Here is a 57,671-nt window from a genome sequence, read left to right on the forward strand (position 1 = left end):
GTTTCCCTTTTGACTACGGATCTTATCACTCGCAGTCTGACTCCCACGGATAAGTCTTTGGCATTCGGAGTTTGTCTGAATTCGGTAACCCGATGAGGGCCCCTAGTCCAAACAGTGCTCTACCTCCAAGACTCTAACAACGTGAGGCTAGCCCTAAAGCTATTTCGGAGAGAACCAGCTATCTCCAAGTTCGATTGGAATTTCTCCGCTACCCACACCTCATCCCCGCACTTTTCAACGTGCGTGGGTTCGGGCCTCCATCCAGTGTTACCTGGACTTCACCCTGGACATGGGTAGATCACCTGGTTTCGGGTCTACGACTACATACTATATTCGCCCTATTCAGACTCGCTTTCGCTGCGGCTCCGTCTCTTCAACTTAACCTTGCATGCAATCGTAACTCGCCGGTTCATTCTACAAAAGGCACGCCATTACCCATAAACGGGCTTTGACTACTTGTAGGCACACGGTTTCAGGATCTCTTTCACTCCCCTTCCGGGGTGCTTTTCACCTTTCCCTCACGGTACTGGTTCACTATCGGTCACTAGGGAGTATTTAGCCTTGGGAGATGGTCCTCCCTGCTTCCGACCGGATTTCACGTGTCCGGCCGTACTCAGGATCCACTCAGGAGGGAACGAAGTTTCGACTACAGGGCTTTTACCTTCTATTGCGGACCTTTCCAGGTCGCTTCATCTACCCCGTTCCTTTGTAACTCCATGTTGAGTGTCCTACAACCCCGAAAGGCAAGCCTTTCGGTTTGGGCTGTTCCCGTTTCGCTCGCCGCTACTTAGGGAATCGCGTTTGCTTTCTCTTCCTCCGGGTACTTAGATGTTTCAGTTCCCCGGGTCTGCCTTCAATACCCTATGTATTCAGGTAAAGATACTGCTCCATTACGAGCAGTGGGTTCCCCCATTCGGAAATCTCCGGATCAAAGCTTACTTACAGCTCCCCGAAGCATATCGGTGTTAGTCCCGTCCTTCATCGGCTCCTAGTGCCAAGGCATCCACCGTGCGCCCTTTCTAACTTAACCTAAAAGGTTTTACTCTAAATTTAGAGAGAAAAACTAAAATGGCGATACTCGGTTCTTACTTGGTTTCTTCTTCTATACGATTATCTAGTTTTCAAAGAACGAATAAAAAAGCTTTGAGAGAAAATTGCTCCCTCAAAACTAAACAAACAAGAAACAATCAAACAAACTTTTATTGTCTGGCTCATATGTCCAGCTTATATCCTTAGAAAGGAGGTGATCCAGCCGCACCTTCCGATACGGCTACCTTGTTACGACTTCACCCCAATCATCTGTCCCACCTTAGGCGGCTGGCTCCTTACGGTTACCCCACCGACTTCGGGTGTTACAAACTCTCGTGGTGTGACGGGCGGTGTGTACAAGGCCCGGGAACGTATTCACCGCGGCATGCTGATCCGCGATTACTAGCGATTCCGGCTTCATGCAGGCGAGTTGCAGCCTGCAATCCGAACTGAGAATGGTTTTATGGGATTGGCTAGACCTTGCGGTTTTGCAGCCCTTTGTACCATCCATTGTAGCACGTGTGTAGCCCAGGTCATAAGGGGCATGATGATTTGACGTCATCCCCACCTTCCTCCGGTTTGTCACCGGCAGTCACCTTAGAGTGCCCAACTGAATGCTGGCAACTAAGATCAAGGGTTGCGCTCGTTGCGGGACTTAACCCAACATCTCACGACACGAGCTGACGACAACCATGCACCACCTGTCACTCTGTCCCCCGAAGGGGAAAGTCCTATCTCTAGGAGTGTCAGAGGATGTCAAGACCTGGTAAGGTTCTTCGCGTTGCTTCGAATTAAACCACATGCTCCACCGCTTGTGCGGGCCCCCGTCAATTCCTTTGAGTTTCAGCCTTGCGGCCGTACTCCCCAGGCGGAGTGCTTAATGCGTTAGCTGCAGCACTAAAGGGCGGAAACCCTCTAACACTTAGCACTCATCGTTTACGGCGTGGACTACCAGGGTATCTAATCCTGTTTGCTCCCCACGCTTTCGCGCCTCAGCGTCAGTTACAGACCAGAAAGCCGCCTTCGCCACTGGTGTTCCTCCACATCTCTACGCATTTCACCGCTACACGTGGAATTCCGCTTTCCTCTTCTGCACTCAAGTCCCCCAGTTTCCAATGACCCTCCACGGTTGAGCCGTGGGCTTTCACATCAGACTTAAAGGACCGCCTGCGCGCGCTTTACGCCCAATAATTCCGGACAACGCTTGCCACCTACGTATTACCGCGGCTGCTGGCACGTAGTTAGCCGTGGCTTTCTGGTTAGGTACCGTCAAGGTACCGGCAGTTACTCCGATACTTGTTCTTCCCTAACAACAGAGCTTTACGACCCGAAGGCCTTCATCGCTCACGCGGCGTTGCTCCATCAGACTTTCGTCCATTGTGGAAGATTCCCTACTGCTGCCTCCCGTAGGAGTCTGGGCCGTGTCTCAGTCCCAGTGTGGCCGATCACCCTCTCAGGTCGGCTACGCATCGTTGCCTTGGTGAGCCGTTACCTCACCAACTAGCTAATGCGCCGCGGGCCCATCTGTAAGTGTCAGCCGAAACCGACTTTCAGCTTACCAACATGTGTTGATAAGAATTATCCGGTATTAGCTCCGGTTTCCCGAAGTTATCCCAGTCTTACAGGCAGGTTGCCCACGTGTTACTCACCCGTCCGCCGCTAACTTTTGGGAGCAAGCTCCCGCAAGTTCGCTCGACTTGCATGTATTAGGCACGCCGCCAGCGTTCGTCCTGAGCCAGGATCAAACTCTCCAAGAAAGTTGATTAGCTCATAAATTTTACGTTGGCTTCATCTCATAAAGAGATAAATAATTATTGTTTGTTGACGTTTTTGTTTGTTTAGTTTTCAAAGAACAATATCACTTATAAAAAGCGACAGGAATATTATCTTCTCACATTCCCTGGATTCTGTCAACCATCACTTTTTCAATCGCGATTGACTTCCACACTCTTTTTTACGAGCAACTTTTATAGTTTACCACGTTGTGCATGTAAAAACAAGAGAAAGTTTTTTTCTAATTTTTTGCTCATCTACTCTTATAAAGAGCGACTTAACTAGTTTAACACCATCGGTGTTCACTTGCAACAAAAATATTATTCTATAATAATGCATTTGTACATTAAAGTTGATAATTTTTTATAAAGAATGTTTTAGCAATATGGTCGTTTTAAAATCTAAGTTTTATTCAAAAATATCGCCCTATTATTGAAGATCATCGCAAAGCCTTATTGAACAAAAGCACTATTTACTATGCTATAAGCTATGCAAATTCATATGCTATTTACAGTGCTTCTCCACGAAAACGGGACTACTTAATAAGAAGCTACCCTTTTTTTAAAAGATAAGAAAGTATAAAAAGTGGTGCTTCCTGATCCAGCTCTAAGCGCCAATAACTAGGCGACTTCACAACTCGCCCTACGATAAGTCATCATTAGTTCGCAAGCTCACCGTGATCCATTATCTCAGTTGATTTGCTCCAGTCGCTACGTTTTTAAACGGGCGCTCTGCGCTTTTCTTACTATTTTGGTCTAGTTATGTCCCAGTTGCTGAAAATTTTTTCATTAACAACTATGCGAGAAAGTCGAGAACCCGCTTGACCACAAGTTTCGTCGCGTTAGCATCGTAAGACGGTAAACTACTGTCAGTGAAGAGATGTTCCTTGCCTTCGTATAGAAAAAGTTCAGCGTGATTGGCCGACGCCACAAGCTCACGGGCCGCGTTGATGTCGCCGTCTTCAACGAAAAAAGGATCTGCACTCATGGCGTGAATTTGCACAGGCAAGTCGACCGGCCACTGAGATTCGAACACTGAGGTCGGGAGGCAGGCATGAAAAAACAGTGCGCCTCTAGCGCCTTCACGAGTTTGAGCGAGCTGCTGTGCTGCCGGGACACCGAGTGAAAAACCAGCATAGACGATATCGCGTGAAAGCTCGCTGGCTGCCCGAACGCCGCGCTCCGTCACTTCTTCAAATCCGATTTCCTTTACAAATACCAAGCCTTCCTCCAACGTGGAAAATATGCGGCCTTCAAATAAATCTGGCACGTGCACTGTATGCCCCGCATCTCTCAGTTGATCGGCGATTGCTTCAATCCCCTTCGTTCGGCCTAAAACATGGTGAAACAACAAAACTTCCGCCATCGTTTTTTCCTCCAATTTAATGAATTTCATATGTCTAAGTTTCGACAAGAAAGCCTGTTTGACCTGCCAGAACTTTACGATTTAGGAATATTTACCTTAATAAAACCCAACCCTTGCTTATTCAATAATCCTGCCAGTTAACACAATAAGCGACTGCCTTCATTGACCAATCGTCCCCATCATTTTGCTAAAGATAACTATTATTTTTCCTTCTTCCATTCATATGGTTTTTGCGCCCAATTATAGAGAGAAATAAACAAAAACATTATAAAAAAGATACCTATATTTTTTATCCATTCAATATCTTTGTTAAAAATTAACTGCCAAACAGTTGAGGCTACAAAATATATCAGGGGAAATCTGATGCTTTTTTTAAACATCCTACACCTCCAAGCATTTCACATCTTATTAAACTCTACTGCTCCGTTAGTCGAATAAGAAAAAGGCTGTATTTTAACAGCCAAATTTTTAAGGAAAGCAACCATTTACTTCAATAAGAAATAAAAAGCTAAAATACCAATTATAGAAACTATTACTCTTGTCCAAACCAATTTATTATTGATTCCAGCTTTTTTTCTAAAAAACCGATGTAACTCAATAATAATGAAGCACCAAATAAAATAAGTGGAGTTTCATAATAGTTACTATTTTTTGCATTTAAAATTGCTGTTAAAGGAATAATTATTGCTCCTATTGTCGCCAAAATCATATGTAAATACAGTATTTCTTTATTTTCTTTTTCCATATTAATCTCCACTCCTTTAAGATTATTTATAAATTCACCATTCTGTTTAGAAACACCTTCTTTCACTCCTGCTTCGTTTCTTTGAAGTAGCCGCTAAAAATTTTTTATCATAATCTTCCTATAAACGTACAAAAAGCAGTGTGATTTCATACGAGAAACACACTGCTTTTATATTTGCTTTATCCTATGCGGGTACTCCAAAAGAGATCGGCAAGTTCAATACTGAGATCATCTTCTGAATGCAACCTAGGCTCTATGCACTTTGCAAAGATCTTAGTTACAACCCTATTCTCATACTTTCAGTCATCAGACAAGCTTAATTTAGTTACGTCTATCACAAGAACATTGAGTTTGATTCTACATTAACAACTCACGAATCTGTCTCAACTTCTCCTCCGACATCCCATTAGCAAATGTATGACCTATTCTCGCTCCTGTTCCAAAATGCAGGGCGTTTGGTTTCACCACTTGATAAAATTCCGCCAAATCATCCACACGAAGACCATGCCCTGGCATAATCGTGAGATGAGTGTCTTTCGTTTGCTCAACAAGTTTCGCCAAATTAGACACGAATTCAGCTGCTGGTCCATTTCCTCCAGCGGTTAATATCGTAGTAACCTGTTTGTATTTTAAAATAGTGGCAAGTGCTTCTTGTTGGTCTTTCACAAAATCAAATGCACGATGGAAAGTGACTTCTAATCCGTCTGCTTCATTTAGCAATGCTTGTAATGCCGCTTCATCGATGGTCCCTTCTTTTGTTAAAGGCCCAATGACAATCCCATTTGCTCCAATTTTCTTTATCATCCGGATATCTTCACACATCACCTTTAGATCATTTCCATCATAAACAAACGAATCATCATGCGGCCGGACCATAACATTAATGGGGATGTTCACTGATTCAACTGCTGACTTGATTAAACCATAACTCGGCGTCAGGCCATCCTCGGACATACTTTGACAAAGTTCCACCCGATTAGCGCCGTATAATTCTGCTTCCTTCACATCATTCAATGTAGTCCCAATTACCTCAATAATCATTTCACGGCCTCCAAATAGACGGCCTTCTTTATTAAATAGGCAGCCCCAATTATTCCAGCATCATTACCTAAACTAGTAAATTCTATTTTTGTATTGTCACCAATCCATTCAATAGAGTGTTTTTTGAATGATGCCTCGATCCCTGTTAAGAAAATATCACCGGCCTTTGACAGCCCGCCGCCAATTAAGATTTTAGCTGGATTCACCACTGTTGCGACATTAGCCAAAACTAATCCCAAATCATCATTCATCTGATGGATGATTTCTATACAGTGTGTGTCCCCCTCTTTGGCTAACTCAAATATATCTTTAGCTGTTAAGCGACCATCTTTCTTATAAAGCATGGCCAGTCTGCAGGTTGGCTCCTGGTCCACCACTTTCATGGCTTCGCGCACGATTCCTGTCGCGGATGCGACGGTTTCTAAACACCCTCTCCTGCCACAATTACAAGGACTTCCATTGGGGTTCACAACAAAGTGACCAATTTCTCCTGCCAGCCCTTTATGGCCATGCAAGACTTTTCCATCCGTAATAATTCCGCAGCCGATCCCTGTTCCAAAAGTCACAACCATAATATCATCATGTTTTTCCGCATCTCTCCAGCATTCCCCGAGTGCCGCAGTATTCGCATCATTTTCCACATGAATAGGGAGGGCTGGTATCTCTTCGAAGTGTTTTTTCAATTCATAGTTTTTCCAACCGATATTCACAGCCTCCAAAACTTTGCCTTGCTTTTCATCGACAACCCCCGGAACACCAATTCCAATACCAAGGATCGAATGCTCAAGCTCGGCAGCTGTTACTTTATGTTGGATGGATCTCCATATCTCATCTATTATATGTTTTCCCTGATCTTGTTTATTTGTTTCAATTTCCCATTTAGATAGAATTTCTCCATTTAAATCGATGATTCCGATCTTGACATAAGTTCCCCCAATGTCAATTCCAATTATTTTCTGCTTCATGCTAGTCATCCTTTAGAATATTATAGTCTGTTAGTTGGTAAAAATAAGAGGCCCTCCAAAAGGTCTTGTATCAAATAAAAATATGTAAACGAACATCCATTTTCAGGTGAATATGTTTTCAGGTGAAAAAATAACTCCAGATTGGATGCCTGAAGTTATTTTCCCGCTATTTAAATTCTTTTCTTTAAGCCGATTTCAATCACAGGAACCACATAATCCGGCTTTATGACAGGCAGCTCCAAAACGACCTCATTTTCGGCAATCACTGGCCGGTCATGATGAATTAAATCTTCCGGATCAAAACGTTTTACAGGAACCTCGGAATAGTCATGCAGGAAGCGTGCATAGTTAATTTCATAAGGAAAATCTTTTAAATGGATGGTTCTAAATGGCCAAGAGAAGATATGGATAAACAGCCGGTCTTCCTTTTTCGTTAAACGACAGTCTTGAGGCGGAGCCAATTCGGCTGGACCAGCACCATATATCGACTGTTTGTGATAGGTCATCCATTCACCGATCTCTTGAAGAATTTTGCTAGATGCCTCATCAAAATTTCCTCTTGCGGTCGGGCCAAAATTCATCAATAGGTTACCATCTTTTGAAACAGTATCAATCAGTAATTTAATGATCATTTCCGCTGATTTTCTGTTTAAATTATTGGGGTTGTATGTCCAGCGATCGTTTAGGGTTTGACAAGCTTCCCATACACGTTGTTTATTGTCGGCTGTTGTTAAAACTCCTGTCGGCTGATATTGCTCAGGCGTATACACACCATGATTCAATCCAAGACGATTATTGATAATCATATGGGGTTGATGCTTCAGGATTAATGCTTCAATTTCTTCAGCACGCCAATCCTCTGCCCCTTTCCCTTTTGACCAGCCCCAGTCTCGTTCGCCATAGGAGAAGTCAAACCAAAAGTAATCAACTTTACCATATTGGGTGACAAGCTCTTCCACCTGGTTATACAAATATTCTTGATAAATCTTCATATCTCGTTTTTCTTGTTTTACGACCTCATCTTCCCTGGCAGGGTGCAGCCCATCAATCGTAAAATGTGGATGGTGCCAATCAATGACGGAATGGTAGAATCCTATTTTCATCTCTTCTTCCCGGCACGCTTCTACAAATTCCTTTAACACGTCTTTTCCGTAAGGTGTGTTCGTGATTTTGTAATCTGTATAGGCACTGTCCCATAAGGCAAACCCTTCGTGATGTTTCGTTGTTAAAACGATATATTTCATACCACTTTGCTTAGCTTGCTTTACCCATTTCTTCGCATCAAAAAGGTCAGCCTCAAATTGTTCCAAGTATTGTTCATATTCTTCTTTTGAGATTTTCTCCTGCGTCATAATCCACTCATCTTTGGCACGTAAAGAATACAGGCCCCAATGAATAAACATACCGAACCGGTCATGTATAAACCAGGACGGATCCCCATAATGTTCTGGCCAATCCAATTGCATGATTACCCCTCCATAAAAAATCCTCAATAATAATAATGTCTTTTCCTAGATACCCTCTATTGGTCATATTTGTGATTGAGCTAATTCCGATCTGACCATTTCAAACAGCAGCCGTACACCAAAACCAGATGCGCCGGGTACATAATAGCCCTGTTCACGCCATGGCCGGACCGTATTCGCCATATCGATATGAACCCACTTTATTCCTTTTTCTACAAATTGCTTTAAAAATAAAGCAGCCGTAATCGCCCCGCCATACGGCGAGCTGCTCATATTATTGACATCTCCACAATCACTTTTCAAATAATGTAAATAATCATCATACACTGGCATTGGCCAAACATAGTCACCTGTTTGATCCCCCAGCTGCTTATAGTGCCACAAGTCCGATTCAGCATTACTAAATACACCAGCCGCTTTTAAACCAAGGGCACTTCCGATACTTCCTGTTAAGGTAGCAATATCGACAATGGTTTTTGCCCCGAGTAATTGGGCATATAGCAATCCATCTGCTAGAATCAAACGCCCTTCAGCATCTGTATTTCCTACTTCTACATGCAATCCATTTCGATAACGAATGATATCTGATGGCAAAAATGCATTTCCATCAGCAAGGTTTTCCACAAGCGGCAAAATGGCTACAACATTTGCGGCTGTGTTGGAATCAGCCAGCAGCTTCATCGCACCTGCTACCGCGGCCGAGCCGCCCATATCCATTTTCATTTCGCCAATATCTTTACCGGTCTTGACATTGGTTCCTCCTGAATCAAATGTAACGCCCTTACCAACTAAAGCGATTTTTTCTTTACTAGCATCACGAGCCAGCGTCAGGACAACAAGCTTTGCCGGTTCACTGCTTCCTTTTGCAACTGTATGGATCCCGGCAAATTCATTGCTTACTAATTCGTCTCCGTCAATCACTTGAACGGTCACATCTGTTTCATGAAACACTTGCTTTAGCCGCTCAGCATATGTAGTGGGTGTTAATTTATTGGCCGGTTCATTACATAAATCCCTGGCAAGATTGACGGCATTTGCCCTGATACGTGCTGCATGATCATATTCTCTTAAACTCTCTTCTTCCCATCGCATGGTTAACTGATTTAGTTTCGGAGCCCTTTTATAGGATGAAAATTGATATTCAGCCAAATACCAGCCTTCCATAAAACTGCTAATGACCTGCCCAAGCTCCGGATTCTCTGCCCGATTCATAATCAATGAAAACTCTGCCGAAACAGCTGCATCTTCTTTGGCATTTGTCAGGCTTTTTCGGGAAATGCCGCCTAAAAAACGAATATCCTCCAATGTAAGAGAATCTTGACCGATTCCAATGTATACAATCAATTCCTCTCCTTTTGGGATCAGCTGCACATTGCCAAATTCAGTGCAGGATTTCTCTTCGAAAAAAATGATGTCATCATTTGCTTCATGAATCGGTACGATAGTAATATGCATGTTCCTTCTCCTCACTTGCATCATAAATGACAAGCAATCAGCCGTTCCAAACCGCGTCAGGCTGATTCTACTTGCCTAGTCATTTATCAATCTATTATTGGAAAACCACTAAGTCAGTTGTTTTCTTCTTGCTTTTGGAATCATTTGCGGGATGGAGGACAATAGTGTTTTTGTGTAATCATGTTTTGGGTTGTTGAAAATTTCTTCCTTCGTTCCCATTTCCACCAAATCTCCAAAATACATGACACCGACTCGATCACTAATATGTTCCACAACACTTAAATCATGGGAAATAAATAAATAGGTCAAGTTAAACTCTTCCTGTAAATCTTTCATTAAATTTAAGATTTGCGACTGGATGGAGACATCGAGCGCTGAAACAGGCTCGTCGGCAATGATTAATTCAGGCTGTAAAATCAAAGCACGCGCAATCCCAATCCGCTGCCGCTGCCCGCCGCTGAATTCATGCGGATACTTATTCAAATGGAATTTGCTGATTCCGCATTTATCAAGAAGGTCTTCTACCCTTTTATCCTTTTCCATTGAAGACATTTTCTTAAAATGAATATCCAAAGGTTCTCTTAAAATATCTTTTATTTTCATCCGCGGGCTTAAGGAAGCATAAGGATCCTGGAATACCATTTGCATTTTCTGCCGATATTTTTTCCATTCATGCTTACTTGCGTTGGATAAGTCTTTTCCGTTAAAAATAATCGATCCGGAATCTACTGGAATAAGTCCATTGAGCAGCCGGCCTGTCGTTGATTTCCCGCAGCCCGATTCGCCAACAAGTCCCAATGTTTCCCCTTTTTTAATATGAAAGGAGATGTCATTCACTGCCTTCACATACTTTTTCTCTTCAAACCAGCCGGTCTTAATCGGGAAATGCTTCTTTATATTTTTTGCTTCTATTAAAATCTCATCACGCATTCAGCATTTCCTCCTTTTTCTTGACCTCTTCATCCAATAACCAGCATCTCGCTGAATGATTACCAGCACCCATCAGCTCAGGTTCTTTTTCATGACAAACCGCCATGGCGACAGGACATCTTGGTGCAAACTTGCATCCTTTCGGCATATTGTTCGGGTTTGGAACAGTTCCTGTAATCGAATTCAACCGGTCTTTTTTCGAGCCGATTTTCGGCGCCGATTCCATCAAACCTTTTGTATAAGGGTGCTTCGGATTTTCAAACAATTCAACAGCACTTGCTTCCTCGACAATTCTCCCAGCATACATGACAATGACGCGATCACAGATTTCAGCTACAACACCGAGATCATGCGTAATTAGTAAAATGCCCATATTTGTTTTTTGTTGAATTTCTTCCATCAATTTCAAAATTTGCGCCTGAATCGTTACATCCAACGCAGTAGTCGGCTCATCTGCAATCAGTAATGAAGGGTTACATGAGATTTGCATCGCAATAATAACTCTTTGTCTCATGCCTCCAGATAATTGATGTGGAAAGTCTTCCATGACTTGCTCTGCCCGCTGGATTCCAACGGACTTTAGTTTTTCAATGGCATACTGATGTGCCTCTTTTTTGGACATTCCCAAATGAAGCATAATCGTTTCCCGCATCTGCTTCCCGATTGTTAATACAGGATTTAGGGCTGTCATCGGTTCCTGGAAAATCATCGACAATTCTTTTCCGCGGTATTTCGTCATTTTCTTCTCAGGAAACGTTAATACATTTTCCCCTTTATATAAAATTTCTCCATCCGCAATTTTGCCGCGTGTATCATGGAACAGTCGCATAATGGATAGAGATGTGACGCTTTTTCCGCTGCCTGATTCCCCAACTAATCCGACAATTTCACCTTGATTGACGTGAAAGCTGATCCCATGTACGACCGGCAAGAATCCATTTTCAGTCTGAAAGCCTGTTTTAAGATTTTTTACTTCTAGTAAATCTGACATATAGACCCTCCTAGTCTTTCATTTTCGGATCGAGCATTTCTCGTAATCCATCACCTAATAGATTAAAAGCCAAAACGGTTAAGAAAATAATTAAACCAGGGAAAAATACTAAATGAAAGGCGGTCCCAATATAATCTCTTGAAACACTTAACATGGCCCCCCAGTCAGGTGAAGAAGGCTCCGCACCTAAACCTAAAAAGCTCAAACTTGCTGCTGCCAGGATGGCTGTCCCAACATTCATCGTGTAATAAACGATAATGGTCGGTAAGGTCTCCGGAAACACATGTTTAAACATAATCCGCAGCCGGCTTGCCCCAAGTGATTCTTCTGCTTCAACGAACAGCATTTCTTTCACTTCCAACGTGGCCCCGCGGACAATCCTTGCAAACGAAGGAACACTGAAAAAGGCAACCGCAATAATCACATTTTTTAAACCAGGTCCTAAAATAGCAACAATCCCAATAGCCAAAATTAATTCAGGAAATGCAAACAACACGTCACAAATACGCATAATCAATTTATCGACCCATTTACCAACAAATCCACTGATTAATCCTAAAATACTCCCGACAATCGCACCGAGGGTAACGGCGGAAACACTGACAGAAAGCGAGATTCTTGCCCCCGCGATAAGGCGGCTTAAAATATCACGCCCATATTCATCCGTTCCAAACCAATGGCTGGCTGAAGGCGTCTCTAGGACACTATTATAATTAGGTTCTGCCGCATCAAAAGGTGTAACAAATGGACCGATGATGGCCATAATAAACAAGAACAAAACAAAGTAGAATGATATGACCGCAGGCTTTTTCCGACGAAACAACCGCCAAAATTGAAGGGAGCGATGATCCCTTTTTGTCTTCACTGGTTCTATATTTAAAGTAGTTTCTGTTTGAAGATTGCTCATAATCATCTTCCCTCCTTACTCATACCGGATTTTTGGATTCAAATAACTGTATACAACATCAATGATCATATTCACGACAATAAACTGAACGGCGAATAATAAAATTTCAGCTTGAACGACTGGATAGTCACGAAATTGAATTGAATCTATCAATAAGGTTCCAAGTCCCGGAAAGCTGAAGACCGTCTCAACCACAACGGACCCGCCGAGTAAGAAGCCAAACTGCAGTCCGGCAACGGTTACAACCGGAATTAAGGAGTTCTTTAAGGCATGTCCAAAAATAATCTGACGGCTGCCCAATCCTTTGGCACGCCCCATGCGGATATAATCCTGTTTCATACTCTCCACAAGGGATGAGCGTGTAAACCTGGCAATCATCGCCATAATCCCCGCTCCTAAAGCGAAAGAAGGCATAATGTAGCTCTTCCAGCCTTCCGCTCCGCCTGTTGGAAAAATACCAAGCTGGACAGAAAATAATTGAATAAGAACTAGACCAACCCAAAAGTTTGGAAGAGAAATACCAGATACAGCCGTAAACATTCCGAGATGGTCCGGCCATTTATTCCGAAATACTGCAGAAACGACTCCAATTAAGATACCTACTACAAGTGCCCAGAGAATACTTAAAAAGGTTAGACCCAAGGTTGGCATAATCCGGTCACCAATCAATTGACTAACCGCCGCACCTGATTTTACCGAATACCCCATATTTCCAGTCAGCAGATCCTTTAAATAAACAAAATATTGTTCATATAACGGCTTATCCAACCCCAAGCTTACTCTAGCCATTTCCACTTCTTCTGCCGTTGCTTCTTTCCCGGCTAAAAGCCGTGCCGGATCACCAGGGATAATGTGAATAAACATGAAGACAATAAAGGAAACAACAAGGAGCAGCGGGATAAGACTAACAAGACGTTTTACTATGTATTGCCACAAAGAAACACACCTCCAGTGTATGAAGAAAGGGCTTACTCCCATAAGCCCTTTGTTTGGTTGTTGATATTGAAAAATGACCTATTTCAATTGTGCTTTTGAAATATTGATAGCTCCATCCGGTGCTACATATACACCTTCTAGGTTGTTATTATGTCCTGCCAAGTTAATATCTGAAGCAAGGAAAATCCAAGGTGCATCTTGATAAACCGTACGCTGGATATCATGATAGATTTTTTCTTGCACTTTTGGGTCTGCTGAAGCATTTGCTTCTTTAATCCAGTTTGTTACTTTATCATTATTATAGTAAGCAGTGTTGGCACCATTTGGCGGGAAGTATTCGTTGCTGAACAGGCCGCGGGTTGCGCCGTCAGCATCACCTGATGAAGGGGACCAACTGACATACCACATTTGGACCTTTGCATCCTCAGGTTTTGCCGGTGTGTAAATCTCGTCGGACAAAGTTCCTTCTTCCATCGACTTAATCGTAACGTTAATGCCGATTTGTGCTAATTGCTGCTTAATGAATTCCATTCCTTTAACAGATTCGGAGCTAGTATTACCCCAAATCTCTGCTTTAAAGCCATTTTCATAACCGGCTTCTTTTAACAATTCTTTTGCTTTTTTAACGTCAAATTCATAGGCTTTCTGTTTTGCATAATACTGTGTTTCTGGAGCCATGGTCGAATCAAGCACATGACCATAGCCATCTTTTACAACTTTAATATAAGCTTCTTTGTTAACCGCTAAGTTCATAGCTTGACGAACTTTTAAATCCTTGTATTGATCCATAAATGTGTTAATGGATACATACCGGACAATGGTGGATGGGGATTCTTCAATCGTTACATCCTTATTATTTTTAAATTGTTTAACATTTTGCTGCGGCATTGGGTAAACAAAATCAGCTTCACCTGTTTTTAACATTGCTACACGTGAACCATTTTCCGGAACTGGGCTGAACTTCACTTTTTCTACATTTGTTTGGTCCCCGCCCCAGTAATCGGCATATTTTGCAACTTCAAGCGTCTTCCCTTGTTTCCATTCCACAAATTTGAATGTTCCTGTTCCGACAGGATTTGCTTCAATATATTTTGTTCCTTTTTCAATTGCTTTCGGACTGATCATCGGTACCATTCCGAACTTATTAATCATGGCACTAAACGGTTCTTTTAGTTTAAAAGCGACCTCATAGTCACCAAGAACCTCCATCGAATCGACATATTTCCAACTGCGTTTTGCACTTAAATTATTGGCATCATCCATCACACGATCGAAGTTGGCCTTTACTGCCTGCGCATTGAATGGCTCTCCATCATGGAATTTGACGCCTTGACGTAATTTAAACTTATAGGTTAATCCATCCTTGCTAACATCGAATGACTCAGCCAAGGCTGGAACAACATTCATGTCCTTATCAAAACCAATCAAACCTTCGTACATGGAACGGATTCCAAAGATGGATACCGTATCCCCTGCATTATGCGGGTCAAGCGTGATAAAGTTTTGGTCAATGGCGATAGTGATTTCCTTTTTACTTGAAGCTTTCTTTGTTTTTTCTGATGTACCTGCATTGTTACTGCTGCATGCTGCACTAAATAGAGCAAGCGTCAGGATCAGTACTAAAACGGCAAATTTCCTCATATTTTTTCTCCTTTTTATATCATTTTTTATTTGGGTTTAGCTTAAGACTTGCGAACACCGCTTGATGCTGTAGGTTGAAAAAAGTATGCAGTGCATTTTTAGCAGAGCTTACGGTGGACTTAGGCATTTTATAAGTAGATTTTAGTTTCACCGATAACGATGCCATCATCATTCAAAATGGTATCTGGTTTTAATTGCAGCAAATCATGAATGGTTTCTTCATTTTGATAGTTTAGTTTTTTAAGAATCTCTGCCACTAATAATGGCCAAAGTAGTTCAGTCCCGCTTAGGACCTTCAATGCAATACTGATCTTTTCCTCTCTCAACGAAAGACAATAAACCCCTTGTGCGCCCCCTTTTGCGATGATATTTTTATCTTTTAATAAAACACTGCATATAAAGTCATGTGAAGCAATAATGTTAGGGTGAGCATTCATGATGTCACCGATATGTATGACGGCATCTCTTGCTGCTTGGTCCTCGATTAATTCAGGTCTGACAAATTTCAAGTAAGAGATGGCCATATTCTTAAGCGGCACGGCATGTACAGGTACACCGCAGCCATCTGTTCCCGATTTGATTTCATCGACTGGGACTTCGGATAATTCAGATAAATAATGCAAGATCTCTTGCTGTAATGGATGATCCAGCCGCTCGTACCCTTCCTCACTCAAACCTTTCACCTTTGTATATCCCAGGAATCCTAAATGTTTTCCAGCGCAATTATGGAGCAATCTTCGTTTGGGTTTTTTCGCTAAGATGTATTCCATTTTTGGTGCATCATTTAAGGGATAACTGCTGGCACAAACCAAATGATTTTCCGCAATACCAAGTTTTTCTTTTACACGAATTAGTGCTTCCTCTTGGTATTTCTCCCCTCTTTGAGAAGCCATGAATAATGCTGCTTCCTCGTCGGTGAGGTGGTATTGATCGATAATATCAGTTGTGAAAACGGGGATTGCCTGAATGGGTTTCATGGCCGACCGATAAAATACCGGATGGTTAATATCCCCTTTCTGATAAATGACCTCTTTATTTTCATTGACAATACATATGACACCTTGATGTACATTTTCCAATTGATGATTTCTGAATTCCTCTGCAATCACAGGATATTCCATATTTAAGCGCCGCCCTTGAAGTCTAAATTTTTGATTAATTTTCGCTGCACACTAAGTGCTGCACCTTTTACAACACCCATCCCTTTCATTTGAGTAACTAGCAATTCATATGAATAGGATTCGGGAAACCAAGTACTGTTTGAATGCTTCTCTATGATCAATTCTGCTATTTCCGGATAATCTTCTATTAAACTACCTGACAAAAATACCGCATCCGGATTATACGCACAGACAACATTTTTGATGGCTAATCCCGCATAGGTAGCCGCCTTTTCAAGGATATTGACAGCCCACTTCTCTTTTTCGTGGTACGCCGCAGCTAATTCGTCCATACTATCCATCGGTTGTGTTTTGGATGCTTCATCAAGCAAAAAGTCGATAGCAATGTATGTTTGCAAGCAGCCAAAATTACCGCATGGACAATAGGCACCGTAAGGATCCAGGGTCATATGGCCTATCTCACCCGACATATTATTTGTCCCCCGGTAAATCTCGCCGTCTGTGATAAGTGCCGAGCCAACCCCTTTACCAAACCCAAGCATCACCACGTTCTTGTAAGGAAGCGACGCACTCACATACTCCGCTAAAGCTTTTAACTTTAACTCATTATCAATGAAGACTTGCAAGTCTAGTTTTTGTTCCAGCAATTGTTTAAGAGGAACATTCCTCCAGTTAAACTGGGCCGAAAACTCCACGGTACCTTTTTCATTGTCTATTAACCCCGGCAGACCGATACAGACACCGGCAATACGAGCTTTATCAATTTGTTGTTCACGGATCAAATCATTTACCATCTGCTTGATAAACTCTACCACGTGTTCATAATGATCTGTGTTTGTTTGAAACGAGCGTGTGGTGATTAACTCGCCTATTAAATTCATCAAGCCAGCCCGAACAACCCCTACATCAATTTCAACCCCAACAAATACAACTGAATGCTCATTAGCCGTGTAATATGTAGCTTTTCGTCCCACTTCATCTGTTTCCAAATACACCTCTTTAATAAGCTGCTCTTCCTCTAAGGAGGCAACAATTCGGGAAGCTGACGTTGGACTCATGGCCATATGTTTGGCAATCTCAGCTCTAGAAATCGGTCCATTTTGAATGATGTATTCCAGAACTAAACTCTGATTCTGCTTCTTTAAAAAATTCTGATCTTTAACTCTCATTTTCTCCCTACTAACATGATGTAATTAATTAACTAGAACTTTATTGTGTTTTCGATAAAATGCGCTGATTTTATTGCGAACTCCCCATAACACTTGCTCAAATGGGGATTAATTTCTTCCATGGTGTTAATTATAATTTCAACCGCTTACACAGTCAAGAATATTCTTTCCATTTTAATTAATCAGTTAATTGGGACACGGGGACAGGTTCCTTGTCCCATTCGTACAACATAAAAAGGGACACGGTGCCTGTCCCCTTGTCCCTTGTCCCACTTATCAATGTTCATTTAGTTTGAAGCTAATAAATTTTTGCTCCATCATTTCATGCATTGCATATTTTATACCTTCTCTGCCGACACCGCTATCCTTCCAGCCTCCATAAGGCATGTTGTCAATCCGGAAGGTTGGAATGTCATTTATAATGACTCCGCCCGTTTCTAAGCGCTGTGCTGCATAAAAAGCCCGCTCAATACTTGGTGTAAAGATTCCTGAATTCAATCCGTAACGAGAGTCGTTAGCATCATTTATGGCTTCATCTAATGTATCAAATGGGAAAATACAAACGATCGGGCCAAAGATTTCAGAACGGAACACTTTTGAATCACGGTTTACATTCGTTAAAACGGTTGGTACCATGATATTCCCTTCCACTGTCCCGCCATACTCAATCTTTGCCCCTTCTTTAACGGCTTCCTCAAGCCAGCTCTGAAGCCGATCCAACGATTTTTTTGAAATGACGGCTGTAATGTTTGTTTTTTCATCAAGCGGTGAACCAATAACAAGCTCTTTCGTTCTGCGGATGAATCGATCTAAATATTCTTGATAAAGTGATTGATGGACATAAATTCGCTGAATAGAAATACATACTTGCCCATTATAGGAGAACGACCCCATCACACTGGGCTCAATTACGTTGTCAAGGTCGGCACCTTCATCAATGATCAACGGGGAGTTTGATCCCAGCTCAAGAGTAAGCTTACGAAACCCTGCCTGCTGTTGAATTATATGCCCGACTTCCACACTGCCTGTAAAGGTCACATTTTTTACATAAGGATGGCCTGTTAGGGTTTTACTTAAAACCTCGCCTTTACCTGGAATAATGTTGAGTACTCCATCTGGCAGCCCAGCCTCCTGAAAAATTTCAGCAAGTAACAAGGAACTTAAGGGTGTTTGTTCGGCCGGCTTTAAGACAATCGAATTCCCCGCCGCGATTGCCGGACCGACCTTGTGGGCGACAAGATTAAATGGGAAATTAAATGGAGTAATAGCAGTAACTACACCAATAGGCGTATGAATCGTAAATCCAAAGCGATTTTCTCCTCCTTTGGCTGCATCCATTGGAATTTGTTCACCATAATTACTCTTTGCTACTTCAGCCGCAAATTGATAGGTTTGAACAGTACGGCTAATTTCCTCACGAGCATTTCGAATGGATTTTGCTCCCTCAAGTGCGATGATTTTCGCACATTCCTCACTGCGTTGTTCAATGATGCCAGCGGCTTTTGCTAAAATTTCTGCACGGGCGTGCGCCGGATGGGATTTGAATGTTTGGAACGCTTCATGGGCATTCGTTATAGCTAGTTCGGCATCAGCCGGTTCCGCCTGTCCAATTTCGGCCAATTCCTCATTAGTGTGGGGATTATATAATGGTTCAAATGTCTTTGCCTCCCGCCACTGCCCGTCAATCCATAATTGCCATTTCTTACGCATTTATCAATTCCCTCCTTTTCCGTAACGATAGGTTCTATATTCTACAAATGTAATCCCCAAGTGTTTTCGATAGTTTGACGTTTTCTGAATAATCGACATCCACATCAATTAAAACAATTTCCTGACTAGCAATAGCTTTCTCTAAAGCAGGCAGCAAATCATCGGAATGGCTTACTTTCATACCCTTCACACCGAAACTTTTGGCAAACTCCAAAAAGTCCGGATCGGTAAAAGCAATATCACTTGAGCGATTAAATTTATTTAGTTGTTTCCACTCAATTAAACCGAACTTCGCATCATGAAAAATAACAATCACAAATGCCAGTCCAAGACGTTTTGCTGTTGCTAGTTCGACACCATTCATAAGAAAACCGCCATCCCCCGTAACAGCAATGACCGGTTTTTCAGGATGTGCCAGTTTTGCTGCTATCGCACCCGGCACCGCAATTCCCATCGAAGCCCATCCATTCGAGATAATGGTATGATTAGGCTTTTCCGGCTGATAGAGCCGCGCAATCCATAATTTATGTGCCCCAACATCTGAAATGATAATGGCTTCGCCTTTCTCAGCTTTTTTTATATCGGCAATGATTCTTTGCGGTTTAACAGGACTTCCAGATAGTTCATCAGATGCATGAAGTTTTTCAACCAGCTGCGCTTTTAACTTTTTCACTTCCGGCCAAAGCTCTTTACCTTCTACAAGAGGACTTAATGCTTCGATCCCCTCTTTCACATTACCGACTAATTCAGCTGCCAATGGATAGTAGGCATCCACTTCGGCAGGCAGACTATCAATATGGATAATCGGATTCATTGCTTCATCGTTCCAATATTTAGGTAAATACTCGACAAAATCATATCCCGCGGTAATAATAAGATCAGCTTGGTCAAATCCACAAAGTACATAATCCTTCGCCTGCATACCAACCGTATAAAGGGTTAATGGATGATTGGAAGGCAATACACCTTTGGCCATAAAAGTATTTACAACTGGAATATTCTTTGCTTCAGCAAATTCCCTTAGTGCTTTTGTTGCTCCATCACGAAAGACTCCATTCCCGGCTAAAATGATCGGTTTTTTTGCGCGGTTAATAACCTCTGCGGCCTTTTGGATTTCTCTTTTTGAAGGACTCGAAGCAGGTATAGGCGTGACTGGAAGAGGCTCACCCTCAGTTTCTGTCATCGCAATATCTTCCGGAAGCTCAATATGAACAGCACCAGGCTTTTCAAGGACTGCTTGTTTAAAAGCCTTCCGGACTATTTCAGGTATTGTATGGGCTACCCGAATTTGCTGATTCCATTTCGTTACTTTCTCAAAAACACCAATAATATCGACATATTGATGGGATTCCTTATGTATACGTTCAAGGCCGGCCTGGCCCGTGATGGCGACCACTGGTGCATGATCTAGATAGGCGTCCCCTATCCCTGTCAGTAAATTGGTTGCTCCTGGCCCAAGTGTAGCAAGGCAAACACCGGGTTTTCCTGTCAGGCGCCCGAAAACATCAGCCATAAAAGCAGCTGCCTGTTCATGATGAACAAGAATCAATTCAATATCTGAACCATTCAACGACTCAACAAAATCAGTATTTTCCTCACCAGGGATTCCAAATATATACCTAACACCCTCATTTTCTAAACACTTCACAAACAAATCCGAAGCCTTCAAATCTTATCCCCCAATCCATTTACTCATGCTTAATGCGCATAGATAGTTTCCTCTTTGAACTATGGAATTATGTATGGGACACAGGGACAGGTACCTTGTCCCACTATTACAACATCAACTGGGACACAGTGCCTGTCCCCTTGTCCCACCCCAGGCACCGCAATGAATATGATCAAGAAAATAGAAAATACTAACTGATATTACCTAATTACTTTAGCGGGATAGGAGTTTCAAAAACATGCGGATGGAGCATTTGATCCTGGTAGCAATGTGGCTGTTCGGTATCCTCGCCTCGATTCTGTTTATTCCAGCCAAAGATCGGCGCAAGGGTTTCTTTGCATTTTTAATGTTTCAAGCTATCATCTGGCTTTGCGATATGCCTTCTTTTAAATACGGTTTGTTTAGTGCGCCTGTACGGGAGCTGCCAAAAGCGACAGATCTCCCCCTTACCATTGATTATTTCTTTTATCCTGTATGGTTTGCCATATTTTACATTCATAAGAGGGTACAGGCCAATCTATTATCTAGAATGACATACTTTTTTGTTTGGGTCTCTGTAATCACATTGTTTGATATTGTTCTCGAAAGATATACAGATTTAATAGAATATGAAACCGTGCCCTGGTATGGAATGTGGATATATATAGTGATTCTCTTTTTCGTGAGTCAAGTCTGTTGTAATTGGTTCTTTAAGGACCAAACCTTATTTCAAGCAGAGCTGGAGCAAGCTAATGAGAATTGAATGGTGGATCTTGATATCGGTGTACATTGTGACAGCAGGACTTATTTTCTTCATACCGAAAAATAAAATCCGTCTTGCTGTTGTGGCGTTTTTATTTAAACAGATGATTACGTTTATTATTGGTTTAATGGTCTTCGAGTGGGGGCTGCTTGAATATCCTGTTCGATTATTTGCGTCGATTAATCGGACAAGCTTCACGTTTGAGTATTTTTCTTTCCCCATGGTTTGTGCCGTCTTTAATGTGTGGTTTCCCGCTCATCGAACTAAACTTATTCAATGGGGCTATTATGCTTCCTTTAGTTCTGTGCTGGTTATCATGGAAGTCATAATTGAAAAATACACCGAACTCATCAACTACATACACTGGGAATGGTATATTTCTTGGCTGTCAATATGTCTATCGCTTTTTATATCCCGTTTATTTTGTGTATGGTTTTTTGGAAAGGGGAGAACTAAGAACCCCCAAGGAGGCATTTAGGGGAATGGAGTAATTGGTTGATTTTCCACTTTTAGACTCAGAAGAATTGGATGATTAAATAAGGTAATTAAGAAATTCAATAATTTAGGGAGTAAAAAAATTAGTGATTGAATACGAGGCTGTTTTTTGAAAAGGGACACGGTGCCTGTCCCCTTGTCCTACCCTTGTCCCAGTTCTAGTCATTTTCGACATTACCATAGTTCCCCACTGTACTTATTCCGTTTAATCGGATCATTTGTAGGAATACTTCACCTTTTCTAGAAATGGTTGTTCCTGAACGCCCTTGACGAACATTCAATAATTCCAATTGATTAAGGACTTCAAGTCGTAATCGCAATTGTTGTTCCGAAAGAGTAAATCCATTTTCTCGAAGCCTTCCTTTAACAACCGTACGCCCATATGATTCACATTGTTTCTTACCTTGTTCAAATACTTCAAGTATTGCCAGGCTCTCTTCTAAAAATCCGTGTTCTTCAATATTGAATATTAGGTCATTTAATTCACTCTCCGTTATATCGGGCAGAGGCATAGATTCCTTTACATATTTTTGCAACCTTCCCTTAATATAAAACGGCAGCGACTCCAACGTTAATTCTTTTTCTACCAAACATGCCATATAGGAAACTGCATTAAATAATTCCCTGACATTTCCTGGCCAGGAATAATATTTTAGAAGGTTAATCATATCAGGTGGTATAACTAATTTTTCATGAAATAAGTGGGATTCCAGATATGTATGAATGAGTGATTCAAAATCTTCCATTCTCTCCGAAAGCGATGGAGTTTTACAAGGAAGTACAGCTAAATAATAAAATAAATCCTTACGAAATTTGCCTTCATCCACTAATAATGAAAGATCGTAATTACTAATTGTAATAACTCTTACCCGTACAGAAACGGGATGATGCCCGCCTATCCTAATAACTTGGCCTTCTTCCAGTGTTTGTAAAAGTCTGCCTTGCAGAGCTAATGGCAATTCATCTATATCTTCAATGCATATCGTCCCGCCATTAGCCATTTCAAAAAGTCCGGGAGTAATCTGTCCATCTAATTCACTACCATATAACTCTCTTTCGAGTACCTCCCGTGGCCTGCCGGAACAATTGATACTAAGATAAGGCCCTTCCTTATTGAAAGAATCATTGTGAATAGCCTGTGCAAGCATTCTCTTTCCAGTTCCGGTTTCCCCAAAGATATGTACCGGGTCGCTCATTTTAGCAAGTTTCCTTGCAATATATAATGTATCTTGCATTACCTTACTATTTGCGATAACATCTTCAAAATAATATTTAGCAGTTCCCCTGCCTATCCCCCATTTACTAAAGTATGCAGGGGTAATCTTAGAATGGCTGCTTTCATTAGATAATGCGACTAGAGATTTCATATAACGATTTGTTAAAAAAATTTGAGAACAATTAAGTCCAAGCAATGTAAATACTTCAAAAACGGTCTCCAAAGAAAGAACTCGATAACCTATATCTATTACTTCAAATCTCCCTTCTGGAACAAGTTGGATCTCTCCCGGGGTAATAACAAAATCAATATCTAAAGGAATTTCAGAATCGAGATTATAGCTATAATAGTTATGCTCAAACACTGCTTCTTGAAGTGCCTGGACTGTTTCATCTGTGGTTTGCTTTGTGTCGTTAACAACTAAAACATTTTTTCCTTTAGGAGATGAAAGCAGCTTAGCCATATTTACATAATTAAATCCACGTCCGGCAGTTACATATTTTACCCCCTCTGGCAAAAAGGGACGAACTAGTGGAAAAATAAAATTTGCACCTAATAGAACAATATCATCTTTAGAAATTTCCTCACGCGACAAATTATTTATAGAAATGGGACGAATCCTAATTAAATCCCCTGCAATTTCAGTCATTTGTTTTGAAATCATAGATAGGTATTCATCTTGGATAGAAATTACAATTAATTCCTTCTCGACCAAAGCACTTTCACTCCTTTAACCTTCGACGTCCATGATCTTTATTGATTATATAAATGACAAGCGGAATAGTGTCCTGGCTCAATCTCTTTTAGTTCTGGAACAACCGTTTTGCAAATTTCCATACAAGCACTGCAACGGGGATGGAAGGTGCATCCCGTTGGGGGATTTGATGGACTTGGAATATCTCCTTGCAATATAATTCGTTCCCTTTTTAAACGTGGATTGGCAATAGGGACAGCAGACATCAGGGCTTTCGTGTACGGATGTAATGGATTCTCGTATAATAATTCCTTCTCTGCAATTTCAACAATTCTTCCAAGGTACATAACACCTACACGGTCACTAATATGCTCTACAACACTCAAGTCATGGGATATAAAGAGGTAGGTTAAACCAAATTCCTTCTGTAAATCTTGCATAAGGTTTAATACTTGAGACTGAATTGAGACATCGAGCGCTGAAACAGGTTCGTCCGCTACGATAAGCTTGGGATTTACGGCAAGCGCACGAGCAATCCCAATCCTCTGTCGCTGGCCGCCACTGAATTCATGGGCATAACGATTCGCATGGTACGATGTAAGTCCAACATATTCTAACAGCTCGTGTACCCTTTTTTCTCTTTCTCTTTTTGTCATCATGCCATGAATAATCAAAGGCTCTGCAATAATATCTCCAATATTCATCCGTGGATTCAGGGAGGCATAAGGATCTTGGAAAATCATTTGTAACTCTTTTCTTGTTTCCTGTAATTGTTTATCATTTAAGTTACTAATGTCTCTTCCGTTAAACCAAATTTCTCCTTCAGTTGGCGCAATAAGTCTCATGATCATTCGGCCGGTTGTGGATTTTCCGCATCCACTTTCTCCAACCAACCCAATTGTTTCACCCTTGTGAATGGAAAGGGAAACTCCATCAACTGCGCGAACATAAGACTTTTTTTGCCCAAACAAGCCTTTTCTGACAGGAAAGTGCTTTTTTAAATTTTTAACATCTACCAACAACTCTGTCATTTAGTTTGCCTCCTTTGTCAGTTCCTTCTGATATAGGAAACAGCGACACTGATGCCCTTTTGAAATTTGTAACAAATCCGGATCATTTTCTTTACAAAAATCCATCGCTTGTGAACAGCGCGGTGCAAATTTGCAGCCTTTTGGCATATTAGCAGGGGTTGGAACATTACCCGGAATAGGATCAAGCCGATTCGTTTTTTGCCCAAGTTTTGGAATGGAGTTTAGCAATCCTTTTGTATAAGGATGTTTCGGGTTTTCAAAGATCTCGATAACGTCCGCTTCCTCTACAACTTTTCCCGCATACATCACGACTATGCGATCACACATTTCCGCTACAACACCTAAATCATGCGTAATCAGCATAATAGCTGTCCCTTTTTCTTTTTTTAGCTTTTTCATCAGTTCTAAGATTTGAGCTTGAATCGTTACATCTAGAGCTGTCGTTGGTTCATCAGCAATCAAAAGTGTTGGGTTGCATGACATCGCCATCGCAATCATCACCCTCTGTCTCATCCCGCCGGAGAGCTGATGCGGAAATTCATCTATTATTTCCTCGGCACGTGGAATCCCGACAAGCTTTAACATGTTAATGACATGTCCTCTCGTCTTTTTTTTGTCATATTTCAAATGCAGCTTAACCGCCTCACCAATTTGCTCTCCAATTTTATAGACTGGATTCAAAGAGGTCATCGGTTCCTGAAATATCATGGCTATTTCATTCCCACGTATTTCTCTCATCTCATCTTCCGGTATTGACAAAAGATTTTTCCCCTTGAAATGGATGGAGCCATCTACCACTCTTCCTGGAGTATGGCCAAGCAGCCGCATTACAGATAGCGAAGTGACACTTTTTCCACACCCAGATTCACCTACAATTCCTAGTGTTTCCCCCTCATTAATATATAGATCCACACCATTAACTGCAGGAATCTGTCGATTATCTACGAAAAAATAAGTTTTTAAGTTTGATAGTTCTAACAGCTTTTTGTCCATATAGTCGCTCCTTGTCTTTTAATCTTTCATTTTCGGATCAAGGGCATCCCGTAATCCATCGCCTAGTAGATTGAATGCAAGTACGGTTATAAAAATGGCTAATCCGGGGAAAAAGGTAACATGTGGAGCCGTATTTAAAAAGTCTCTCCCAGAACTAAGCATCGCCCCCCATTCCGGTGATGGAGGCTGGGCACCCAATCCTAAAAAGCTAAGACTGGCAGCCGTTAAAATCGATGTGCCAATCCTCATAGTAAAATACACAATAATACTTGAGACCGTTCCCGGAAAAATATGTTTCCAAATAATCCGTTTCGCCGGCGCTCCGATGGATCTTGCTGATTCAACATAAACAGTCGCTTTGATTGCAAGGGTGCTGCTTCGAACAATTCTTGCAAAGGTTGGAACACCGAAAATAGCTACCGCTATGACAACATTTCCAAGTCCTGGACCTAGAATGGCAATAATCCCAATGGCAAGCAAAATCCCCGGAAAAGCGAATAAAACGTCACAAAATCGCATGATGATGCTATCAATCCAGCCGCCATAGAAACCGCTAATGAGACCAAGGACGGTTCCAACAATAGCTCCCACTAATACAGAGCTTAAACCGACTAAAAGAGAAATTCTCGTTCCTTCAATAATCCGGCTAAATATATCTCTTCCAAAAGCATCCGTCCCAGCAAAATGATCCATTGAGGGCGTACTTAAAATATTTTCATAGTCTGCTTCTATGGAAGAATAGGGAGCAATTAACGGACCAAAAGCTGCAATGATAAATAGCAAAAAGACAAAGCATCCGGCTATCATAGCCATTCGCTGTTTTTTAAACTTCCTCCAAAACTCCTTAAACGGGGTTCGTACTTTTTCTTCTTCCTGTAGAGTTATCTGTTCATTCGATTGAACAACAATCGTACTATTCTCCAATTTTCTCCCCCCTCTTATTACTCATAACGAATTTGCGGATTCATTACCCCATATAAAATGTCTACAATTAAATTGATCAAAATGAACTCTAAGGCGAAAAGTAGCATTTCAGCTTGAATCAATGGATAATCGCGGAATGAGACAGAGTCAATTAACAACCGCCCAAGACCTGGCCAACTGAATACGGTCTCTACTACAATGGATCCCCCTAATAAAAAGCCAAACTGCAATCCGGTCATCGTCACAACAGGAATCATGGCATTTTTCAAAGCATGCTTCCACACTACGGCGTTTTCTTTAAGACCTTTTGCCCTTCCAGTACGAATATAGTCCTCTCTTAAAATATCCATCAGAGAAGAACGAGTAAAACGGGCAATGACAGCTGCTACTCCAGCTCCTAGAGTGAGGGACGGTAAAATATAACTTTTCCAAGAGTCAACTCCTCCAGTTGGAAACCATCCTAATTTAACAGAAAATAATTGAATCAGCATCAAACCAAGCCAAAAGGATGGTAACGAAATACCTGATACAGCACTAAACATCCCCGTATAATCCTGCCATTTATTCCTCTTTGTTGCCGATATAACGCCAATCAACAGTCCAAATACTATAGCCCAGGCCATACTCCAAACCGTTAACCAAAAGGTCGGCATAAATCTAACGGCAATCTCATCAAAGACTGGGCGCCTTGTCTTCATAGATGTGCCTAAATCTCCCTGAACCAAATTCCCTATATATGTAAAGTATTGTGACACGATTGGTTTATCTAGACCCAGTTCTTGACGTACAAGTTCTATATCCTTATGGCTCGCATCTGTTCCTGCTACAAGTCTTGCCGGATCCCCGGGTATCATATGAACAAACAGAAAAATAAAAATTGAAACAATGAAAAGGGTAGGGACCATTCCCAATAAGCGCTTTACAATATAGCGAAACATAACACTCCTCCTTCCGATATATAGCAAGCGCTAATTCATCATTAGCGCTTGCTGCTATTTTTTATCTTTTAATTTCAGCTTCCCTAGCATTCATGGATCCATCAGGAAGTAAGTAAACGCCTTCGAGATAATTCTTTTTCCCCGCCATTGTATCCTCTACAACCAAATAAGCCCAAGGTGAATCTTCCCAAATAATTTTCTGCATTTCAGCATAGGCTTCTTGGCGTTTTGTTGAATCTGCTGTCTGCAGTGCTGTGGTAATCAATTCATCTACCTTTTTATTTTCATAATAAGATACGTTATATGATTTTGGAGGTTTGGAATCTCCGCCTAACAATGGCCGAATTCCCCAATCCGCATCTCCAGTTGAAGAAGACCAGCCGCCATAGTAAAGTTCAACTTCAGCGTCTTTTGGATTTTGAACAGACCAAATTTTATCCGAAAGCGTCCCCGACTCCATTGGTACAACATTTACTTTAATGCCTACTAGTCCCAGCTGCTGTTGTATGAACTCCATAGCTTTTATTGCATCGGAGTTGTTTCCACCCCATACAGTTGTTTCGAAACCGTTTTCATAACCTGCCTCTTTTAATAATTTTTTTGCCTTTTCTGGATCATATGGGTATGGTGTTTGTTGGGAATAGAATTGAAGGTTAGCTGGAATAATGGAATCCATTTCACTTCCAAATCCACGATAAACTACCTTTAAGAATGCTTCTTTATTTATTGCATAGTTAATAGCTTGACGAACACGGACATCATTAAAAGGCTTCTTCATAGTATTCATGCTCATATAGCGTGCAACAATAGATGGTTTATTTTCTACGATAATTCCGTCCTTCCCATTAACAGCTTCCGCCTGTTCAGTCGGAATTGGGTAAATAAAGTCAGCTTCACCTGTCTGCAGCATGGCTACACGTGCACCATTTTCAGGTACAGGTTTGAACTTAATACCATCTACTTTTGGTAAGCCCTTTTGCCAATAGTCTGGGTTCTTTTCAACAGTTAAATGGTCACTTTGGTCCCATTCCATAAATTTGAATGGCCCCGTTCCAACAGGGTGCGTAGCTACATCTTTTCCATACTTTTCAATAGCAGCTGGGCTCATCATTCTTGCAGCTGGATGTGCAAAGTTATTTAACATCGCACCAAATGGTTCCTTTAAAGTAACTCGGAATGTGTATTCGTTTACTGCTTCTGTCTTTTCAACAAGTTCAAACATACTATAACGTTTTAATTTATTATCTGGATTTGCAACTCGGTCGATATTTACCTTTACAGCTTCCGCATTAAACGGGGTACCATCATGAAACTTGACACCCTGTTTTAACTTAAAAGTGAATACCTTTGCATCATCGCTAGCTTCGTAGCTTTCAGCTAATACAGGAATCATTTTCATATCTTTGTCAAAGCCAACAAGTCCTTCTAACATAGTGGATTGGATGGAACCAGACAATGTGTCATTTGTATCTTGCGGATCCATACTGATAAGGTTATCTTTGATTCCGATTGTAATGGAATTTCCCTCCTTTTTTACAATCGGTTGTGCTTCAGGATTCTTCTTTGTTTTCGATTTTTGGCCTTCTTCCGTACTAGACTTTCCGGAACATCCTGCAAGCATAAGGATTAAAGCCATTAAAATAGTTAGAAAAGCAGCAAGATTTCTGTTCTTTAACAATTCATTTCCCCCTTACTAAAATTTTATTTACAATAGTGCATTAGCACTTTTGCAACGTAAATGATGGAACAAGTTCACCAATCTTTTCACCACGGGCATTTTGTAATGCAGGACGGTAGTGATGCATTAAGCTGTTAATCTGTTCTTCATCCAAAAAGCCGAGTTGTCTAAATGTCTCAAGAACGGTTGGATAGACAGCGCGTCCATTTCCATCTTCTATTTTGATGGCAATTCCAATCCCGGTTTCCATATCCCCTGCTAAATAGACCGCTTCGGCTCCCGCCTTGCCAAATAATCGACCTTTAGCTGCCTTCATAAAGTCGGTACAAAAACGACCTGTTCCTGCGACCATTTCTGGATATTTCATCATTGCGGCAGTAATCCGATTAGCTGCTTTTGCTCGATCTTCTCCTAAAGAATCTGGTTGTGCCATTCTTGCAAATCCATAAGCCAATCGTTCTAATGGCAAAGCATGTACGGGTACGCCGCATCCATCTGTTCCCATTTCAATTTTTTCAATCGGATAATCCATAACCTCAGAAATCACTTTTAATATTCTTTGCTGTACAGGATGGCTAAGTAAATAATAGTCTTCCAACGTCTCACGATTATGTTTAGCAGTAATTAGCATCCCAGTATGTTTTCCAGAGCAATTGTTATATAAAGGTGTAAGATCTTTTCCAGATGCAAGCAAGTTCTTATATGTATCTTGTGAATGAGGAATATGTGTGCCACATTGTAAGAAAGTATCTTTAATATCAGCCCGTCCTAGAATATCTAGAACCCGGTCAGTATGTTGAGCCTCTCCGCTATGTGATGCACAGCATAACGATATATCCTGTTCACCTAGTTTGTAGTGGTCTGCAGCGCCTGTTTCTAGTACTGGAATAGCTTGCAATGGCTTTACAGAGGACCTTGCATAAGTTATCCGATACGGATTTCCTACTGAATAAAGCAATTTTCCGTCTGAATCAACGACAACTATATGCCCAGAATGAGAACTCTCCACTCTATTACCACGGTACACATCTACTAATTTTACGGGGTTCAAAATTAAACACCTCTTCTGTCTATTTAGACTTTTCTGAATTATCCCTCTAATTATATTATAAACTAAAAACCTATTTCAACCTATTTTTAAAAAAGGAAATGTATGAATTTTATAGAAATAGTAATTAATAGGGTTTATTAGGAGGGATTAAGTTTGAAAATTTTTATCTCAGCTGATATTGAAGGCGTAGCCGGTGTTGTTCATCGTGAGCATACTTCTCGAGATGGGCGGGAACATGATCGAGCAAGAATGTTAATGACGGAGGAGGTAAACGCGTGTATAGAGGGAGCCTTATCCAGCGGTGCAACCGAAGTTGTTGTGAACGATTCACATGGGACAATGCGTAATCTACTCTCGGAAACAATTCACCAATCCGCCGAGTATATTACAGGTTCCCCAAAACCTCTTGCAATGATGGAAGGAATCAGTTCAAATTATGATGCGGCTATTTTTCTAGGTTACCATTCAAGAATGGGAAATTACGGAGTATTGAATCATACTTTTCATGGAGGGGTCGTAGAAAATATTAGAATTAATAATAAAGACATGGGAGAATTCGCATTAAATGCAGGAATTGCAGGTCATTTTGGCGTGCCAGTCGTCCTTGTTTCAGGATGTCAACATACAGCTGATGAGGCTGTTGATTTCATTCCAGGAATCCAAACTGCAATCGTAAAACGTACGATTAATCGACAATCTGCACGAAACTTAAGTCCAAAAAGTGCACGGGATTTGATTAAAGAAAAGACGATAGTTTCTCTATCTCGTATCCCCGAAATCAAACCTGTTTCAATGCAAGGCCCTTTTCTAGTTGAAATCTCCTATCTACATTCAGGATTGGCAGATGCTGCTGGAATTTTGCCGATTGTAGAGAAAATTAATCCAAAAACCCATCGTTTTGAGACAGATGATTTCATCACCGCATTTCGGTTTATTCGCAGTTTAATTGCGATAGCTGGGGCTCTACATTAGGGACAGGAAAAGGGACACGGTGCCTGTCCCCGTGTCCCACTCATAATCATTCATCCTCAAACAATTTTTCCCCACGATGGAGACGCATGGCAATTCGTGCTGTGTGCGGGATTTCTCTTGCAGTTGGGGCATGGCCTGCTAAATAGCGTGTGGCTGCAATGATCAATGTTTCCTGTGCATATCTAGCAAACTCCGATTCCTCTCTCTCCCAATGATCGTGTTCGACCATTGCTGCTTCAAACATTTGAAAGGAATGAAACTCTGCATCCTCTCGTAATAAAGCGTGACCGAGCGTATTAAAGAGATCACTTTTATCACCGCCGCGTGCTAGGTAATTCACTACCCATCGAGCTGATTCTTCAACCTGTTGTTGCTTATTCATCATCTCTAGCAATTCAGAAGTTTTTTGTGGTTCAGCTTCTACATCCTTTGGTTCCGGTCTTCGTGCGGACGGTATATTGAGGAAACGATCAAGATAGACACTCATCGCACCATGGAAGACAGCTCGAGTCAATTCAGGTGTTGTCGAACGACGTAACGATTCATGTACCGCATGCGCGTGAGTAAAGGTATGAAGTACGGTAATCCAATCACTGAAATCATTTTGAACGTGAAAACGGGAGATCCTTTCAGCCGCCGCCAAAGCCACGTGCTGAGCCAAGCGGGCTGGGGAGACTCCACTTTTAAGCGCATCCAACATCATCTTCACCGTTTTTAAAGCATCATCTGATAAAATTTGCTTAACCAATGCGGCTTCATCGATATCAGCGTTTCCTTGTGAGGAGGCATCAGCAAGAATAGCAGGCAGTTCTTGGAATGCCCCCATCAATGGCTGGACCAAGTTCACAGGGGATTGCCAACTATGAGATTCTTCACTACGGGAAACATCAGCGATACCGGGCAACAAGGATGATAATACATATGGCCGGTGTTCTAAACCAATCTGATCCAGAATCTCGAATGCTTTATTATGAAAATCTAGCGAATGACCAGTATTGACATAAAAATGGTCTGTGATTGCTGTCATCATCATGTCAACAAGCTGCTCGTTCGAGAAGCCTAATTCAATCGCGGTCAAGAGCACGCGTTCAGCTCCCCGTGAATCACGAACCTCCACACAATGACGATACCATTCTGATAATTGCTTGAATGACTGGGCATTTTCTTTATCAGAGACAGGAAGTGCCCCAAGTAAAAAGCGTGTTCCCATTCCGGAACTTTCTCGTGCAACATGTACTAGACCTTGAAACAAGGCTAAAATCTGACCCGTTTTATCTAATTTTGGCAATACGTTCGTCATGGCTGTTAAGATCGTCAATCCAGAGCGCCAGCCGCTTTGACGATGTGTCGTTCCGAATTCGACACCGACCTTTGCGATCTTAGTCGCTGGAAAACCAGCTTCCATCAATCCTACTACCGCCTTGGCGATGACAAGACTCAAATTTTGTTCAAGACCTTCACGTAATCGCTGCTTTAATTTTTCGATTGTTACTTTATTAACAGGTACAGGGTGGACCCAAACCTCACCTTTCTTAATCTCGACAGGATAGGTAGAAACATCATCTGCCCATGGATCCAATGTTCCCCCACTTTTCACATCAAAGCGAGCATGATGCCAATGACAAGTTAAGATTCCGTCACAGATGCTTCCTGTATGAAGGGGAAAACCCATATGCGGACAACGGTTATCTATCGCGTAGACCTGCTTTTCATGAACGAACACTGCAATTGGATTACTTGCCCCTTTTATAACCTTTACACCTTCATCTTCAAGTGTCTTTAATGAACCTGCATGAATCAATTCTGACAATCGGATCACTCTCCCAACAATAGAATTCAATGGACCCTCTAAAAAGGATCAATGGAGGATGCACAAAGATTGTTCTCTACTACTATATATTATTGATGGAATGTAGGAATCCTTCAAAAGTTGAGACTTTTCTCATTCAAAAGTCTGAAAACTGTAAGAAAAACAAAACACAAGAATTAATTGAAAACTAGCTACATCAGTACCTGGAAGAGGCCTAATAAAAGGTCGAAACTTTTGTATAAAAATGGTAGTCTAGGCTGTAAAATATAGAAGTTCATTATTATTTTTTTGAGGAGCTACTGATATGGGTTGGAATACAGCACTTATTTTTTCGGGGTTATTATTGGTAATCTTTTTTGTTTTTGGATGCGAAAAGACAAAAGAAGCAAATCAGTGTCAGGCACCAAGTTATATTGTATACAAAATGCAGCCGCTGATCATACCAAAAGCGGCAGCTTTTATTTAAGAAACATACCCAAGAATAATCCTCAACCATCCATGAAGCAGAAAACCGTCCGTAACTACTGATAAAGTCCCCTTTTTTAAACTTTAACTTGCCTGTTGTGAGCAGGGGCCTGACGGTAGTCTAACCCTACCCAAGGCCCGCTTTTTGTACAATTAGTGAACTCTCCTCTCGTTTACCCAATGTTCACGAAACGATCAATTTCACTTAACCTAATCTTAACAATCTATTAGGATAATGAACTTGTAAAAACGATTCGGTCTAAAGAACACTTGATGGGGAAAGGAGTTTAAATATGAATAAAATTTTTTATAGTTAAAATCACAAAATTACACGTCATTTCGGGGTTTAACCAGGCAAGAGAATCAAAATTTTGTCAGTAATTCGGGCAGCGACAGTGGATTGCACCAGAATAAAAAGGAAGCATGAGAAACCTCATACTTCCAGTCTTTAAATTAAATCACACTATCAATATTCGTTACTTCATTTACTTTTATTTCTGATTTAAAAGAGTCAAAGTCTGTTTTTTCAATGATTAGTGATACGAGTACTCCGCCAATCAGTGCCCAGAATGGTGAACTAATGCCGTAAAAGCTGACACCCGACATAGCAATGACTAATGAGAAGAAAGCACCAATTTGGAACCTTCGTTCGGAGAAGGAGGCTTGCAGGGAGCTTACCAGCACCCCAATCATAGCCAGACCTGATACTGTTGAAACCAACGCACCGGGTAAAGCAGTTACAAAAGGAACCGCTACTCCCGCAATGATACCGAAACCGCCGAATAACACGGCGTTCACTACAACTGCACCATAACGTCCATCTTTATTGTCGCCCGCCTCTTTTGAGGAACAAATGGCGGTCATCGGGCCCGCAATATTGGCATTATGTGCACCGAAAAAGGAAGTGATCATTCCGCCGATTCCGCTCCAGACTGTCATTGAGTTGATTGGCGGCTTATAGCCTTCCGCCATTAAAACACCGATTGCCTGTGCATTCTCTGCCCCTATGACCAACAGAGCAAGCGGTATGCCAACCGAAACGATAGCATCAATACTAAAGGATGGTAACAATATTTGCGGAAGGCTTAATCCTGCATCCATCCCAGATGATTGAAAACCACCCATTAATGCCGCTAAAACGACACCAACGACAAAGGCCGATAGAATAGGTGGGATTTTTTTAATAAAACGAGAAGAAAATAAATAAACAACTATTGCTGCACCCGCGATGATAGGTGCCCCTTGAAGAGAAGTAATCATACCCGTTCCGAAACGTATCATTGCACCCACAATCATTGCCATGACAATCGGTACCGGAATCCATCTCATGACCTTGCCAATAAGCCCTGATATGCCTAAGATAAATACAATTACCCCGGCAACGAAATAGGCGCCCGATATTTCACTTAGAGAGTAGTGCTGCAAACCCGCGGCTACCAACACAGCCCCAGGTATAGAATAGGCCCCAACAATTGGCTGGCGATACTTTAAAGCTAAATAAAGTCCAATTAAGGCTCCAAAAAAATAAACTGCAAACAACCAGGAAATCGTTTGTTCCATTGACAACCCCGCATCTTTTGCCCCGCCAATGATGATTAAAGCTGGACCAGTACAGCCAAAAATGGCTGCAAGGGTCCCTGCACTAATGGTGTTAGCATTCAGATGCTTTGGAAGTAATTTCAGGCTTTCGCCAATTGAGTATTTCATACGTTCCCTCCCATTTTAAAAACAGAAATTTATTTACCTTGGAAATTAGGCTTTACCTTATTTCCAAAAGACTGGACACCTTCATTAAAATCCTCTGTTGAACGCAGCATGCCATAGGCAAAACCCTCAATTTCCATCCCCATGCTTAACGATGCATCTTGGGAAGCATTAAGAACACGCTTTAACACTTTTAAAGTCATAGGAGAAAGTCTAGTAAGATCCGCAACCAGTTTATCAACCTCTGCTTTCAGATTTTCCGGGCTTGTAACTGTCGTTAACAAACCCCATTGATGGGCTTCTTGTGCGGGTATACGACGTCCTCTCATAATCATATCTTTTGCGCGGCCAACACCAGCAATTTTGGCAATACGCTGTGAACCGCCGCTCCCTGGAATCATGCCTAGATTAATTTCTGGTAAAGCTAATTGTGTAGTATCTGCCGCTACACGGAAATCACAGGCCATAGCAATCTCAAGACCTACGCCAAATGTATAACCTTGTAATTGGGCAATCACCGGCTTGGGCGACCGTTCGGGTGCAGCCACATTCATGTGTAATTCGGACAGCACGGATGGATGCTGCTCCATGAATTCCGCAATATTCCCGCCAGAGCTAAACGCCTTTTCTCCTGCTCCTTTAATCACGATAACGCTTACATCATTGTCATGATCTAACTCAGCAAATATTTGGTTTAGGTGTGAGCGGGCAATAAAGCTTAACGTATTCATTTTCTCTGGTCGATCTAATGTAATCGTCGCTGTCTTTCTTTCTACATCCTTTTCTACTAAAATATGATCCCACTGATAAGTATTGCTATTATTAATTGTTGTCATTAGCTTATTCTCTCCTCTTTGATTGTTAGTTCTTTATAATTTTCTTTCATTTTTCTTCTTAAAATTTTACCAACAGGGCTTTTTGGAATCTCTTGAACAAAATAATACTCCCTAGGTCGTTTAAAGTTTGCTAGACTCTCAGATTGCTTACAGAAATGATCTAACTCTTCGGCTGATAATTTGGCGTTTCTGCCGACTACAAATGCGACAACCTTTTCTCCAAAGCGCTCATCTGGTACACCGATAACAGCTACCTCCAAAACCCCCGGATGGGAGGCTAAAACATCCTCCACCTCAAGTGGATGAATATTTTCCCCGCCTGAGATAATCATGTCATCCACACGCCCTACAACATACAAATCTCCATCTTCATCCAGTACTCCCATATCTCCGGTAAAATACCAGCCGCTTCTGATAGCCTTTTGATTGGCATCAGGACGATTCCAATATCCCTTAAAAGCTTCAATAGAATCGATATTAACAATAATTTCACCAGGAGATCCTTGTGGAACAAGATCATCAGGTGTAGAATATCCATCTGGATCGGGCGTAATAACCCTTAACTGTTGGTGGAAACCTGCTTTACCCGCACAACCTGGCTTTTTATCCAAATAGTCACAAATAGAGAAGGTATAAACCTCTGTACTGCCATAGTGATTCACGAACACATCCGGCTTAAGCTTCAGATAACAATCCTTTGTTAATTCGGTCGTCATTGATGCCCCGGCATATCCTATTTTTCGAAGGTTCTGTAAATTATAGGTATTAAAATCCTTATGATTTAACAAATCATGAATAATGGTCGGTACCAAATAGACACAGCTGATTTCTTCTTTTTCCAGCGCTGTTAGCATTTTAACTGTATCGTTATCAGGAATCATGACCAATTTTCCATTAATAAACGCCATAGAGAGAAGAGAACGCATCCCCATCGTATGATAAAGCGGCATCACTCCCAATGTCCCTTCATGCAGCACATATTGGTTTTGAATAATATGGGCGATGGCTGCACTATACTCATTCTTATGACTTCTCGGAACCCCTTTTGGCTTGCCTGTCGTCCCTGATGTATACAGCATTAAGCATGTATCATCAAAATGAATGGTTGGCTGGTCAAAATTTTCCTGTTCGTGGTTTAGAAGTTCTTCATACGTTACATCGGCACCCGTTGCACCCAATACACTCACTAGCAACGGCCGGTGTGTGTACTTTCCTTCCAGTGCTGCATTCTCACTGCTCGGTTCATAAATCACAGCTTTCGCATCAGCATTATTTACACAATAAGCAACTTCCTCTGTTGACAACCGGAAATTGATAGGTGTAAAAATCGCCCCAAGTTTTTGAATAGCCCAATATATAGCAACCATCTCTAAGCGGTTTTTTAAAATAATAACCACCCGGTCTCCTTTTTCAATCCCATGTTTTTGCAATGAATAAGCAAGCCTATTAATTCCCTGGTTAAATTCCCTATAGGATAATCGTTTACCATCTTGGACGATAGCTGTTTTATCTGGGAATCGATTCACCGCAAATTCAAACAATTTCCCGAGATCCACTAGTTTTCACCTTCTTTACATTCATTAGGTTTACATACCTTTTCGATGGCTTCAATAATTCCCGTGTAACCTGTACACCGGCATAGATGTCCGGAAAGCATTTCCTTAATTTCTTGCCTTGTAGGCTCTTCGCCGCTGTTCAGCATCTCTACGGATGACATTAAAATCCCTGGTGTACAAAAACCACATTGGAGGCCATGGCATTCGGTAAATGACTGTTGTAATGGATGCTGTTCTCCATCCTTAGCTAACCCTTCAACGGTTTGAATTTCAGCTCCGTTCGCTTGAACGGCAAACATTAAACAGCTTCGGACAGCTTTCCCATTGTACAGCACCGTACATGAACCGCACACACCATGCTCACACCCTACATGTGTTCCCGTAAGGCTAAGGTCATCTCTAATAAAGTCGCTGAGCAGCTTTCTAGGTTCTGCTTCTCCTTCCACCCCCCTTCCATTCACCGATAATGAAACTTTCACTTTCTCTTTATCTTGTACTGAGAGATTTGACATGTTCACCCTCCTTCCGTAATCCGCGATTGTATGCTTTTAACAGTGCTCTTCTTGTCATAACCTTTGTTAGATGCATCCTATATTCCCTTGAGGCGTGCAAGTCGGCATCAGGATCAGCTTCAACGATGGCCAGCTCCACTGCCCTTTCAAGGGTTTCTTCTGTAAGACTCTTACCTATTAAATAGTCCATCGCTTCCTCTGCAAGGAGGGGAACAGCATCCACTCCGCCTAATACAAGTCTCGCACTCTCAATTACTCCTGCCTCATCTACTGATAATAAGCAGGCAGCTGCTACTAAAGCAAAGTCACCATGTCTCCTGCTAAATTCTTCAAATGCATATCCATTAGGCTGGGTTAAAGAAACATGAATCTCGGTCAGGATGTCCTCTGGCATAAGCTCTGTTGTTAAATACGTGATAAAAAAGTCATTGATACTCGTTTTCCTAGTTCCATCTATACTATGGATCACGATTTCTGCATCCAGTGCTAGAAAGCAAAGCGGCAGCTCTGCACTAGGGTCGGCATGGGCGACACTTCCGCCAACGGTCCCTCTATTTCTCGTTTGAACATGACCGATAAATGGGATAGCTTCAGCCAATAAAGGAATATTGTTTTTTACAATATCATGCTGCTCCAAGTCTCTTTGAGCTGTAAGTGCGCCAATTTTCAACACTCCATCTTCTACCCGGATTCCCTCTAACTCTTTTATTTGATTAATATCGATTAAACACTCTGGCTCGGACATTCTCATATTTAAAATGGGAATAAAGCTTTGTCCCCCAGCAATGATTTTTCCTTCACTGCCGTATTCATCTAGAAGCTTCACCGCTTCTTCCAGGGATGATGGGCAATGGTAAGTAAATGCTGCCGGCTTCATGAGTATTCCCCCCTTTCTTATTCAGCAATATTTACTTTTTCTAACTCCTTTTTAATCTTTTTGAAAAAATCCTTAATGATTAGCTTGGCTACTCCGCCTAACATACGTTGTCCAATTGCGGCAACCTTCCCGCCAACTTGTGCCTCATATGTGTATTTAAGCTCTGTATTTTCACCATCTATGGGAACCAGCTGGATCAACGCTTCTGCATCCACAAACCCTGGTGCGCCTTCCCCATTTACGATTAACTTATATGAATTTGGCGGCTGCATGTCAGCAAGACGGATGGTTGCATCATATTTTCCTTTTACCGCTGCAACTCCAACAGAAAGGTCTGCAACATAGACATTTTCTTCCTTCTTATTTAATTCGTTACAGCCCATAATGCAGTTTTTCAAAACCTCAGGGTCTAACAAACTAGTAAAAACAGTTTCAACTTTTCCATTTAATTGAATTGCGCCTTCTCCATTCATCACAATTCCTCCTTCGGTTAAATTTTTACTGTATTTTCATTGTGAATTTTTGACCAAATCCGGTCTGGTGATAATGGAAGCTGGTCAATGGATACATGAAAAGGTCTCAAAGCATCTGTTACGGCATTTGCAATAACGACTGGAGCACTCATGGTATTTCCTTCCCCTAAACCCTTTGCTCCAAGCGGAGTTAATGGAGAAGGTGTTTCAATATGTTTAATGGTCACCTTAGGGATTTCTGTCGCCGTCGGACACAGGTAATCCATGAAACTGCCTGTTAAAAACTGGCCTCTGTCATCATAGGCTAATTCCTCATACATGGCTGCACCCAGTCCATGCGCTAATCCGCCCATAATCTGTCCTTCTACAATATTTGGATTTAATAGCTTACCAGCATCATGAATCGTAGTATAGTCTAGGATTTTGACTTCTCCTGTATCAATATCCACTTCAACTTCAACAGCATCAAAGACAAATCCGTATGTGACGGAACCATTGACGATATCCATTTCGTTTGGTGACTTTGCAGCAGATAAAGTAAAGAATGCGGTCTCGTGAACGCCTGGCTCCATACCGATTGGAAGACCTTCCGTATTCCAATGAGCTAAACCTACTAATCTTTTAATCGATATACTTTGTTCAGGGTCTTTCTTCATGCGTACCTTGCCATTATCCATAACAAGTTCATCGAGGGTTGTGTTTAACTGATTCTTCGCTATTTCAAGTAACTTTAATTTCACCTTTTGGGCTGCTTGATAAACGGCACTTGATCCAATTGGAGCAAACCGAGAGGAATAACTTCCGGATGCTACGGACCATGGGCTTGTCAAAGTGTCTAATTCAGCCACCACCCGGATAGTAATAGGATCGACCCCAAGGGCGTCTGCAACAATTTGGGCAGCAACGGTTTCATGCCCCTGACCTGTTGGGACCGTACTAATCCGTACACTGATGCCGCCCTGCGGATCGATGGAAACCGTGGCACCCTCTGAACAACCGGATTTCGGCAATGATTTCGACCGTTCCTCTGGTGTCAATGCAAGTGTGATATAGCCCATGTTGGAACCGGACGGCTCAACTATACAGGCAAACCCCAACCCTAAATATTTACCATTCTTCCAGGCCTCTTTTTGCCTAACCTTAAATCCTTGATAATCAATAGATTCAAGTGCTAGATTCAAGGCCTTATGATAATCACCGCTATCATAGATTCCACCAGTGGCCGTGTGATACGGGAATTCTTCTTTAGTGATTAAATTTTTCCTTATTACCTCTATCACATCAAGGCCGATCTCATCTGAAATAATTTGCATCATTCGCTCAAGTGGAAAATAATGCTGCGGACCGCCATAGCCCCTGATCAGGCCGGTTGGACTTTTATTGGTAACAACCGCAATAGCCTCGATTTCCACATTTTGAATCCGGTAAGCCCCGGTTGCATTCGAATGGGTTCTATATAAGGAGGCAGGTTCCGGGGCGCGAATATAGCCTCCGACATTGTCTGCATATTTCATTTTTAATCCAATGATGGTTCCATCCTTTTTCACTGCAGCCTCAATCCAACTAACACGATCGGTACCACTTGAACTTGCCATTAGGTTTTCTTGACGGTCTTCAATCCACTTCACCGGAAGGTTTAAAATTCTTGAAACGACCCCCATCAGCACCATATAGGGAAATACACCCGATTTAATCCCATAGCTGCCCCCAATATCTTTAGGTGTAATAATTCGAAGTCTATTACTTGGTACCTTTAGAGCGGCAGTCATAACAGAATGAAGCGTGAAAGGGCCATGAAAGTTGGACCAAATCGTGTAGGCTCCCTCACTTTTCGTATAGTTAGCGATTACCCCGTAATTTTCAACAGGGGTGGCACTAACCTTCGGGAACGAGAATTTTTTACTAATAACGTGATCAGCATTTTTAAAGGCATCATCTACATTTCCATAATTAAAAAAGCGATGATTGACAATGTTGCTCCCCACCTCATCATGGAGAACAGCCGATTCAGGAGAAAGAGCATCCTCAATATTCACAACAGGGTCTAACGCTTCATACTCCACCTTTATTAAAGTGAGGGCATCCTCGGCGATATAACGATCTTTCGCGACAACGACTGCAACCGCTTCTCCTACAAACCGAACCTTATCTACCGCGATAGGGTAGTATTTAACTGGAGCCTTTACACCGACCGGGAATGGTCTTGTCAACGCTGCTACTTCCTCACCCGTTATAACACCTTTGACCCCTGGCAGTTTTGCTGCCTCCTCACTATGAATCTTTTTAATTCTGGCATGTGCATGGGGGCTTCTTAGAATCGCTGCATAATGAATATTAGGCAATGGCGAAAGGTCATCAATAAAAGTTCCTTCACCGGATACCAATCTTGCATCCTCAATACGTTTTATTGGTTTTCCTATATAGCTCAATGTTCTGCCTCCTTTTAAGTAAATTCATATAATCCTCAAATGTATCAATATCTTCTGGTGCCGGTTCTTGAACAACGTGTAAAAGAGCTTTTTCCTTATTTGCATTTATGATAGACTTAGCCCCTTGGTCGCCTTTTAGTGTGACTAACTCTTTAAAAAACAACTTGTCAAATAAAATAGGATGTCTAATCTTTCCCTGATAGGAGGTCAATACCATGGGTTTTTTTGAACAGAGATAGGTTGAAAGAACTTCGTTCATGACTTCAACCTCTATCTCCGGCTGGTCAGCAAGTAGAATCATAGCCGCATCACAGGTTTGCGGAAGACTTCGTATCGCCAGTGCAAGGGAACTGCTTATACCAAGTGTGGAAACATGGTTCCAGACAATCGATACCGGCAAATCGGCAATTTCATTCTCCAATTCGAGAAATTTATGATTTAACACCACGAGTGTGTTAGCAGCTTTACTAACAATTACCTTTTTTACAGAATATCGAAGGATAGTTTCCTCCTCGATTTTCTTAAGTAATTTGTGAGAGTCCCTCATCCTTGTTGAATTTCCTGCTGCCAATACCACATTCCAAATTTCCTTTTTCACCATTAAACCAATACCTTCAATTGACAAATTGGACTTTCAAAGCTGGTAGTATGAATCGAATCTCTTTTCCATTTCAACGACTGGTTACTTGCACCACTTTTGTGACACATGATTTCAGCCGCGATACTTAGTGCTATTTCTTCGGGTGTTTCAGACCCGATATCGAGCCCAATTGGCGTGTGGATTTTCTCTTCCAAATATTCTGGGATGTATACCCCTTCCGCCTGAAGATCCTTTTTTAAATTTTGAAATCTTCTCTTTGGACCTAATAAACCTATATAAGCGGGATCCCGCTGAACTAATCCTTTTAGATAAACCAAATCTTGTTCGTAATGATGAGTCATAATAATCACATAGGAATTTTTATTGATGTTCATCTCCGCTGGAAATTCCCTAGGCGATACTAATTTCAACTCATCAACATTTGAGAATTTGTCCTTGTTTAGATAACCTTGACGATGATCAACCACTGTTACATGCCAATGTAATAATTTCAGTTGATTGGTTAATGACGATGCATCTGGCCCCGCTCCGAATAGGATGATACTTGGTGCCGGTGTAACCGTTTCCAAAAAAAGAGTCACACTCACGGCGTTTCCATCCACATTCACGGATTGATTTTCTAAAATTCCATTCAATTGAGTGGTCTCGTTACGAAAAGGGTGAAAACAATCCAAATCATTAACGTCTAAAATATATCCCGGGGGAATATCCCCATGATGATTTGAATTTATTACCGTACCTATCGTGAATGGTTCGGTACTTGAATAGTGCCGATTGAAAATGTCCATCACCTTCTCGGCTTCGCTTTTCTTATTGATTGGATCTATAAGGGAAAGCCATATCGTTATTTCTCCGTTACACCCTACCCCTAATCCCCAGGGTGCCTGTTCGTCATTTCTTAAATCATACACAATCTGTTTCGGTTCACCTGTTTCAAATACTTCCTTGGAATGTTCAAATAAATCCTGTTCCACACATCCGCCACTTAGAACTCCAATGGTTGTTCCATCTTCGAGAATTAGACTTTTTGCGCCAACTTGGCGATAGGATGAGCCCTTTTTATCAATAATGGTGGCTAGGATTGCTTTATTTTTGTTTTGTATACATCGTTTTAATTCAGTGATTATCAAAGCCCCTCACCCCTCTTCTGCATATTCAAATTATAGAAATACTTTTAATATTCTGGTTTTAATTTTTTCCCATTATAAATTTTAAAATCTTACTAAAAAAGGGGTAAATCTAATGATTAGATTTACCCCGCTTCGAAAAGACTCCTATATTTGGATGGCGTGCAGCCTTCACTTTTTCTAAATGTAGTGGCAAAATACCCTGCCGTTGTAAAACCCATTTGATGGGCAATAACCTCAATTGGCAGCGATGTCATTTTAAGTAATGACTTCGATTGTTCCACCCTATACGAGGTCAAATATTCAATGAAAGTGACCCCCATTTCCTCCTTGAATAACCGGCTGAAATGGGATGGGCTTAAATAGACGGAATCGGCTACCATATTTAACGTGATGGGTTCTTTAAAGTGCTTTTGAATATACTGAATCGATGATTCGATTGGATTTGCAAAATCGGGTTTGACGTGCACTTCATTTCTTCCAATTAATTGATTCGTTTCTTTGGAAAGACTATGCACAATGATTCTTTCAAATATTCGTTTCAGTTCACTTCTTAATACTGGCTTCAACAGAAATGCCGAAAGTCCTAGATTTATGGCTCTTTGTACATTTTCAAATATTTTTAGCTGAGTGAGAATAATGACGGAAATTCCTGGGTCCCACTGTAATGCCTTTTCTCCCAGGTCTAAACCACAATGATCTGGCAATGAAATTTCTACTATTAGAATAGATGGTTTTAACTGTTTAAGCATTAAGAGTCCTTTTTCATACGTCTCTGCTTCATGTACGGAAAAATAATTATATTCACTGGATTGGATAAACTCTCGAAGGGATAAACGGCTTTCATATTCATCATCAACAATTAACAAATTTGGCAAAGCCCAACCTCCCAACATGCTAACTTTTAAAATTTTGCTCATATGATAAGATTTTAAAACTGAACCATCAATCATTAAAAATTAGTGTTTAATTTTTTGCGTAGAATTTTTCCACCCGTCGTTTTTGGAAACGATGACTGAAAGGTGTACTTTCTCGGTCTTTTAAAGTTTGACAGCTTGGGATGCCTTTTACAAAACAGGTCTAATTCATTAGCTGTTAGAGATGAATCACTTGGAACAATGTGGGCAATTACGACCTGTCCCCATCTTTCATCAGGCTCGCCAGTAACCACTACCTCCTTGACCTTCGGATGTTCAAACAAAACAGATTCGACCTCCAGCGGATAAATATTTTCCCCGGCATAGATAATCATTTCGTCCATACGGCCTACCACAAATAGATCACCATCTGCATCTTTATACCCTAGATCACCAGTATAATACCAATTTTGCTTAACACTTCTTTTGGTGGCGTCAGGCTTATTCCAATAGCCACTAAAAGACTCCGGAGAACCTAGATGCACAATAATTTCTCCTATTTCTCCGTCTTGAACCGTATCATCCGGTGATTTAGCCCTATGGACATCAGGTTCTATTATTCTTATATTCTGATGGATACCGGGCTTACCGACAGAACCGGGTTTCTCACTAACATGGTCACAAAAGGTAAATGTATAGATTTCAGTACTGCCATAATGATTAACAAAATGCCTTGGTTGAAAAACATCCTGGCATAGATGAATTAAATTATTGGACATCGGAGCACCTGCGTACACAATTGTATGCAGATAATCAAAATTATATCTTTTGGTTTCGGGCAAAGCAGCTATATCATGAAACATATTAGGGAATAAATAAAGGACACTTATTTTCTCTTGTTCTATTAACTGAACAGCATCATACGGGTCGTAATCTCGTAAAATGACGAAGGTACCATTTAACAACATCATACTAATAAGAGACCTGAGCCCCATGGTATGATAGAGGGACATGACCCCTAGTGTGGTATCATGCCACTGATAGCGGCATTGGAAGATGTGAGCAAATGTTGCAGCATACTCATTTTGATGTGAACGTGGAACACCTTTGGGATTGCCTGAAGTCCCAGATGTATATAGAATAACCGATAGATCATCCTCATTGATTTGATTTGGCTGGAAGACGCCTGCGGGCTGCTTGACCAGCTCCTGGTAATTGATGTCACCTCCATTTCCATCTATATTAATAAACAGAGGCCGCTCAATAAATCTTTTTCTGTTAATTAAATACACGGAGGAGTTATCATATATGACAAACTTCGCCTCTAAATCGCTTAAACAATAATGAACAATCTCTTGAGTTTGTCGAATATTAATCGGTGCAAAAATGGCACCCAGCTTTTGTATCGCCCAGAATAAGACAACCATCTCCAAACGATTTTTCATAAGTACCGCTATCCGGTCTCCCTTATTCACACCCAGCCTATGTAAAGAAGATGCCACAGCATTAACCTCTAAACCCAGCTCCTGATAGGTATATCTTCGATTTCCCTCCACAACCGCCGTTTTGTGGGAATACCTTTCAATGGAATAATTAAACATCTTACAAAGATCCATAAAGCTACCTCCTTAATCGTAAAGAAGCAAAAGAACGGTTCTGGTAATTTCCTATTGATATACCGCCCCAAGGCATTAGCCTCCCTTTGTTACCTTTAAACCTAAATCACTTTGATAATCACTTTTATTATACAGCAATTGGACATCAAGTTGATCCAATTTTCTAAAAGTAGTAAACAGTAAAATTAATATCCTTCTATATAAATAAAATGAAGCAGAAGATTCTTGCCCCTACCTCTTATCTACCTCTATATCAATGAAACAAAAGAACCGTTCCCATGTGGGACACAGGGACAGGTTTCGTGTCCCACTACACGGTGCTTGTCCCTTTTCGATGCTTCATTTCTTGGCCAATGAGCCAACTGATATAATCTGAATCCTCTCAATGAAACCATAATAACAAAGCATCAAATAGAAAAATCGGGTGTCAGGCACCAATTAAATTGTATAATATGCTCAATGAGGTAGACAGATGAAATAATAAAAATCTGTTTACTTTATTGGGGGTTTATTATGGCTAAGAGAAGGGCTTTTTAGTTCAGGAAAAATATGAGCTTATTTTGGCTTTTGATTCTAGAGAGTATTCTGCACGTGATTTTAAGCATCATTATAATGTTGACCCATTTACTATACGAAAGAGGAAATACCTTTATGAAACATATGGGATTGAAGGACTTCAAAAGTCTAGGGGTCACAAACAATACTCTGAAGAACTTATATAGAAGACAAATATAGAAGCCATTCGGCAAAATTCTTAAGTCTCCCCACCAAACAAACGTTTATTTAAAAATGCTAAATTACGCACTACTAAAGGGGATTCTTTGTGTGGCAGCTGCAATTTTTGTCAGTCATACAAACGTTTATTTGATTTTTGTGTAATTCCTTATATATCAACGTTTCTCCCTTTTAATCACAAAGAATCATGACGAATATTGCCGTCCAAATGATTTTTCAATAAATAATATAATAGAATGTGTGAATTAGGAGCTAAGTATTATGAAGCCGCAGCCTAGCAAGATAACATATTCATATGAAGGAGAAATAGGGACTGGTTTTAAGCTGAACAAATTGTTTGATTTCGTTCAGCTTAAAAATCGTCCAATAATCATGTTACAATTTTGCTAACCCCTTGAATAGTTCAACTCCCGACTCAATCAGTTCATCACGGAAGTCATACTCATACGTATGAACAGGTGGATATTCTTTTCCATTTCCAATGAGGCAGTATGCACCTTTTGTTAGCTTTGTAAAGTGGCCAAAGTCTTCAGAACCACGGAAGGGCTCTTTCAGTTCAATTAACTCCATTCCCTTAGATTTTGCAGCCAAACGAATTTTATCTGCACTTTCCTTATGATTGAACGTTTCCGGGAATTCATCATTATATTGGAAGCTTACTTTTAATCCGAATTCTTCCGCCTGGGCTCTCGTAAATTTTTCAAGGTTATCTTGAAGTCGATCCAATTCCTCATCGTAAAGAGCACGTATGGTCATACGAAGATCTCCTTTTGATGCAGCAATACCAAAAGCTTTTTCCCCTACATCGATTTGAACAACTGTGCATAGGATCAGTCCTTTATTTTTTTCCGGAGAGGTGAATTCAGGAATCGCTCCAAGGATATTACCGATTGCGAATGATGGATTGATCCCCAATTCAGGCTGACTGGCATGGGTTGGGGTACCTTCCAGATGAATCGTCATCCCTTTAGATGCACACATCATCGTCTCATCCATAATCCCTACAGTCTTGTAAGGGACACCACTCATATTATGGTAAGCATAAATTTCATCAATATTTTCTTCTTTAATGAAATCCACACATTGAATCGCACCATCTCCTGTTTCTTCAGCAGGTTGGAAAAGGAAAAAGATGTTTTTATCCGCACCCTCTTGATCGATTTCCAGGGCAAACCCTGCTAGTGTTGCAGAGTGGCCATCATGACCACATTTGTGTGCTTTTCCAGGGAATTGAGAAGCCCATGGCAGTTCAATGACTTCATCCATTGGAAGTGCATCGAAATCTGCACGGAACGCAATATTTGACTTACCTGCTCCAGCTCGATAGACGCAATAAAACCAATTTCCTTTATCGACAAGTTTCAGTTTTGTATTCGTTTTCAAAAATTTCATTAAATGTTGTTTTGTCCAAACTTCTTCATTAGAAAGTTCAGGATGTTGATGCAATTCGTGTCGTAGTTTTTTCGCTAATTCATAGTTTTGAACTTTCATATTATATAGCCTCACTTTTTAAACTTTTACTTTCCGCGGTTGACTCTTGAGTTACAAGACTGACAATTACCGTTACGATTGCATTTATGATTAACATATATATACCATTGTTAATGTCTAAAATAAATGAAGGTAAATTCGGGAATAATGTTGCCACAGTTGTGCCTGTCGCTGCTGAGAATAATGCTATTGATAAACCAATGACAATACCACTGATTGCACCTTGTTTCGTAACAAAGTTTTTCTTCATTAAACTAAAAATAAGAGATGGGAAAAGCTGTATGATAAAGTTATAGCTAAGTAATTGCAGCAGCACGAGTGCACCACTTGAATGTAATGATAAGTATAAACTAATAATCGCTGCAACGATTGCGAAAGATCGTGCAATATTCATTTGCTTACGAGCTGAAATGTTTGGTTTCAACGGTATATAAATATTAGAAGTGATCATTGAACCAATTGTAATGAGCATGACTGAACATGGTACTAAAGATGCAAGTAATCCTGCTGCTCCAATTAATCCTACAAACCATGGATCAAATGTTTGAAATACTAATTTAATTAATGCCAAATCACTTTCCGCTCCTGATAGATTCGGAATCGTTAAGATCGCCGCAAATCCGACAAAACATGAAAATAACTGCATTAATGAATATAACGGCATTAAAATAGAATTTTTACGAAGGGCTTTGTCACTTTTTGCAGCAAATGCTGATAAAAATGTATGTGGCCAAATATATACTCCTAACGCCATTAATACGATGGAAGAGATAAACCATACAAGACTTAGACCTGCATCTGGAAAGAATAATACTTGAGGCTTCACTTCAGAAACCTCTTTAATCATTGATCCAATACCATCATGATAATGGAATGGGAAGTACAGACCTAAAAATAACAGCACGCCAAACGTAAGAACATCCTTTATCAAAGCTACTCGGGAAGAACCATGGAGTCCCGAAATTAATGTATAGATTACAACGATCATACTTCCAATCCAAATGGCTGTTGTAGAAGATATTGCCCCGTAAGAAGCAACAGACACAATCAGACCTAACCCTTTTAGTGCCATTACAATCATTGGCATAATTGCCACTACACCTACAATTGTAATAAGTTTTCCTAAAAACGGACTAGTATATTTCTTCTCAAAAAAGTCACCTTGCGAGATTAAATGATGCTCTTTACCGTAACGTCTGATTTTTGGTAATAGAAAATAACCAAGAACGCAGCCAATCGAAATATACGTCATGATATAAAGCGTTGCAATTCCACTATTATAGGCCAGTCCCACTAATCCAGTTAAGGAGAAGGCGGTAAAAAACTCCCCAGCTAATAAGAAGAAAGTAATGATAGCACCCATGCCTCGCCCGCCTAATGCCCATTCTTCCATATTCCCATTTTTACCTCTACCTGCTTTGATCGCCCAATACATACAGACAATCACAAAGGCAATCATAATCGTTATAGAAATATTCATTCTACACCTTCCTCATCATGTTGATCGAACTTATACATAACCAAAACAGTTATGGAGCTTATAACGACACACAAAACAATCCAAAACATTGAAAAAGGCAGCCCTAATACATAGGGTTCAATCCGATTCGTTAAAGGTACACCAATTAGAAAACCCACAACCGGAATAAACGCTAGAAAATGTAATGGTTTCAAATTAACTTACCTCCTCTACTTTTAATAAAGTTTCGACAAACGGTTTCATACGCTTCATGCCCGCTTCCAGATTCTCCATGGAACAGGCATACGAAATACGGATGTACCCCTCGCCATATTCAGAGAACCCATAACCCGGAATAACAGCAACCTTCGCTTCATCAACTAGTTTGTTTATGAATTGGTTTGAGCTTAATCCCGTTTTCTCAATTGAAACGAATAAGTAGAATGCACCATCTGGTTTAATGGCTTCTAAGTCCATATCGGTAATTTGTTTATAAACATAATTGCGGCGAAGTTCATATTGTTGACGCATTTCTTCTACTTCCGGCAAATCATTCTTTAATGCTTCAATAGCAGCATATTGACTGACTGAACTTGCACATACACAGTTAAAAGCATGTACTTTAAACATTTCTTCAGTGACGAACGCTGGTGCCAATGTGTAGCCAATTCTCCACCCTGTCATGGCATGGGACTTTGATAAACCATTGATGACGATGCATTGCTCTTTCATTTCTGGGTATGAAGCGATTGAAATATGTTTCACTCCATATGTTAGTTCACTGTAGATTTCATCTGAAATAATAAAAATATCTTTGCCTCTTAACAGGTCTGCAATTTCTTCCAACTCTTGAGTGTTTAAAATAGTACCTGTAGGGTTTGATGGATATGGTAAAACAACACATTTTGTTTTTTCAGTTAAATTTTCTTCAATTAATTTTGCAGAGATTTTACAATTATTTTTACGAGTATCCACAAACACTGGTGTTGCGTAGCACATACGAATAAGCGGTTCATAACCCGGATAAATAGGTGCTGGTAAAATAACTTCATCACCCGGCTCTAAGATCGAACGGAAAGCAATATCCAGCGCTTCGCTTGCGCCCATAGTAATTAAAATTTCATCCTCTGGCCGATAATTTAGTTGGTACCGTCTTTTTACAAAGTCTGCAGTAGCTTGTCTTAGTTCAAGCACACCTGCGTTATGTGTATAACCAGTTTGGTGTGCTTCAATTGCACGTTTCCCTGCTTCTAAAATGGAATACGGTGTTACAAAATCTGGTTGTCCAATTGTAAAGTTAATAATAGACGGATCATTTGCCACTTTGTTTCCGATTTCACGGATGGCAGAAATTTTAAAGTTTTTTACGGTTTTGTTAAGTAAATGATCCAAGTCGCTCTCCCCCTTGTATCCTTATATTTTTGTACACTTTATAATTAGCAAGATTCATGCCAACCTCAAAACGCAGACAAATCAGCACCTTTAAAAAATTTCACATTGATTTATAATTCTATTTCAACTTATTGATTCTAATTAGATTCAATTTATGTCGAAAAATGTACAATTACGCCTTATACTATGCTATAGTTTCTGATATAGAGCTCAAAAGTGAGTCGTTTCCGAATTGGAAATACTGAAAGTTTATAACTTTCCATCACATTGAAAAATTACTAATAAATGGGGGAAACACTTTGACAACAAAGGTTTTTCAGAAATTTGATGAGGAATTATTTTTAAAGATATTAAATACATTAAAGGATCCTATTTGGATTCTTGATAACAAAGGGAATGTATTGTTTGTAAATCAAGCAGTTTATGAAAATTTTTCTTCGATACAAATCGATGAATTGATTGGTCAAAATGTGATGGAAATGGAAAAACGGGGTTTATTTTCACCTTCTACGGCAAGGCTTGTGATCGAACAAAAACAGTTTATAAGTACCACCCAGATCACTCAAAATAATATTCCTACCCTTGTTTCCAGTGACTATATTCCTGACGAGAACGGGGATATCCAATATATCGTTACCCATGCAAGAGAATTAACCAAAGCTTTCAATCAATCAAGTGAATTAGAAAAGATCGAGTTGATTTTACAACGGTATAAGCAGCAAATTCGCCAACTAATCTTGCAAAAAAACCAGCAAAATGAAGAATTCTATGTTGGAAAAAGCAAAGCTACCCAGCATATTTCTGCATGGTCTCAAAAGGTTGCTGATATCGAAACAACCATTCTGTTAACGGGAGAAACAGGTGTTGGGAAAACTGCCTTTGCCTATCAAATTCATCAGTTGAGCAGCCGTAATAATAAACCATTTATTCATTTAGACTGCGGTGCCATTCCGGAATCTTTGATTGAATCTGAACTATTTGGGTACAAAAAAGGGGCATTTACAGGAGCCAATGCGAGTGGAAAACTCGGTTTAATTGCCGCGGCTGACCAGGGAACTTTGTTTCTGGACGAAATCGGGGAATTCCCTTTTCATCTACAATCAAAGCTTCTGCAATTTTTACAAAACAAGACATATCGGATGATTGGGGATAACCAAGTTCAACAAGCGGATGTGCGAATTATTGCAGCCACCAATGTAAATTTACTGGAACGCATCAAAGAAGGAACCTTTCGTAAGGACTTATATTATCGTTTAAATATCCTTCCTATGGAAATTCCACCTTTACGCGAAAGAAAAGAAGATATTATTCCACTTTTGAATTTTTATTTAAGTAAATTTAACAAAAAATATGGCCGTCAACATACTTTATCCAAAATCTTAATGGATACCTTATACCATTACAGCTGGGAAGGAAATGTTCGGGAACTTGAAAATTTAATGGAGAGATTAGTGATTACTTCTGATCGGCCAAAAATTGATATAGAAGATTTACCAAGTGATTTCCCCCTTCAGCAGTCCCGGCAAATACTGCTTCAAAACGTAGAAGAAATAAGTTTACCCATCTATTTAGAAGAGATTGAAAAAAACATTATAATGAAAACCTATAACGAAACGAATAGCACTTGGAAAACAGCCAAAAAACTGGGTGTCTCCCAATCCTATATCACTCGTCGGTTAAAAAAATTCAATTTGAAAATAAGCGGGAAGAAATTGGTTGAGAATTAGTTTACGGGGAACACAACACTGAAATCATTTTGAAGGTTGAAACGGGAGATCCTTTCAGCCGCCGCCAAAGCTACGAACTGAGCCAAACGGGCGGGGGAGGCTCCACTTTTAAGCGCATCCAACAACATCTTCAATGGCGAAAAAGACCCGGTGGAAGTCGTAGGACCGTTATTGGACATAATAAAGTAAAAAGCCAACTCTCCCAAAGAAATAATGGAACAATAATCTTAAATGTGTTTCAGGAATTCACAAAATATAAAAATCCTTCCATTGCATTTCTTAATGGAAGGATACTATAAAAATACTTAATTAATCCAGTAATCCATCTTAACTTGATGGCATGGGGACTGCCCCCGAAATTCCAAATCTATGATCCTATCTTTTCTTTAAATGCCTCCATTTTTTCCTTTGTTTCATTCATTAATTTCTCTATCGCTGTGGTGTCAGGCTTGTCTTTTTGGGCTTCACTAATGAGAGGATATAAACTTTCTTCAATATTTTCGTAGTCTTCTGGATAATTTTTCTCTACATTCTTTTCTATGGCATCCCAGCTTTCTTCTAGGTCTTTGCCGGTTGTTTGGATGACCTCTGAGTTTTCCGCATTAGTTTCCAAGTTAGTCTTTAACTTTTCTAACACCGTAATCACTTTTTCACTGCCGCTTGAAAGCTCATTTGACACGTCTTCGTTAGAGTCTGCTGTTTCTTCATCACTCTGACTCTCTGGCTTTTCACCTTCTGTTTGGGTTTCAGTTGTTCCCGATTGATCTTTGGCAGTTTTCTCATTGTCTGCATTAGAGCTGCAGCCAGCTGCCATTAATACAAGCAAAATAACAGCTAAAATAGAATAGATTTTTTTCATGGTATCCCTCCTCGCTATGTTATACCCTTAGAATCCTTCATTAAACCGGGCAAAAGACCATGGGAAAATTGTTATAAGATATGGAAATTCTCTTATACTTTCTTCCAAATCAACCAATGACCTATTCCCTTTCCTGCAGGAAGTGCTTATTGACAACAAACCACACATCCTTTACACCCTGTCCTTTTATATCACCTGGCTGCTGATCATTCACAAAATAGTAGAGCGGGTACCCTTTATAGGTTGTCTGCTTCTGTCCATCTTGTCTTATAATGGTTTTAAAATCATTTTTATGGAAACCAGCAGGAGCTTTTATAGAATCAGCATAAAACGGCGGCCATATTTTTAAACAATCACCTGAGCAATTGCTCACCCCTGGTGTATCCTTTTTAAAATAATACAATGTCATACCATTCTGATCCGCCAAGTATTTTCCAGCCTCTTCTGAATGTAACACCTGCAATTTATTGGGACTACCATCGTGAATAGTATCTATAATCGTTTGACTCTTCACATCAACAAGAGAAATGGATAAATCACGATTAAGGACATAAGCACGGGCAGAATCAGAGCTGAAAACAATGGCTTGCCGCGGTTCCAAGAAGCCTTTGATTGTTCCAATTACCTGGTTATCAGAAGCAGTGATAACATTCAACGTGTTATCCGCCTTGTTGCTAGCAAAAAGCCACTTGCCATCTGGAGAAAGGGCTGCACCGTAGGGCTCCTGGCCAACAGCTATCTCATCTATATTTTCTCCTTTAGTGAGATCTACTACAGAAATACTGTTACGTCCGCTGTTTGCCGCATATAACTTGCTTCCGTCAGCACTAACGGATATAGCGCGGATTTTCGAAAAGCCGGTAATTTCGCGGACAATGTCATTAGTAGGAGCATCAATAACAGACACCTTATCCCCTTCAAAATTTGTTACAAATACGCTTTTCCCGTCTTTTGAGACAGTAATTCCTTGACGCGGCTGCGCAAATCCTGTGATAACTTCAACTGGCTTCCGTTTTTCAAGATTCACAACCGTGACGGTACTATGCGCTTGATTATTTACATACATGGTGCGCTGATCAGGGCTAACTGCTGTTCCAAATGCACCTGGTCCAACTACTATTTCCTCTTCAAGCTTTAATGTTTTTGTATTAAAAAACAGCAAAGTACCGAGTGTACTGTCTGAGACAACAAACTGTGTTCCGTTGTCAATGAATACAATATTTCGTGGTGTAACAAAGCCGTTGATTGTTTTGCGCATTTTACCTTTAACTAAATCATAGACAAGAAGCGATGACTCTCTGCTATCCGAAACAATTGCAGTTTTTTCATCCGGACTTATGGCCAGAGCATTATTCGTAATGTAGCTGTCAAAGCCAGTCTCCGCTTCATTCCCCTTTTTCTCATTACCAGCAGCAAAAACTGCTGCAGGTAGAATGATAAGAAGCAGAAAAGCTACAAAAAAAACACTTCTAAATCTTCTTTTATTCATCTGTCTACACCTCACATTTATATGTTTTTATTTTTCACTTTAGTAAACGGAGTATTTCGACAAATGGTTTGATAGATTTATAAAATTTTTAACATATAAAAATCTTATTTCTATAATAGGTTCATGGACCTTAGGAAGGAGCCTATTTAACCTAACCGACATAAAATTTTACTATTTTCACATTACCCTCTCCTACTACGCTTGATAATGAAACTAAAAATATCGCGTCCATAATCCAAGAAAGAAAGTAAAAAATTCATATCAAAAACACACGAAATTGCAAAAATCGGCTCCAAAATAGTATTTTTGAGGGCTATTTTGTTCTTTTCACATCAAAAACGGCTTCAAAATAGAATTATGGTCATTCGCTAAACTCATCCAAACTCGGTATTTTAAAGGTGCCTACCTGAACCGCATATCAAACCAAATGAACCTACCGAGGGAAAGGACCTGAGTTTTATGAACAACTTAAAATCCGGCTCCATTGAAAATTTCAAAGAATACTCCCAGTTCACTAGTCTTGCAGAATTTAACCGACATATGGAAATGTGGCTGTCGGGCCACAAAGATACATTTACTAAAGGGGAAATCATCGGCTTTAAGCAGCTGGTTCGATTCTCCGCCAAGTTCCCTGGCGTCTGTAATGCCAAAATTGGCACCATGGTAGCTGCCATCCACAAAGAATACAACGGCAATGGCATTTCCCGCTCTACCTTTAAACGGATGATCCATAAAGCAAAAGAGTTAGGCATCTTCACCGTCTATGAAACTGAAAAACAAAACGGCTGGCAGTCCAGCAACGTGTATGTGCTCAATCGTTTTCCAAATGAACCACCAAAGCAAATGAGCCAGCAAAAAGAAACTAGTAATCCTTTAAAAACTGAAAAAAATCAAAAGATTAATAAACGTAAAGAAGAACCGTCAGCAGCTGAAATCGAATTAGATCACACTTATGTCAGCAACCGGGTTCCTAAACCATTTGTTGAGCTAGTTAGAGTGATCTTCTCGGAAGCCAATACCATCGAAGAGTATTGGCATATGACCAAGATTGCTGCCCATCGCGAAGATTGCGCCAATGAACCAAAGCAAATGTTGGCCATCGCCATTGATTCCTTTAAGCAGCTGATTCGAAAAATGAAATCCACAAATCATGTAAAAAATCCAATTGCCTATTTCTTTGGCATCCTAAGCAAAAAGTTTAACCAGCTTCATGACGAGGAACCTTGGAAAGAAAATTTGGTGCCTGACACCAACTGTGATAAGGAACTGTTGGACGACAATGGGCTATACAACTACGACACTGATCCATTCTTAAATCGCTTGGAAAGAGACGGTTGTCTAGAGAGAAAGAAGGAATCCTCCCTTCAGACATTTAAAGACATAATGGAAGGTTCCTATCAGACCGTTCTGTCACCAAATCTATAGAATACAGTCCAATACCAGCACGCATCAAAAAGGGAGACCTCAACACGGAACGGGACAAGAGAACCGACCCCTTGGACCACACGGAATGGGACAGGAGAACCGACCCCTTGGACCACACGGAATGGGACAGAAGAACTGACCCACTTGTGAAATAGGCTTTTTATTTAGTAACAGGGACCTAAGAGAAATCATAATTTGTTAAGGAGCGTACACAGATTATCGGATGTTTTGACGCAAAACTGACAATTTACTGTTCAATTCTCTATTCAGGTTTTACCTAATTAAAAGAAAGGGGAGGTAAAAATGCAGAATTTCCAAAATGATCTTAAAGGGTTGGGAATTGATCCTTTTCAAGTTGGTGAGTTAGCTCCAATCTATTCACAGAGCCAGGATCCGCGTCATTTTGGCGGAATGCGTTGCGGTGGCGGAATGCGTTGTGGAGGCGGAATGCGTTGCGGAGGCGGAATGCGTTGCGGGGGCTTTCGCTGTGGGGGTTTTCGTTGTGGGGGTTTTCGTTGTTTTGGCTGTTTTGGATGTGGTGGATGTGGTGGTTGTGGAGGATGTGGTGGTTGCTATAGTGGATA

Annotated in this window: 47 protein-coding genes and 2 rRNA genes (2 of these 49 cut by a window edge); 7 read left to right on the forward strand and 42 right to left on the reverse strand. The window is 40.7% G+C overall.

All coding sequences use genetic code 11. The annotated features are described in order from the left end of the window. The 17 genes from A6749_RS10270 to A6749_RS10355 all read right to left on the reverse strand — a co-directional run. Positions 1-1,030 (reverse strand): 23S ribosomal RNA (locus A6749_RS10270) (it extends 1,906 nt beyond the left edge of the window). A gap of 206 nt (positions 1,031-1,236) precedes the next feature. After that, a 16S ribosomal RNA gene (locus A6749_RS10275) occupies positions 1,237-2,786 on the reverse strand. Together the 16S and 23S rRNA genes form the textbook arrangement of a ribosomal RNA operon. An 811-nt stretch (positions 2,787-3,597) precedes the next feature. Then, on the reverse strand, positions 3,598-4,167 hold the full coding sequence (locus tag A6749_RS10280) for a dienelactone hydrolase family protein (protein ID WP_066388982.1): 570 nt from the start codon (positions 4,165-4,167) through the stop codon (positions 3,598-3,600). A gap of 532 nt (positions 4,168-4,699) precedes the next feature. After that, entirely contained in the window at positions 4,700-4,912 is a 213-nt protein-coding gene (locus tag A6749_RS10290; RefSeq protein WP_066388986.1) for a hypothetical protein, read from the reverse strand. Positions 4,913-5,269: 357 nt separating this feature from the next. After that, positions 5,270-5,953: a copper homeostasis protein CutC gene (locus A6749_RS10295; RefSeq protein ID WP_066388988.1), complete on the reverse strand. Its 684-nt coding sequence runs from the start codon at positions 5,951-5,953 to the stop codon at positions 5,270-5,272. Next, positions 5,950-6,918 (reverse strand): ROK family glucokinase, encoded by a 969-nt coding sequence (locus A6749_RS10300; protein ID WP_066388995.1) that lies wholly within the window; start codon positions 6,916-6,918, stop codon positions 5,950-5,952. The genes A6749_RS10295 and A6749_RS10300 overlap by 4 nt, the downstream gene beginning before the upstream one ends. 170 nt (positions 6,919-7,088) lie before the next feature. Beyond that, positions 7,089-8,384: an alpha-L-fucosidase gene (locus A6749_RS10305; RefSeq protein WP_066388998.1), complete on the reverse strand. Its 1,296-nt coding sequence runs from the start codon at positions 8,382-8,384 to the stop codon at positions 7,089-7,091. 63 nt (positions 8,385-8,447) lie between these two features. Beyond that, positions 8,448-9,839, reverse strand: a complete 1,392-nt coding sequence (locus A6749_RS10310) for a M17 family metallopeptidase (RefSeq protein ID WP_066388999.1) — start codon at positions 9,837-9,839, stop codon at positions 8,448-8,450. A gap of 108 nt (positions 9,840-9,947) precedes the next feature. After that, complete coding sequence (locus tag A6749_RS10315) at positions 9,948-10,769, reverse strand: ABC transporter ATP-binding protein (protein ID WP_084797785.1); 822 nt, start codon at positions 10,767-10,769, stop codon at positions 9,948-9,950. Next, the gene (locus tag A6749_RS10320) at positions 10,762-11,760 is read right to left on the reverse strand and encodes an ABC transporter ATP-binding protein (protein WP_066389000.1); all 999 of its coding nucleotides are present in this window, start codon (positions 11,758-11,760) and stop codon (positions 10,762-10,764) included. Before A6749_RS10320 ends, A6749_RS10315 begins: the two co-directional genes overlap by 8 nt. Positions 11,761-11,770: 10 nt before the next feature. Next, positions 11,771-12,667 (reverse strand): ABC transporter permease, encoded by an 897-nt coding sequence (locus tag A6749_RS10325; RefSeq protein ID WP_066389001.1) that lies wholly within the window; start codon positions 12,665-12,667, stop codon positions 11,771-11,773. 15 nt (positions 12,668-12,682) lie between these two features. Further along, the gene (locus tag A6749_RS10330) at positions 12,683-13,603 is read right to left on the reverse strand and encodes an ABC transporter permease (RefSeq protein WP_066389002.1); all 921 of its coding nucleotides are present in this window, start codon (positions 13,601-13,603) and stop codon (positions 12,683-12,685) included. A 78-nt stretch (positions 13,604-13,681) separates the two neighbouring features. Beyond that, complete coding sequence (locus A6749_RS10335) at positions 13,682-15,244, reverse strand: glutathione ABC transporter substrate-binding protein (protein WP_066389004.1); 1,563 nt, start codon at positions 15,242-15,244, stop codon at positions 13,682-13,684. Between the two features lie 128 nt (positions 15,245-15,372). Then, entirely contained in the window at positions 15,373-16,365 is a 993-nt protein-coding gene (locus A6749_RS10340) for an asparaginase (protein ID WP_066389005.1), read from the reverse strand. A gap of 2 nt (positions 16,366-16,367) precedes the next feature. Further along, complete coding sequence (locus tag A6749_RS10345) at positions 16,368-17,534, reverse strand: ROK family transcriptional regulator (RefSeq protein ID WP_066389007.1); 1,167 nt, start codon at positions 17,532-17,534, stop codon at positions 16,368-16,370. 276 nt (positions 17,535-17,810) lie between these two features. Further along, entirely contained in the window at positions 17,811-19,244 is a 1,434-nt protein-coding gene (locus A6749_RS10350) for an aldehyde dehydrogenase family protein (protein ID WP_066389010.1), read from the reverse strand. A 34-nt stretch (positions 19,245-19,278) separates the two neighbouring features. Next, entirely contained in the window at positions 19,279-20,913 is a 1,635-nt protein-coding gene (locus A6749_RS10355) for an acetolactate synthase large subunit (protein ID WP_066389014.1), read from the reverse strand. A gap of 238 nt (positions 20,914-21,151) precedes the next feature. Between A6749_RS10355 and A6749_RS10360 the strand changes: the two genes are divergently transcribed. Continuing rightward, positions 21,152-21,655, forward strand: a complete 504-nt coding sequence (locus A6749_RS10360; protein WP_066389021.1) for a CBO0543 family protein — start codon at positions 21,152-21,154, stop codon at positions 21,653-21,655. Then, positions 21,645-22,133 carry a CBO0543 family protein gene (locus tag A6749_RS10365; RefSeq protein WP_066389027.1) on the forward strand — a complete coding sequence of 163 codons (489 nt, stop codon included), beginning with the start codon at positions 21,645-21,647 and terminating at the stop codon, positions 22,131-22,133. The genes A6749_RS10360 and A6749_RS10365 overlap by 11 nt, the downstream gene beginning before the upstream one ends. 175 nt (positions 22,134-22,308) lie before the next feature. Here A6749_RS10365 and A6749_RS10370 read toward each other — a convergent pair whose 3' ends face one another. The 7 genes from A6749_RS10370 to A6749_RS10400 all read right to left on the reverse strand — a co-directional run bounded on the left by A6749_RS10370 (position 22,309) and on the right by A6749_RS10400 (position 30,675). After that, a complete protein-coding gene (locus A6749_RS10370; protein ID WP_084797787.1) occupies positions 22,309-24,081 on the reverse strand; it encodes a sigma 54-interacting transcriptional regulator in 1,773 nt (590 codons plus the stop codon). A gap of 38 nt (positions 24,082-24,119) precedes the next feature. Then, on the reverse strand, positions 24,120-25,091 hold the full coding sequence (locus tag A6749_RS10375) for an ABC transporter ATP-binding protein (protein WP_066389029.1): 972 nt from the start codon (positions 25,089-25,091) through the stop codon (positions 24,120-24,122). Next, complete coding sequence (locus A6749_RS10380) at positions 25,092-26,084, reverse strand: ABC transporter ATP-binding protein (protein WP_066389032.1); 993 nt, start codon at positions 26,082-26,084, stop codon at positions 25,092-25,094. A gap of 18 nt (positions 26,085-26,102) precedes the next feature. After that, positions 26,103-27,008 (reverse strand): ABC transporter permease subunit, encoded by a 906-nt coding sequence (locus A6749_RS10385; protein ID WP_084797789.1) that lies wholly within the window; start codon positions 27,006-27,008, stop codon positions 26,103-26,105. A 17-nt stretch (positions 27,009-27,025) separates the two neighbouring features. Beyond that, complete coding sequence (gsiC, locus tag A6749_RS10390) at positions 27,026-27,946, reverse strand: glutathione ABC transporter permease GsiC (RefSeq protein WP_066389036.1); 921 nt, start codon at positions 27,944-27,946, stop codon at positions 27,026-27,028. 61 nt (positions 27,947-28,007) lie between these two features. Next, complete coding sequence (locus tag A6749_RS10395) at positions 28,008-29,624, reverse strand: glutathione ABC transporter substrate-binding protein (RefSeq protein ID WP_330220441.1); 1,617 nt, start codon at positions 29,622-29,624, stop codon at positions 28,008-28,010. 40 nt (positions 29,625-29,664) lie between these two features. After that, positions 29,665-30,675 carry an asparaginase gene (locus A6749_RS10400; RefSeq protein WP_066389042.1) on the reverse strand — a complete coding sequence of 337 codons (1,011 nt, stop codon included), beginning with the start codon at positions 30,673-30,675 and terminating at the stop codon, positions 29,665-29,667. A gap of 153 nt (positions 30,676-30,828) precedes the next feature. On the opposite strand from A6749_RS10400, the gene A6749_RS10405 reads away from it, so the two are divergent. Continuing rightward, on the forward strand, positions 30,829-31,647 hold the full coding sequence (locus tag A6749_RS10405) for a M55 family metallopeptidase (RefSeq protein WP_066389047.1): 819 nt from the start codon (positions 30,829-30,831) through the stop codon (positions 31,645-31,647). A gap of 46 nt (positions 31,648-31,693) precedes the next feature. Here A6749_RS10405 and A6749_RS10410 read toward each other — a convergent pair whose 3' ends face one another. Continuing rightward, on the reverse strand, positions 31,694-33,457 hold the full coding sequence (locus A6749_RS10410; protein ID WP_066389056.1) for a Rieske (2Fe-2S) protein: 1,764 nt from the start codon (positions 33,455-33,457) through the stop codon (positions 31,694-31,696). Between the two features lie 304 nt (positions 33,458-33,761). Between A6749_RS10410 and A6749_RS28375 the strand changes: the two genes are divergently transcribed. Further along, positions 33,762-33,923 (forward strand): hypothetical protein, encoded by a 162-nt coding sequence (locus A6749_RS28375; RefSeq protein WP_161487135.1) that lies wholly within the window; start codon positions 33,762-33,764, stop codon positions 33,921-33,923. Positions 33,924-34,375: 452 nt separating this feature from the next. Here the strand turns inward: A6749_RS28375 and A6749_RS10415 are convergent, their stop codons facing one another. The 15 genes from A6749_RS10415 to A6749_RS10485 form a co-directional block, all read right to left on the reverse strand. Beyond that, positions 34,376-35,629: a benzoate/H(+) symporter BenE family transporter gene (locus tag A6749_RS10415; protein WP_066389061.1), complete on the reverse strand. Its 1,254-nt coding sequence runs from the start codon at positions 35,627-35,629 to the stop codon at positions 34,376-34,378. Between the two features lie 29 nt (positions 35,630-35,658). Then, on the reverse strand, positions 35,659-36,462 hold the full coding sequence (locus tag A6749_RS10420) for an enoyl-CoA hydratase/isomerase family protein (protein ID WP_066389068.1): 804 nt from the start codon (positions 36,460-36,462) through the stop codon (positions 35,659-35,661). Continuing rightward, a complete protein-coding gene (locus A6749_RS10425) occupies positions 36,462-38,018 on the reverse strand; it encodes a class I adenylate-forming enzyme family protein (RefSeq protein WP_066389072.1) in 1,557 nt (518 codons plus the stop codon). The genes A6749_RS10420 and A6749_RS10425 overlap by 1 nt, the downstream gene beginning before the upstream one ends. Then, entirely contained in the window at positions 38,018-38,530 is a 513-nt protein-coding gene (locus A6749_RS10430) for a (2Fe-2S)-binding protein (protein WP_066389076.1), read from the reverse strand. Before A6749_RS10430 ends, A6749_RS10425 begins: the two co-directional genes overlap by 1 nt. After that, entirely contained in the window at positions 38,505-39,407 is a 903-nt protein-coding gene (locus tag A6749_RS10435; RefSeq protein WP_066389082.1) for an FAD binding domain-containing protein, read from the reverse strand. Before A6749_RS10435 ends, A6749_RS10430 begins: the two co-directional genes overlap by 26 nt. A gap of 17 nt (positions 39,408-39,424) precedes the next feature. Next, the gene (locus tag A6749_RS10440; RefSeq protein WP_066389084.1) at positions 39,425-39,880 is read right to left on the reverse strand and encodes an SRPBCC family protein; all 456 of its coding nucleotides are present in this window, start codon (positions 39,878-39,880) and stop codon (positions 39,425-39,427) included. A gap of 17 nt (positions 39,881-39,897) precedes the next feature. Beyond that, the gene (locus A6749_RS10445; RefSeq protein WP_066389089.1) at positions 39,898-42,309 is read right to left on the reverse strand and encodes a xanthine dehydrogenase family protein molybdopterin-binding subunit; all 2,412 of its coding nucleotides are present in this window, start codon (positions 42,307-42,309) and stop codon (positions 39,898-39,900) included. Continuing rightward, complete coding sequence (locus A6749_RS10450; protein ID WP_066389092.1) at positions 42,275-42,910, reverse strand: nucleotidyltransferase family protein; 636 nt, start codon at positions 42,908-42,910, stop codon at positions 42,275-42,277. Before A6749_RS10450 ends, A6749_RS10445 begins: the two co-directional genes overlap by 35 nt. Continuing rightward, complete coding sequence (locus A6749_RS10455) at positions 42,910-44,040, reverse strand: XdhC family protein (protein ID WP_066389097.1); 1,131 nt, start codon at positions 44,038-44,040, stop codon at positions 42,910-42,912. Before A6749_RS10455 ends, A6749_RS10450 begins: the two co-directional genes overlap by 1 nt. Before the next feature lie 122 nt (positions 44,041-44,162). After that, positions 44,163-44,915 (reverse strand): response regulator transcription factor, encoded by a 753-nt coding sequence (locus A6749_RS10460; RefSeq protein WP_153043021.1) that lies wholly within the window; start codon positions 44,913-44,915, stop codon positions 44,163-44,165. 74 nt (positions 44,916-44,989) lie between these two features. Beyond that, the gene (locus tag A6749_RS10465) at positions 44,990-46,510 is read right to left on the reverse strand and encodes a class I adenylate-forming enzyme family protein (protein WP_066389099.1); all 1,521 of its coding nucleotides are present in this window, start codon (positions 46,508-46,510) and stop codon (positions 44,990-44,992) included. A 1,110-nt stretch (positions 46,511-47,620) separates the two neighbouring features. Continuing rightward, the gene (locus A6749_RS10470) at positions 47,621-48,736 is read right to left on the reverse strand and encodes a M20 metallopeptidase family protein (RefSeq protein WP_066389104.1); all 1,116 of its coding nucleotides are present in this window, start codon (positions 48,734-48,736) and stop codon (positions 47,621-47,623) included. A gap of 1 nt (position 48,737) precedes the next feature. Further along, entirely contained in the window at positions 48,738-50,216 is a 1,479-nt protein-coding gene (locus tag A6749_RS10475; RefSeq protein WP_066389106.1) for a sodium:solute symporter family protein, read from the reverse strand. Continuing rightward, the gene (locus A6749_RS10480) at positions 50,213-50,410 is read right to left on the reverse strand and encodes a DUF3311 domain-containing protein (RefSeq protein WP_066389107.1); all 198 of its coding nucleotides are present in this window, start codon (positions 50,408-50,410) and stop codon (positions 50,213-50,215) included. Before A6749_RS10480 ends, A6749_RS10475 begins: the two co-directional genes overlap by 4 nt. Before the next feature lies 1 nt (position 50,411). Beyond that, positions 50,412-51,587: an aminotransferase A gene (locus A6749_RS10485; protein ID WP_066389108.1), complete on the reverse strand. Its 1,176-nt coding sequence runs from the start codon at positions 51,585-51,587 to the stop codon at positions 50,412-50,414. A gap of 299 nt (positions 51,588-51,886) precedes the next feature. Between A6749_RS10485 and A6749_RS10490 the strand changes: the two genes are divergently transcribed. Next, a complete protein-coding gene (locus A6749_RS10490; RefSeq protein ID WP_066389109.1) occupies positions 51,887-53,314 on the forward strand; it encodes a sigma-54 interaction domain-containing protein in 1,428 nt (475 codons plus the stop codon). Positions 53,315-53,681: 367 nt separating this feature from the next. Here A6749_RS10490 and A6749_RS10495 read toward each other — a convergent pair whose 3' ends face one another. Beyond that, positions 53,682-54,173 (reverse strand): hypothetical protein, encoded by a 492-nt coding sequence (locus A6749_RS10495; RefSeq protein WP_066389111.1) that lies wholly within the window; start codon positions 54,171-54,173, stop codon positions 53,682-53,684. 121 nt (positions 54,174-54,294) lie between these two features. Next, complete coding sequence (locus A6749_RS29375; protein WP_066389113.1) at positions 54,295-55,662, reverse strand: beta-propeller fold lactonase family protein; 1,368 nt, start codon at positions 55,660-55,662, stop codon at positions 54,295-54,297. Positions 55,663-56,121: 459 nt separating this feature from the next. On the opposite strand from A6749_RS29375, the gene A6749_RS10505 reads away from it, so the two are divergent. Continuing rightward, positions 56,122-57,087 carry a GNAT family N-acetyltransferase gene (locus A6749_RS10505; RefSeq protein WP_066389116.1) on the forward strand — a complete coding sequence of 322 codons (966 nt, stop codon included), beginning with the start codon at positions 56,122-56,124 and terminating at the stop codon, positions 57,085-57,087. Positions 57,088-57,390: 303 nt separating this feature from the next. Beyond that, positions 57,391-57,671 carry the 5' portion of a heterocycloanthracin/sonorensin family bacteriocin gene (locus A6749_RS29380; protein WP_084797791.1) on the forward strand. It continues 52 nt past the right edge of the window, so 281 of the gene's 333 nt are visible here — the first part of the coding sequence; the start codon lies at positions 57,391-57,393; its stop codon lies beyond the right edge, outside the window.

This window comes from Neobacillus mesonae, from assembly GCF_001636315.1.
Lineage (GTDB): Bacteria > Bacillota > Bacilli > Bacillales > Cytobacillaceae > Neobacillus > Neobacillus mesonae.

Excerpts from the sequence above, each read along its gene's own strand:
- A6749_RS10280 (WP_066388982.1), bottom strand. The coding sequence starts at position 4,167 with ATGGCGGAAGTTTTGTTGTTTCACCATGTTTTAGGCCGAACGAAGGGG.
- A6749_RS10290 (WP_066388986.1), bottom strand. The coding sequence starts at position 4,912 with ATGGAAAAAGAAAATAAAGAAATACTGTATTTACATATGATTTTGGCG.
- A6749_RS10295 (WP_066388988.1), bottom strand. The coding sequence starts at position 5,953 with ATGATTATTGAGGTAATTGGGACTACATTGAATGATGTGAAGGAAGCA.
- A6749_RS10300 (WP_066388995.1), bottom strand. The coding sequence starts at position 6,918 with ATGAAGCAGAAAATAATTGGAATTGACATTGGGGGAACTTATGTCAAG.
- A6749_RS10305 (WP_066388998.1), bottom strand. The coding sequence starts at position 8,384 with ATGCAATTGGATTGGCCAGAACATTATGGGGATCCGTCCTGGTTTATA.
- A6749_RS10310 (WP_066388999.1), bottom strand. The coding sequence starts at position 9,839 with ATGCATATTACTATCGTACCGATTCATGAAGCAAATGATGACATCATT.
- A6749_RS10315 (WP_084797785.1), bottom strand. The coding sequence starts at position 10,769 with ATGCGTGATGAGATTTTAATAGAAGCAAAAAATATAAAGAAGCATTTC.
- A6749_RS10320 (WP_066389000.1), bottom strand. The coding sequence starts at position 11,760 with ATGTCAGATTTACTAGAAGTAAAAAATCTTAAAACAGGCTTTCAGACT.
- A6749_RS10325 (WP_066389001.1), bottom strand. The coding sequence starts at position 12,667 with ATGAGCAATCTTCAAACAGAAACTACTTTAAATATAGAACCAGTGAAG.
- A6749_RS10335 (WP_066389004.1), bottom strand. The coding sequence starts at position 15,244 with ATGAGGAAATTTGCCGTTTTAGTACTGATCCTGACGCTTGCTCTATTT.
- A6749_RS10340 (WP_066389005.1), bottom strand. The coding sequence starts at position 16,365 with ATGGAATATCCTGTGATTGCAGAGGAATTCAGAAATCATCAATTGGAA.
- A6749_RS10345 (WP_066389007.1), bottom strand. The coding sequence starts at position 17,534 with ATGAGAGTTAAAGATCAGAATTTTTTAAAGAAGCAGAATCAGAGTTTA.
- A6749_RS10350 (WP_066389010.1), bottom strand. The coding sequence starts at position 19,244 with ATGCGTAAGAAATGGCAATTATGGATTGACGGGCAGTGGCGGGAGGCA.
- A6749_RS10360 (WP_066389021.1), top strand. The coding sequence starts at position 21,152 with ATGCGGATGGAGCATTTGATCCTGGTAGCAATGTGGCTGTTCGGTATC.
- A6749_RS10365 (WP_066389027.1), top strand. The coding sequence starts at position 21,645 with ATGAGAATTGAATGGTGGATCTTGATATCGGTGTACATTGTGACAGCA.
- A6749_RS10375 (WP_066389029.1), bottom strand. The coding sequence starts at position 25,091 with ATGACAGAGTTGTTGGTAGATGTTAAAAATTTAAAAAAGCACTTTCCT.
- A6749_RS10380 (WP_066389032.1), bottom strand. The coding sequence starts at position 26,084 with ATGGACAAAAAGCTGTTAGAACTATCAAACTTAAAAACTTATTTTTTC.
- gsiC (WP_066389036.1), bottom strand. The coding sequence starts at position 27,946 with ATGTTTCGCTATATTGTAAAGCGCTTATTGGGAATGGTCCCTACCCTT.
- A6749_RS28375 (WP_161487135.1), top strand. The coding sequence starts at position 33,762 with ATGGGTTGGAATACAGCACTTATTTTTTCGGGGTTATTATTGGTAATC.
- A6749_RS10415 (WP_066389061.1), bottom strand. The coding sequence starts at position 35,629 with ATGAAATACTCAATTGGCGAAAGCCTGAAATTACTTCCAAAGCATCTG.
- A6749_RS10420 (WP_066389068.1), bottom strand. The coding sequence starts at position 36,462 with ATGACAACAATTAATAATAGCAATACTTATCAGTGGGATCATATTTTA.
- A6749_RS10430 (WP_066389076.1), bottom strand. The coding sequence starts at position 38,530 with ATGTCAAATCTCTCAGTACAAGATAAAGAGAAAGTGAAAGTTTCATTA.
- A6749_RS10435 (WP_066389082.1), bottom strand. The coding sequence starts at position 39,407 with ATGAAGCCGGCAGCATTTACTTACCATTGCCCATCATCCCTGGAAGAA.
- A6749_RS10440 (WP_066389084.1), bottom strand. The coding sequence starts at position 39,880 with ATGAATGGAGAAGGCGCAATTCAATTAAATGGAAAAGTTGAAACTGTT.
- A6749_RS10450 (WP_066389092.1), bottom strand. The coding sequence starts at position 42,910 with ATGGTGAAAAAGGAAATTTGGAATGTGGTATTGGCAGCAGGAAATTCA.
- A6749_RS10465 (WP_066389099.1), bottom strand. The coding sequence starts at position 46,510 with ATGGATCTTTGTAAGATGTTTAATTATTCCATTGAAAGGTATTCCCAC.
- A6749_RS10470 (WP_066389104.1), bottom strand. The coding sequence starts at position 48,736 with ATGAAAGTTCAAAACTATGAATTAGCGAAAAAACTACGACACGAATTG.
- A6749_RS10475 (WP_066389106.1), bottom strand. The coding sequence starts at position 50,216 with ATGAATATTTCTATAACGATTATGATTGCCTTTGTGATTGTCTGTATG.
- A6749_RS10495 (WP_066389111.1), bottom strand. The coding sequence starts at position 54,173 with ATGAAAAAAATCTATTCTATTTTAGCTGTTATTTTGCTTGTATTAATG.
- A6749_RS29375 (WP_066389113.1), bottom strand. The coding sequence starts at position 55,662 with ATGAATAAAAGAAGATTTAGAAGTGTTTTTTTTGTAGCTTTTCTGCTT.
- A6749_RS10505 (WP_066389116.1), top strand. The coding sequence starts at position 56,122 with ATGAACAACTTAAAATCCGGCTCCATTGAAAATTTCAAAGAATACTCC.